Source organism: Desulfovibrio sp. SGI.133, assembly GCF_050313955.1.
In the GTDB taxonomy this organism is placed as follows: Bacteria; Desulfobacterota; Desulfovibrionia; order Desulfovibrionales; family Desulfovibrionaceae; genus Desulfovibrio.
This window is the reverse complement of the sequence record NZ_JBNPMK010000007.1, coordinates 113390-154556: the sequence shown is the minus strand read 5'-3', so window position 1 is coordinate 154556 and position 41167 is coordinate 113390. Positions and strand designations below refer to the sequence as shown.

The 41167-nt window shown below is 65.1% G+C and carries 37 protein-coding genes (1 of these 37 only partly in view); 16 read left to right on the top strand and 21 right to left on the bottom strand.

What is annotated here, in order from left to right; all coding sequences use genetic code 11:
- Positions 1 to 278: 278 nt before the first annotated feature.
- Positions 279 to 1193, bottom strand: coding sequence for a DMT family transporter (locus tag ACQRBR_RS09845; RefSeq protein ID WP_303880946.1), 915 nt, complete (start codon positions 1191 to 1193; stop codon positions 279 to 281).
- A 252-nt stretch (positions 1194 to 1445) separates the two neighbouring features.
- On the opposite strand from ACQRBR_RS09845, the gene ACQRBR_RS09840 reads away from it, so the two are divergent.
- Together ACQRBR_RS09840 and ACQRBR_RS09835 are read left to right on the top strand one after the other, a co-directional pair.
- Positions 1446 to 1904 carry a Fur family transcriptional regulator gene (locus ACQRBR_RS09840; protein ID WP_204626674.1) on the top strand — a complete coding sequence of 153 codons (459 nt, stop codon included), beginning with the start codon at positions 1446 to 1448 and terminating at the stop codon, positions 1902 to 1904.
- 129 nt (positions 1905 to 2033) lie between these two features.
- Positions 2034 to 2213: a hypothetical protein gene (locus ACQRBR_RS09835; protein WP_427812885.1), complete on the top strand. Its 180-nt coding sequence runs from the start codon at positions 2034 to 2036 to the stop codon at positions 2211 to 2213.
- Positions 2214 to 2274: 61 nt separating this feature from the next.
- Here ACQRBR_RS09835 and thyX read toward each other — a convergent pair whose 3' ends face one another.
- A complete protein-coding gene (gene thyX, locus ACQRBR_RS09830; protein ID WP_303880942.1) occupies positions 2275 to 3072 on the bottom strand; it encodes an FAD-dependent thymidylate synthase in 798 nt (265 codons plus the stop codon).
- 194 nt (positions 3073 to 3266) lie between these two features.
- Between thyX and trpB the strand changes: the two genes are divergently transcribed.
- From trpB to ACQRBR_RS09815, 3 genes are all read left to right on the top strand, one after another.
- Positions 3267 to 4493, top strand: coding sequence for a tryptophan synthase subunit beta (gene trpB, locus ACQRBR_RS09825; protein WP_168936280.1), 1227 nt, complete (start codon positions 3267 to 3269; stop codon positions 4491 to 4493).
- Between the two features lie 260 nt (positions 4494 to 4753).
- On the top strand, positions 4754 to 5599 hold the full coding sequence (locus ACQRBR_RS09820; protein ID WP_006009337.1) for a fumarate hydratase: 846 nt from the start codon (positions 4754 to 4756) through the stop codon (positions 5597 to 5599).
- Positions 5600 to 5608: 9 nt separating this feature from the next.
- Positions 5609 to 6166 (top strand): Fe-S-containing hydro-lyase, encoded by a 558-nt coding sequence (locus tag ACQRBR_RS09815; protein WP_427812884.1) that lies wholly within the window; start codon positions 5609 to 5611, stop codon positions 6164 to 6166.
- A 242-nt stretch (positions 6167 to 6408) separates the two neighbouring features.
- Here ACQRBR_RS09815 and ACQRBR_RS09810 read toward each other — a convergent pair whose 3' ends face one another.
- The 3 genes from ACQRBR_RS09810 to ACQRBR_RS09800 form a co-directional block, all read right to left on the bottom strand.
- The gene (locus tag ACQRBR_RS09810) at positions 6409 to 7908 is read right to left on the bottom strand and encodes an outer membrane homotrimeric porin (protein WP_427812883.1); all 1500 of its coding nucleotides are present in this window, start codon (positions 7906 to 7908) and stop codon (positions 6409 to 6411) included.
- 95 nt (positions 7909 to 8003) lie between these two features.
- On the bottom strand, positions 8004 to 9116 hold the full coding sequence (locus ACQRBR_RS09805) for a LacI family DNA-binding transcriptional regulator (protein ID WP_427812882.1): 1113 nt from the start codon (positions 9114 to 9116) through the stop codon (positions 8004 to 8006).
- A 118-nt stretch (positions 9117 to 9234) separates the two neighbouring features.
- Positions 9235 to 9393: a hypothetical protein gene (locus ACQRBR_RS09800; RefSeq protein ID WP_303880936.1), complete on the bottom strand. Its 159-nt coding sequence runs from the start codon at positions 9391 to 9393 to the stop codon at positions 9235 to 9237.
- Here ACQRBR_RS09800 and ACQRBR_RS09795 point away from each other — a divergent pair.
- The 8 genes from ACQRBR_RS09795 (at position 9392) to ACQRBR_RS09760 (ending at position 18118) form a co-directional block, all read left to right on the top strand.
- Positions 9392 to 10717: an MFS transporter gene (locus ACQRBR_RS09795; RefSeq protein ID WP_303880934.1), complete on the top strand. Its 1326-nt coding sequence runs from the start codon at positions 9392 to 9394 to the stop codon at positions 10715 to 10717. The two genes, ACQRBR_RS09800 and ACQRBR_RS09795, sit on opposite strands and share 2 nt — an antisense overlap.
- 19 nt (positions 10718 to 10736) lie before the next feature.
- A complete protein-coding gene (locus ACQRBR_RS09790) occupies positions 10737 to 11561 on the top strand; it encodes a phosphodiesterase (RefSeq protein ID WP_321127415.1) in 825 nt (274 codons plus the stop codon).
- Positions 11562 to 12065: 504 nt separating this feature from the next.
- On the top strand, positions 12066 to 12758 hold the full coding sequence (locus tag ACQRBR_RS09785; protein WP_427812881.1) for a B3/B4 domain-containing protein: 693 nt from the start codon (positions 12066 to 12068) through the stop codon (positions 12756 to 12758).
- A gap of 115 nt (positions 12759 to 12873) precedes the next feature.
- The gene (locus tag ACQRBR_RS09780) at positions 12874 to 14238 is read left to right on the top strand and encodes a phosphomannomutase (protein ID WP_427812880.1); all 1365 of its coding nucleotides are present in this window, start codon (positions 12874 to 12876) and stop codon (positions 14236 to 14238) included.
- A gap of 444 nt (positions 14239 to 14682) precedes the next feature.
- Complete coding sequence (locus tag ACQRBR_RS09775; RefSeq protein WP_427812879.1) at positions 14683 to 15552, top strand: DMT family transporter; 870 nt, start codon at positions 14683 to 14685, stop codon at positions 15550 to 15552.
- A 275-nt stretch (positions 15553 to 15827) separates the two neighbouring features.
- Positions 15828 to 16451 carry a flavodoxin family protein gene (locus ACQRBR_RS09770; protein WP_303880926.1) on the top strand — a complete coding sequence of 208 codons (624 nt, stop codon included), beginning with the start codon at positions 15828 to 15830 and terminating at the stop codon, positions 16449 to 16451.
- A gap of 234 nt (positions 16452 to 16685) precedes the next feature.
- Positions 16686 to 17003 (top strand): DMT family transporter, encoded by a 318-nt coding sequence (locus ACQRBR_RS09765; RefSeq protein ID WP_204675242.1) that lies wholly within the window; start codon positions 16686 to 16688, stop codon positions 17001 to 17003.
- Positions 17004 to 17194: 191 nt separating this feature from the next.
- Positions 17195 to 18118 (top strand): LysR family transcriptional regulator, encoded by a 924-nt coding sequence (locus tag ACQRBR_RS09760; protein ID WP_239463952.1) that lies wholly within the window; start codon positions 17195 to 17197, stop codon positions 18116 to 18118.
- Between the two features lie 12 nt (positions 18119 to 18130).
- Here the strand turns inward: ACQRBR_RS09760 and ACQRBR_RS09755 are convergent, their stop codons facing one another.
- Positions 18131 to 18523, bottom strand: a complete 393-nt coding sequence (locus ACQRBR_RS09755) for a fluoride efflux transporter FluC (protein ID WP_006009305.1) — start codon at positions 18521 to 18523, stop codon at positions 18131 to 18133.
- Positions 18524 to 18862: 339 nt separating this feature from the next.
- On the opposite strand from ACQRBR_RS09755, the gene ACQRBR_RS09750 reads away from it, so the two are divergent.
- Positions 18863 to 19585: a potassium channel family protein gene (locus ACQRBR_RS09750; protein ID WP_427812878.1), complete on the top strand. Its 723-nt coding sequence runs from the start codon at positions 18863 to 18865 to the stop codon at positions 19583 to 19585.
- Positions 19586 to 19603: 18 nt separating this feature from the next.
- On the opposite strand, the gene ACQRBR_RS09745 is transcribed toward ACQRBR_RS09750, so the two are convergent.
- The 9 genes from ACQRBR_RS09745 to ACQRBR_RS09705 all read right to left on the bottom strand — a co-directional run bounded on the left by ACQRBR_RS09745 (position 19604) and on the right by ACQRBR_RS09705 (position 33004).
- A complete protein-coding gene (locus ACQRBR_RS09745) occupies positions 19604 to 20743 on the bottom strand; it encodes an ABC transporter permease (protein WP_419008891.1) in 1140 nt (379 codons plus the stop codon).
- Positions 20743 to 21882, bottom strand: a complete 1140-nt coding sequence (locus ACQRBR_RS09740) for an ABC transporter permease (RefSeq protein WP_427812877.1) — start codon at positions 21880 to 21882, stop codon at positions 20743 to 20745. Before ACQRBR_RS09740 ends, ACQRBR_RS09745 begins: the two co-directional genes overlap by 1 nt.
- 217 nt (positions 21883 to 22099) lie before the next feature.
- Entirely contained in the window at positions 22100 to 23992 is a 1893-nt protein-coding gene (locus tag ACQRBR_RS09735) for an ATP-binding cassette domain-containing protein (RefSeq protein WP_427812876.1), read from the bottom strand.
- Entirely contained in the window at positions 23992 to 24969 is a 978-nt protein-coding gene (locus tag ACQRBR_RS09730) for an efflux RND transporter periplasmic adaptor subunit (protein WP_303880919.1), read from the bottom strand. The genes ACQRBR_RS09735 and ACQRBR_RS09730 overlap by 1 nt, the downstream gene beginning before the upstream one ends.
- 856 nt (positions 24970 to 25825) lie before the next feature.
- Positions 25826 to 27070 carry a [FeFe] hydrogenase H-cluster maturation GTPase HydF gene (hydF, locus tag ACQRBR_RS09725; protein ID WP_427812875.1) on the bottom strand — a complete coding sequence of 415 codons (1245 nt, stop codon included), beginning with the start codon at positions 27068 to 27070 and terminating at the stop codon, positions 25826 to 25828.
- A gap of 555 nt (positions 27071 to 27625) precedes the next feature.
- Positions 27626 to 28663, bottom strand: coding sequence for a [FeFe] hydrogenase H-cluster radical SAM maturase HydE (hydE, locus tag ACQRBR_RS09720; RefSeq protein WP_427812874.1), 1038 nt, complete (start codon positions 28661 to 28663; stop codon positions 27626 to 27628).
- Between the two features lie 135 nt (positions 28664 to 28798).
- A complete protein-coding gene (hydG, locus tag ACQRBR_RS09715; RefSeq protein WP_303880912.1) occupies positions 28799 to 30217 on the bottom strand; it encodes a [FeFe] hydrogenase H-cluster radical SAM maturase HydG in 1419 nt (472 codons plus the stop codon).
- 295 nt (positions 30218 to 30512) lie between these two features.
- Positions 30513 to 31955 carry a 4Fe-4S dicluster domain-containing protein gene (locus ACQRBR_RS09710; protein ID WP_303880910.1) on the bottom strand — a complete coding sequence of 481 codons (1443 nt, stop codon included), beginning with the start codon at positions 31953 to 31955 and terminating at the stop codon, positions 30513 to 30515.
- Between the two features lie 305 nt (positions 31956 to 32260).
- On the bottom strand, positions 32261 to 33004 hold the full coding sequence (locus ACQRBR_RS09705) for an SPOR domain-containing protein (RefSeq protein ID WP_427812873.1): 744 nt from the start codon (positions 33002 to 33004) through the stop codon (positions 32261 to 32263).
- Between the two features lie 256 nt (positions 33005 to 33260).
- Between ACQRBR_RS09705 and ACQRBR_RS09700 the strand changes: the two genes are divergently transcribed.
- Complete coding sequence (locus tag ACQRBR_RS09700; protein WP_427812872.1) at positions 33261 to 34244, top strand: peptidoglycan glycosyltransferase; 984 nt, start codon at positions 33261 to 33263, stop codon at positions 34242 to 34244.
- Positions 34245 to 34497: 253 nt separating this feature from the next.
- On the opposite strand, the gene hypB is transcribed toward ACQRBR_RS09700, so the two are convergent.
- Positions 34498 to 35151, bottom strand: a complete 654-nt coding sequence (gene hypB, locus ACQRBR_RS09695) for a hydrogenase nickel incorporation protein HypB (RefSeq protein ID WP_006009267.1) — start codon at positions 35149 to 35151, stop codon at positions 34498 to 34500.
- A 71-nt stretch (positions 35152 to 35222) separates the two neighbouring features.
- Positions 35223 to 35588 (bottom strand): hydrogenase maturation nickel metallochaperone HypA, encoded by a 366-nt coding sequence (locus ACQRBR_RS09690; protein ID WP_368491342.1) that lies wholly within the window; start codon positions 35586 to 35588, stop codon positions 35223 to 35225.
- Between the two features lie 246 nt (positions 35589 to 35834).
- Here ACQRBR_RS09690 and ACQRBR_RS09685 point away from each other — a divergent pair, with 246 nt between their 5' ends.
- The gene (locus ACQRBR_RS09685; protein ID WP_427812871.1) at positions 35835 to 36617 is read left to right on the top strand and encodes an AMIN domain-containing protein; all 783 of its coding nucleotides are present in this window, start codon (positions 35835 to 35837) and stop codon (positions 36615 to 36617) included.
- 94 nt (positions 36618 to 36711) lie between these two features.
- On the opposite strand, the gene proC is transcribed toward ACQRBR_RS09685, so the two are convergent.
- The 4 genes from proC to ACQRBR_RS09665 form a co-directional block, all read right to left on the bottom strand.
- Complete coding sequence (gene proC / locus ACQRBR_RS09680; RefSeq protein ID WP_427812870.1) at positions 36712 to 37512, bottom strand: pyrroline-5-carboxylate reductase; 801 nt, start codon at positions 37510 to 37512, stop codon at positions 36712 to 36714.
- A 66-nt stretch (positions 37513 to 37578) separates the two neighbouring features.
- Positions 37579 to 38847: a divergent polysaccharide deacetylase family protein gene (locus ACQRBR_RS09675; protein WP_303740230.1), complete on the bottom strand. Its 1269-nt coding sequence runs from the start codon at positions 38845 to 38847 to the stop codon at positions 37579 to 37581.
- A gap of 26 nt (positions 38848 to 38873) precedes the next feature.
- Complete coding sequence (locus tag ACQRBR_RS09670; protein WP_168935373.1) at positions 38874 to 40187, bottom strand: S41 family peptidase; 1314 nt, start codon at positions 40185 to 40187, stop codon at positions 38874 to 38876.
- Between the two features lie 366 nt (positions 40188 to 40553).
- On the bottom strand, positions 40554 to 41167 hold the 3' end of the coding sequence (locus ACQRBR_RS09665; RefSeq protein WP_303880896.1) for a sodium:proton antiporter. 814 nt of this gene lie beyond the right edge of the window; the window shows 614 of its 1428 coding nt (coding positions 815-1428); the start codon falls outside the window, past its right edge — the gene reads right to left on this strand; the stop codon is at positions 40554 to 40556.

Here is a 41167-nt window from a genome sequence, read left to right as displayed (position 1 = left end):
GCCTTTTCAACTCCACCGTCAAGCATTTTCCCGCAAAAAATCGAAAAAATGTTTTCGAACCGTCAAAAAGGCGCTTCCGCGTCATGGATCATTGATTTTCAATCCGCTGTCGAGAACCATACGGCTCTGCGCAAAAAAAGTAAAGTATTTCATATTATTTTTTATACAATATAAAAAACAGATGACAAATACGTAGTTTTTTTCAAGATGTTGTCTTTTGGCGACTGCCATAAAAAAAGCCCCTCCCGAGGGAGGGGCCTGCATTGCCGCAAAGCAAATCAATGCGTTTCGCGGTGCCACATGATGAAGAAGACCGAGCCTACCGTCATGGCGCAGGCCAGGAGCATCTTCCAGGTCAGCATCTCTCCCCCCAGCAGCCAGCCCAAAAAGATACCGATGACCGGCACCACATACTCATAGGAAATGGCCGTGGCGATGGGCACATTCTCCAGCAGCCAGAAATAGCAGGCATAGGCGATGACCGAGCCACCGGTGCACATCCAGGCAAAGGCCACGACCACAGGCCAGTGGATGTTCTCATAGCGGATCGCATGATGCTCGCCATCCAGAAAGGCGACCACAAGACACTCCAGGCCGCCCATAAAGATGAGCAGCGCGCACGATTGCAAACTGGAAAGCCGCGTCTTGAAAGGAAAACGGCGGGTCAGCAGGGTTCCGGCCACCCAGCCGAGCGTGGCCGTGAAGACCCAGATCATGCCGGAGATGCTGCTTTGCTGTACGCCGCCCACATTTTGCTGACTGTAGGCCAGCAGCACGAGACCGCAGGTCCCTGTGGCCAGGCCCGTCCATTGCAGCAGCCGCGGCCGGGGCTCATTGGCGAACAGCCAGCCGGCCACCAGCATGGTGATGGGCGTCGAGCCGGTGATGACCGCCGCCGTGGAGGAAGCCACGCTCTCCTGCCCCTTGGCCAGGAAGCCGCTTGCCAGCAGGACCATGAACACGCCCATCCAGGTGGCATGGATCCAGTCCTTGCGCTCCGGCCGTATCCAGCGCCCCGTGAACATCAGGAACAGTGCCAGGAGGATGCCGCCGATGACCATGCGGCTGCCCCCTACCAGAAAGGGCCCGGCCACCCCAAGGCTGAATTTGTAGCCGATATAGGTGGATCCCCACGAGATATAGACCAGGAAAAGGTGCAGCATGACGTGCAGGGACTTTTGCGAAATAGGCATAGGCGCGCCCCCTCCTCAACGATATAGGGGCCAAGTATCATAGTTTTGCAAACTGTCAAGAGATGGAACAAAACCATCATTTTTCATAAATAAATACAGACAGATACTTGCATCCTTACCACTATTCCTCATATTATGGAGCAAGCAGACCCGCCACGATGCCGCAACCCTGCCTGCATAATGCGGGACAGAGCTTTCAGACTTGGCAGGCAATGTCTGCCATGCTATGACAATCCCGGGGGAAGGCTAATTATGAAAGAAGAAAATAAAGACCGATCAGAATTGCTGGCATTCCTGGAGTTCATGAGCCGCAAAGGCCTGAACACCACGGCCCAGAGGCGGATCATCGCCGATGCCTTTTTTGAGCTCCCCGGCCACCACTCGCTGGAGGAGTTCTATCAGCATGTCCAGAAACTGGACCCGCGCATCGGCCAGACCACCGTCTACCGGACGCTTAAACTCCTGTGTGATGCCGGTATGGCGACAGAGATCCACTTCAGTGACGGCATCACCCGCTACGAAGTGGCCGCGCCCGACAGTCACCATGACCATATCGTCTGCCAGTCCTGCGGCAAGATCGTGGAGATCTACGATCCCCGTATCGAAAAGCTGCAACAGGAACTGACCAAGAAGCACGGCTTCCTGCTGCTGCGGCATGTGCACATCCTTTCCGGTATCTGCGCGGACTGCCAGAAAAAAATGCAGCAATGACCTTTTCCGGCCGGCATGACAGCGGGCGGATCCTTCCGCCCTTTTTTATGGGCCCGCGTTAATTAAAGTTGATTTTCATTTTCATTTAAGGTATACTTGCGGAAAATCGACCGAAACGAGGACACCAGCATGGATGGCCAAAGCATCGCCGTTATCGTCATCGTGGCTGTGGCCGTGATCTTCATGGCTAGGAAAGTTTTCATCTCCGCCCGTAAAGGACAGTGCTCCTGCGGCTGCGGGGATGGCAAACAGCAGACCTGCTGCAAGGGATGCAGCATCGCCACAAAACGTCAGGACCTGCTTCCGTAACAAAAAGCAAAGGCCGCCACTCCAAGGGAGGGCGGCCTTTTTTATAAGATATGTCTGGCGGTTATTCCGCTTCGAATTCTTCGGCACGGGCGATCTGGCTGCCCCGGTGCTCGCGCAGGATGGCCAGGGCTTCTTCCTGGGTCAGGATACGGCCGCGGCATTTGGGGTTCTGCAGGCGGTTCTCCGGGCAGTAACCCAGATGCACACAGCTGGGCCCGGCGCCCTGGAACAGGTCCGGTGCGGCCTTGCGGCACAGGGAAAGCATCTGCCAGGCCAGATGGCGGATCTCGTGCTGGGCGTTGCGGCAACAGCGGATGGAGAACCAGTCCAGCAGGGCATGGGCGTTCATGCCGATGATGGCCTTGAACTCCGTGGCCTGGGGCTTGAGGTAGCGCAGATCTTCTTCCGGCAGTCCGGCTTCCAGCCCGGCGTCGTACCACTGGCGGGTCAGGTCGGCCAGGTCCCGGCCGGTCAGACGGGTCGTGTGCCCGTCAGGCAGGGTCACCTCGGCACCGAAGTCACGCACGCTGGCGGGATAGACCACGGAAAAACGCCGTTTGCCGCCCAGCTCCGCTCGACCGGACTTGATGAGGTAGGAAGCCAGGCGCTTGCGCACCAGCTGGGTCTCGGTCACGCGGGAATAGCCTTCCACGCCGAAAAGGAAAAAGTCGAATTCCAGCGCGGCGCGATGCCCGCTTTCCAGGATATTGCGCACGATCTGCCGGGAATAGGGCGAGGCCACTATCTCTTCCAGGCTGCGCTCACTGCGCACGAAACGCGCCGCGATGTCCGTGTAGATCTTGCCGCCCCCGGCCAGCAGCACCACTTTGCCGTTCCCGGTATATTTTTCATCCAGCATGTGCGCCTCCTGTAAAATGGAAGGCTGAACCTACACGAAAATGCCCCGTGTCTCAAGCGCCCCTGCCGGAGCCGGCGCCCGGCCGGGGCGGGCCCGATACTGTGCTTTCTTGACGCCCGCCCGCGGACAGCATAGTGTGGATAGCTTCCAATACTGAATAATCCGCACGCCGCTGCGTGCGTAAAGGAGCGACCATGAGCAAGGATATCAAAGCCTTCTGCCAGCCTGACAGCAAGGGCTTCTTCGGCGCGTATGGCGGCCAGTATGTGCCTGACGCCATCAAGGCCCGCCTGGACGAACTGGACCAGGCCTTCAAGGAGGCTCTGGCCGACCCCGAATTCACGCGCGAGATGCAGCGCCTGCTGCTGCATTTTGCCGGTCGTCCCAGCCCGGTCTTCCACTGCCGCAACCTCAGCAAGAAACTGGGCGGCGCGCAGATCTGGCTCAAGCGCGAAGACCTCAACCATCTGGGCGCCCACAAGGTCAACAATACCATCGGCCAGTGCCTGCTGGCCAAACGCATGGGCAAGACCCGCGTCATCGCCGAGACCGGCGCGGGCCAGCATGGCGTGGGCACCGCGGCCAGCGCCGCCCTCATGGGCCTGGAATGCGTCATCTGCATGGGCGAGGTGGACGTCGTCCGCCAGCACCTCAATGTGACCCGCATGGAGATGCTGGGCGCCCGCGTGCATACGGCCATGAGCGGACAGCGCACCCTCAAGGAAGCCGTGGACGAGGCCCTGGAAATGTGGGTCAACGAGCCCGAGACCTTCTATGTGCTGGGTTCCGCCGTGGGCCCGCACCCCTACCCGCTCATGGTGCGCCACTTCCAGTCCGTCATCGGCAGCGAGGCCCGCGCCCAGATGCTGGAATTTGCCGGTCGCCTGCCCGATGTGGCCATGGCCTGCGTGGGCGGCGGCTCCAATGCCGTGGGCCTGTTCTCCGGCTTCGTACATGACGAGGGCGTGCGCCTCATCGGCGTGGAGCCCGGCGGCCGCGGCAACGGCTACGGCCAGCATGCGGCCTCGCTCTGCTACGGCGAGCCCGGCGTGCTGCACGGCTTCAATTCCTACATGATCAAGGACGAAAAGGGCGAGGCCGGCGAGGTCTACTCCATCTCCGCTGGTCTGGACTATCCTTCCGTGGGCCCCGAACTGGCCGAACTCAAGGATGCCGGTCGTGCCGAATACGTGAGCATCACCGATGAAGAGGCCCTGCAGGCCTTCTATGCCCTGTCGCGCAACGAAGGCATCCTGCCCGCGCTGGAATCCTCCCATGCGCTGGCCCATGCCATGAAGCTGGCCCCCACCATGGACAAGGACGCCATCATCCTGGTGAACCTGTCCGGTCGCGGCGACAAGGACGTGGCTCAGGTGGCCGATCTGGTGAACAGCGGCGCCTTCGTGCCTGCCGGCGACTAACGATGTCACGGCTGGGGGCAGGCCATGCCTCCCCTCACGGCCCCTTCGCCAATGCGATCCCGCAGACCGGCACCCCCTGTGCCGGTCTGTTTTTTTGACACAAGAGACGTGACAGCCCATCCCCTTGGATGGTAACGCCACCTCACGGCTCCGGCAGAGAGCCCCCCCGGTGCAGGGGGAGCGCCCGGGGCCCTGTTCATCTCCTGACCACGCTGCCCGCGGGCGGCCGTCAGGCAAATTCCATTCTGACGAGGCACACCATGCGAGAGATCGACGCCGCGACCATCAGTGCCGCCGTGGCAAAGCTGGCCGTGCAGGCCTGCTGTCATCTGCCCGCCGATGTCCGGGACGCATTCCGGCAGCGGCTGGACAAAGAGCCTTCACCCGTGGGGCGCAACATCCTGGAACAATTGCTGGAGAATGCGGACATCGCCGCGCGGGACGACATCCCCATCTGTCAGGACACCGGTCTGGCCGTGGTCTTTGCCGAGGTGGGGCAGGACGTGCACATCACGGGCGGCGATTTTGAAGCCGCCATCCACGAAGGCGTGCGCCGCGGCTATGTGGACGGCTATCTGCGCAAGTCCTGTGTGGCCGAGCCCCTGTTCGAGCGCAAGAACACCGGCGACAATACCCCGGCCGTCATCCACACCCGCATCGTGCCCGGCGACGGCCTGACCCTGCGTCTGGCCCCCAAGGGCGCCGGTTCCGAGAACAAGAGCGTGGTCAAGATGCTGGTGCCCGCCGACGGCATCGAAGGTGTGCGCAAGGTGGTGCTGGACGCCGTGCTGGCGGCCGGGCCCAACTCCTGCCCGCCCATGGTGGTGGGCGTGGGCCTGGGCGGCACGATGGAAGTGGCCGCCCTGTGCGCCAAGCGCGCCGCGGCCCGCGATCTGGAAAGCCGCAACCCCGATCCCCGCTACGCCGCCTTCGAGGACGAGCTGCTGGAGCTCATCAACCGCACGGGCATCGGCCCCCAGGGCCTGGGCGGCGAGACCACGGCCCTCAAGGTACATGTGGAATGGGCCCCTACCCACATCGCCTCCCTGCCGGTGGCGGTCAACATCAACTGCCATGCGGCGCGTCACGCCGAAGTGCGTCTGTAGGAGGCTGCCATGTCCGATGTGAAACGTATCCGCGCGCCCTTCGACGAAGCCACGGCCCGTTCCCTGCGTGCCGGTGACCGGGTGCTCATCACGGGCACCATCATCGCCGCCCGCGATGCCGCCCACAAACGCCTGGTGGAGGCCCTTGACCGGGGCGAAGCGCTGCCCGTGGATCTGGACGGGGCGGTCATCTATTATGTGGGCCCCAGTCCGGCCAGACCGGGCCGGGCCATCGGCGCGGCCGGGCCCACCACGGCCGGGCGTATGGACGCCTACACGCCCACCCTGCTGGCCCGTGGCCTGCGCGGCATGATCGGCAAGGGCTACCGCAAGCCCGAAGTGGTGGAAGCCATGAAGCAGCACGGCGTGCCCTATCTGGCGGCCGTGGGCGGTGCCGGGGCGCTCATCTCGCAGCGCATCAAAAAATATACGGTGCTGGCCTACCCTGACCTGGGCCCCGAGGCTGTGGCCGCGCTGGAAGTGGAAGACTTCCCGGCCATCGTGGTCATCGACAGCACCGGCGACAATTATTACGAGACCGGTCAGGCTCCGTACAGGAAGCTCTGATACATGATGGGGGAAGGGGGCCCCTTTGACTGACGTGCAAAGGATTTTTCTTCCCCCTCTCCCCATCCCTCCCCCAACGCGTTTCATTCTGGAGGATGGCGGACAGCCTCTCACGCGGGATTGCCCCTGCCTGCCGGTCTCCCGGCAAAAATTTCGATACTTTTCAACAACAAAGCGGCGGACAGGAATTTTCCCGTCCGCCGCTTTTGCGTTTTGCTTTACCGTACCGTCAGGGCAGCCCGCTAGAAGCTGTACATGTAGGAAAGGCTGAAGTTCCAGGCGTCGCGCACTTCGTCGTTGCGGCCGTTCATGCGGCTGTTGCCCCACACGCTGCTGTCATGATCCAGCCACAGGGCCACATAGGCCACATCCAGGGCCACGGTGAAATTCTCGGTCACCTTCGTGGTGCTGGTCAGGCCCCATTCCAGGGCATAGTCCTGGCGGGTCAGATACAGGCCGTCCATGCCCACCGTCCCGGACAGGGCGCCGGAATTGGCCGCCAGCCCCTGCGAGGACAGCCACTTGGCCATGCCGGGGTCGTTGGTACCGCCGATGAGGTTGACGCGGAAGGTCTGGTACAGGTCTTCGATGACGTTGACGTCGCGCAGCTGCAGGCCCACGCCCCAGGTGCCCGTCATGCCGTTGCCCACCGCGCCTTCGCGGGAGATGTACTCATTGCCGTTGAAGGCATAGTGCGACCAGGCGTTGTGCACGTTGGCCACGCTGAGATAGGGCATGCGCTCGGAACCGTTGCCGCGGTCGTCGTCATCGCCGGAAGCGTACCAGCCGTAGATACCGGGCTTGGTCCAGCCCAGGTCGTATTCCACCAGCAGCGAGGCCAGCCAGCCGGCGCGGTTGGCGGAAGTGTCGTCATAGCTCACGGAACCGTAGTTCAGGTCCCAGGCGATGCGCCAGGGATCCAGCAGGGTCAGCTCGCCGGTCAGGCCCGCCCAGAAGGCATTGCCGTACAGGTCCATACGGCTGTTGTGGGATGCGCCACCGGCAGGCAGCATGCCCGCCAGATACTGGATGCCCGAAACGCCCACGCTCTTCCAGTCGTTGGCGTGGTCGGCATCGAGGCTGTTGGGACCGATGCCCGCGTACATGGCCCAGGGCGTCAGACGGAAACCGTCAAAAGTCAGGGGCAGCAGCAGGGCCGCCACGTCCACATTGTCCATGTAGTTCTTGCGGAGGCCGTCGTCGCCGTAACCCTGGAAATTGTCATTGTACAGGCGCGCCCACAAAGCGGTGAGGGCCACGTTTTCGTTGATCTGCCAGCTGGCCGTGATGCCGGCGGCATCATCGCCCCACACCTGGCTGCCGGTGGTCATGCTGGGCAGGAAAAAGCCCTGCAGGCCCATGCGGACCTTGATGTCGGTATCCGGCACCATCCAGTCCAGCCAGGCGTTCTTGACTTCCACCACCGTACCGTCGGCGCCCAGGGCATCACCGGTGGCGCTCTGGCCCCAGATCTGGTCGCCCATTTCAAAGATGACGGAGCCGGAAAGGCTTTCCGAAGCCACGGCATCCAGTTGCAGGCGCAGGCGCTGGCGGGCCTCGAAGTTGTCCTCGTTGCCCTTCTTGTAACCGGTCATGCCGTTGCCGCCGGTGAAGGCGCCATGCTCGCCGTAATCAAAGGCCATGATCCACTGGCCGCGGATCTTGAAGTCGATGGCCTGGGCCATGCCCGCGGCGGAAAACAGCAGGCCGGCGGCCAGGAGGAGCGTTGCGATCTTTTTCATGGCGTATCCTTCATAAGGCGAATTTCTGTCCCGAAAGACAGGAGGCAGCATAGCCGTCGATGTTCCGGCTGGCAAGATGGCGCGTCAAATTTTTTTTACCGCTCCTCGCCTTCCTCCTGCGGCCTGCCCAGCGGCCCGCCCGCCTGCCGCTGTACGGGCGCGGGCCCGGTGCTGCTGCGCACGACCAGCTCCGGCATCACCTCCACGCGGGTGATGCTGCACCCGGGGCCGCTGGTGATGCGGTTGTGGAGCATCTCCAGCGCGCTGCGGCCCTTTTCCGCGATGTGGTGCTCCACCGTGGTCAGGCCCACCCGCGAGAAGTGCGAAGGATAGATATTGTCGAAACCGCACAGGCTGTAGTCTTCCGGCACCCGCGCGCCGCTTTCCAGGATGGCGTCCAGCACGCCGTAGGCCACCATGTCGTTGACGGCCACGAAGGCTGTGATGTCACGCTCGGCCATGCAGCGTCGGGCCAGGGTGTAACCGGTGCGGTGTTCGATGTTCAGATCGCCGCGCTCCTGTTCGGGCGTGATGGTGCAGGTGCGGACAAGGAAGCGGCCTTCGGGACAGGCCTCACGGAACACGTCGCGCAGGCCTTCCAGGCGCCGCAGCCGTGCCGAATTGTCCTTGTTCAGGGGCGTGGCGATGCAGGCGACGGAACGGTGCCCCAGCCCGATGAGATAGCGGGCCACCAGCACGCCCGCGTTATAGTTGTTGAGCTCCACCGTATCCAGGTTGAGGCTGGCGTCCCTGTCGCCGATGACCACCACGGGCGTCTCCCGGTTGGCCAGTTCGGCCTGTGCCGGGCACAGCGGCATGGCACAGAAGACGATGCCTCCGATGGAAGCGGCCGACAGGGTGCGCAGCAGACGGGCCTCCACAGCGGCATCACGGTAGGTGGGGAAGACCATGGTGTCGTAGCTGTGCCGGGCGGCGGCATCCTGCACGGACTGCACCAGGGTCGCATAGTAGGGGTTGACCACATTGGGGCAGAGGATGGCCACGCACTTTTCGGCCATGAGGTGCGAGGGCCGGTGCCGCCGGATGCCCCGGTAGCCGAGGGCCTCGGCCGCCTCGCGCACCTTGAGGACCGTCTCGCGCGAGAAGGAGACGTCCGGCCGCTCCGAAAGGATCATGGATGCGGTGGCTGTGGAGACGCCGCTGCGGGCGGCGATGTCTGCCAGAGTGACGCGCTGGCTGCGTTGCATGGGCACCTCCCTGCGCAATAGATAAAAACCGTTGCTGTTAAATTTAATTTTTAATTAAAAATTAATCAAGACTCCCTGCCCAAGTGGCCGATTTCAGCCTTTTTCATGTAAAAAAATGTTACATTTCCATGAAAATATTCTGTCCAGCCCCTGTCCCTCTTGTCTTATTTTTCCTGCTATGGCAGCCTTCTCCCAGCGTCTTTTGCCGGGCGGCCCCAGAGCGGCCCCGATGATTAAAAATTAAATAAACTTCAACAAAATTTTCAGGAGCAGGCATGAATCCTCCCTCCCAGAAACAGATCCGTACCGTGGCCCTGGCCAGCCTGCTGGGCGCCACCATCGAATGGTACGATTTCTTCCTTTACGGCGTCGTGGCGGGCATCGTTTTCAACAAGCTCTACTTCCCCACCAACGACCCCTTCATCGGGACCCTGCTGGCCTACAGCACCTTTGCCATCGGCTACCTGGCCCGCCCGTTCGGCGCTTTCGTCTTCGGCCACTTCGGTGACAAGATCGGCCGCAAGAGCATGCTGGTGTTGACCATGCTCATCATGGGCATCGCCACCATCGGCATCGGTCTGGTGCCCACCTATGCCCAGATCGGCATCGCCGCTCCCATCATCCTCCAGACCTTCCGCCTCATGCAGGGCCTGGGCCTGGGCGGCGAATGGGGCGGCTCCGTGCTCATGACCTACGAATACGCCAGCAAGCGCGAGCGCGCCTTCTATGCCAGTATCCCCCAGATGGGGCTGGCCACGGGCCTGTGTCTGTCCTCCGGCGTGGTGGCCCTGCTCTCCGCCAGCCTGACCGACCAGCAGTTCCTGGAATGGGGCTGGCGCATCGCCTTCCTCATCAGCGTGGTGCTGGTGGGTGTGGCCCTGTACATCCGCCTGCACATCCTTGAGACCCCCGACTTCCAGAAGGCCAAGGATTCCGGCAAGACCGCCGACAAGACCCTGCCCATCGTCAAGGTCTGCCGCAACCATCCCGGCAACATCGCCCTGGGCGTGGGCGCCCGCTGGATCGACGGCGTGTTCTTCAACGTACTGGCCGTGTTCGTCATCAGCTACCTGGTGCAGTACATCAGCATCGAGCGTACCCAGGCCCTGACCATCGTCATGATCGCGGCCCTGCTCATGTGCCCCTTCATCCTCATCGCCGGCCGTCTGGCCGACCGCTACGGCCGCGGCATGGTCTACGGTGTGTCCAGCCTGCTCTGCGGTCTGTCCATCTTCCCCTCGTTCTGGCTCATGGAAGGCAGCGGCGGCAGCCTCTTCCTCATCGCCCTGGCCATCATCATTCCCATCAGCGTGTTCTACGCCGGTGTCTTCGGCCCCGAAGCCGCCCTGTTCTCCGACCTGTTCCCGCCGGACGTGCGCTACACCGGCATCTCCATCGTCTACCAGTTCCCCGGCTTCCTGGTGGCCGGTATCGTGCCCGGCCTGTGCACCTTCCTCATCAACTGGAACGAAGGCGATCCCCTGTATGTCTGCCTCTTCACCCTGCTCGCGGCCGTGACCAGCGCCCTCTCGGCCTTTGCCATCCAGCGCAAGAGCATCGCCGCCCAGCGCAAGCACGGTGACGACGCCGAGCATATCTAGGCGTATACGGGTTGTCATCATGGAAATCCTGCAAATATCGGACCTGCACCTGCGCGGCGACGGCAAGCTCTCCTTCCGCAAGGTGGACACGCCCGCCTGCCTGCGCACGGCGGCGGCCCATCTGCACGCCTTGAACCGCATGCCCGACGCCATCGTCATCACCGGCGACCTGGCCGACAGCGGTGACGAGCATGCTTACCACATGCTCTACGAGGCACTTGGCGATCTGCCCGTGCCTATCTACGCCGTGCCCGGCAACCATGACCGCCGCGACCGCATGCGTACCATCCTCAAGGGCTGGGTGCCCGAGGAAAGCCCCGTGCCGCCGCGCGTCTGCCACTGCGTGGACATGGGCGAACTGCGCCTGGTCATGCTGGACAGCATGGAGCCCGGTTCCCACAGCGGCCACTGCCCCGAAGCCATGGCCCGCTGGCTGGACGCCTGCCTGCAGGAAGACGGCAGCCGCCCGGCCCTGGTCTTCATGCATCATCCGCCCTTCATCACGGGCATGGGAGCCATGGACGAACCCTTCGAAGGCGCCGACCTGCTGCGTGACGTGCTGTCCCGCGCGCCCTGGGCCCGTCTGTGCTGCGGCCACATGCACCGCCCCATCTTCACTGCCTGGGCGCAGGGCCTGGCCCTGACCGTGCCTTCCATCTCCATGCAGATCGACCTCGACCTCAGCCCCGAGGGCGGCGATACCTTCCGTATGGAGATGCCCGGCTACATGCTGCACCACTGGGACGGCAGCCACCTCAACAGCCACGTGTGCCAGATCCCCGCCGATGTGGACTTCTCCGGTCCCCATCCCTTCGCGGATTCCGTCAACCCCGTGGAAGACTGATACCAGGACGGCAGGCTCAGGCCTGCCGTCTTCTTTTTCCTTCATGTCCACACAGCGCCGTCCGCACAACTCCGGCGCCGTGCGTCACCTTCAACAGGAGCATCCCCGCCGGATGCTCCTTTTTTTGTCCGCCTCTCCACACCAGCCCGCACGGAGAAGGGGCCGCAGACAGGACTGCCCGCCAAAAGCGGGAAGCGCGCACAAGATCCCTCAACATCCCGCTTTCCTGCCCTGCCTTTCGTACAGGGCCGGGCCCTCTCCTGCGGTTCGCCATATTTTTCCGAAAGCGCGCCTGCCGGACCGCCCCTTCCCGGCTCCCGCCTCCGGGAGCCCACTCCCTCCGCTCCGGCCCCGCCCCTCCGGCTTGAGGCCGCTGTCGCCCCGTGCTAAAATCAGCTTTTGTCCCTGCCCTGCCGCAGGGACCGGCGCGCCGGTACGTCCCCGCGCTTCCGCGTCCACCGTACCGGCCGGTGACGCCGTACAGACTCTGCCAAGGATCATCCCGTGAGCGCTTCTCCTTTTATCCGTCCCGTCATCCGTCCCGATGCCGACATCCTCGCCCGTGTGCCCGGCCTCTGCCTGGGCTGTCTCGTCCATGAAGTGGAGGTCGAACCCAGCCGCCCTGACTGTCAGGACTATCTGGACAACGAGCTGGCCCCCCGTCTCGTGGCCCGCATGGAAGGCGAGCCCCTGGCCCAGTGGCCCAACCTGGGGCCCTCGCGTGCGGGCTGCAAGGCCTGCGGCAAAGATCCCGGCCGCTACCGCATCTCTTCCGAGGCCCTGTACCGCCGCCTCAAGCAGGGCAAGGGACTGTACGCCATCAACAGCGTGGTGGACGCCAACAACATCGCCTCGCTGGAGACGGGCTTTTCCCTGGGCAGCTACACGCTTGCCAATCTCCGGGGCGACATCACCTTCCGCCGCGGCCTGCCTGGCGAGACCTACGAAGGTATCGGCAAGGGCGGCCTCAATCTGGAGAACCTGCCCCTGCTGGCCGATGCTCTGGGCCCCTTCGGCAGCCCTGTCAGCGATTCCACCCGCGCTCTGGTGGATGAACGGACGCGCGTCTGTCTGACCATCATCTACGGTTTTGACGGAGCGGCCCCCGTGGAAGAGTCGCTGCGCATCAGCGCCGCCGCCTTCGCCCGCTTCTGCCGCTGCCGTCCCCTGTGCGATCCCTGGTGCGTCCAGGGCTAGGACATCCCCGGCAGCCGCAGCGGCTCCCAAACGCCGTTTGCCTGCGCCGGACAATTTTACCCTTCTTACCGGAAGGCCCCGTCACGGGCCGTACCGGCCCCCTCAAGGAGCCCCCATGACCGATCTTTCCTGCTTCAAGGCCTATGACATCCGCGGCAAGGTGCCCGATCCCCTGTCCCCCGAGCTGGCCTTTGCCCTGGGCCGCGCCGTGGCCGAACATTTCGCCGCCCGGCGTGTCGTCCTCGGTTACGATGCCCGCCTGAGCGGCCCCGTGCTGCACGCCGCGCTGGCCGCGGGCCTGCATCAGGCCGGGGCCCGGGTCTTCAGTCTGGGCATGTGCGGCACCGAAGAGATCTACGATGCCGCCGCCCGGCAGGACTTCGACGCCGGTATCATGATCACCGGCAGTCACAACCCGGCCGACGAGAACGGCTTCAAACTGGTGCTGCGCGGCGCCCGGCCCGTGAGCGGCGATTCCGGCCTGCACGACCTGCGCGACCGCGTGGCGGCCCAGCTGGCCGCGGGCGTGAACCTGCCTGCGGACGAAGCCCCGGTGACGCCGGTCAGCTTCCGGCAGGAGTACGTCCGCCGCATCCTGGACTACACCGGCGCCGCCGCGCAAAAGCCCCTCAGGATCGTGGCCGACGCGGGCAACGGCTGTGCCGGTCTGCTGCTCAAGGAGCTGGCCCCGCACCTGCCGCACGAATTCATCTTCTGCCAGATGGAGCCCGACGGCACCTTCCCCAACGGGGTGCCCAATCCCCTGCTGCCCGAAAAGCGCGCCGCCACGGCCCGGGCCGTGCGCGAGCACAAGGCCGACCTGGGCATCGCCTGGGACGGCGACTTTGACCGCTGCTTCTTCTACGACAACGAAGGCAACTTCATCGAAGGCTACTATCTGGTGGGCCTGCTGGCTTCCGAGCTGCTGCCCCGCTTCCCCGGTGCCAGGATCATCTACGATACCCGCGTCTACTGGAACACCCGCGAACTCATCCGGGCGGGCGGCGGCATCCCCGTCATGGGCAAGACGGGCCATGCCTTCATGAAGGAACGCATGCGCGCCGAAGATGCCGTCTATGGCGGCGAGATGAGCGCCCACCATTACTTCCGCGACTTTGCCTACTGTGATTCCGGCATGCTGCCCTGGCTGCTGGTCATCGCGGCCATGCAGCGCCACGGCAAGCCCCTGGCCGAGCTGGTGCGCGAACGCATGGACGCCTGGCCCTGCAGCGGCGAGATCAACCGCCGCGTGGCCGACGCCCCGGCCCTGATGCGCAAGATCCGCGACCACTACGCCCCTGCCGCCACCTATGAAGACGCCATCGACGGCGTCAACCTGGAGTTCGGCGACTGGCGCTTCAACCTGCGCATGTCCAACACCGAGCCCCTGCTGCGCCTCAACGTGGAGAGCCGCGCCAACAGGGCCCTGCTGGAAGAAAAGACCGCCGAGCTGCTGGCCCGCATCGACGCCGGTCTGTGATTGGGGATGGGCGAGGGGAGGAGGGGCCCTTTTTGAAAAAAGGTCTCCCTCCTCCCCTCGCGCTCCCCTCCTCCTGCCAAAAACGTTTATTCTGGTCACCGGCAGGACAAGGAAGAAGCGACGGAAAGCGCGCTGCTGCCGGTCCCCCGGTGATGCGGAAGAGGGTTTTCCAATGTCTGCCGCCGCAATTGCCGCTATGCCGGTCTTCCGGTGATACGGGAAAAAATGCCTTCCGGCCGCTTTCGGCCTGCGTGGCGGCACAGCGGGCTGCAACACGATGACAGCACCTGCGAGGCAGCGACGGAGACCATCGGGTCAGACCCAAAGAAGGTTTTTTCGGGGTGGGGGAGAGTTTGAGAGGGGGAGGGGCAGTTTTTGCCCAAAAAACGCCCCTCCCCCTCTCAAGCCCTGTCGAACAGAAAGCGAACCACAGGGAACCACGTCATGGAAAAAAGCAAACTGGCCGCCGCCATGTTCATCGTGGGCAGCATCGGCCTCTTCGTCCACTACATCCCGCTGCCCCCGGCGGTCATCGCCTGTGCCCGGGCAGTCATCGGCACCCTCTTCCTGCTGCTGGCGCTGCGCCTGAAAAAAACGCCCCTGCACGGTCAGGCCATCCGCAAGAATGCCCTCTGCCTCCTGCTCTCCGGCGCGGCCCTGGGCTTCAACTGGATCTTCCTCTTCGAGGCCTTCCGCCATACGGGCATCGCCGTGGCCACGCTCTGCTATTACATGGCGCCGGTCTTCGTCATCCTGCTCTCGCCCCTTGTGCTCGGCGAACGCCTGACCCGCCGCAAGATCGTCTGCACCCTGCTGGCCGTGCTGGGGGCCGTGTGCATCTCCGGCGTGTTCACCGGCAGCCGGCAGGACCCGCGCGGCATCGCTTTCGGGCTGGCGGCCGCCCTGCTCTACTGTTCCCTTATCCTCCTCAACAAACGCCTGCGCGGGCTGGATACGCTGGAGACCACCTTCTGCCAGCTCTGCACCGCCGCCCTGGTCATGCTGCCCTATGTGCTGCTGGGCGGTCATCTGCACGGCCTTGCTCCCGCGCCGTTCACGCTCTTTCTGCTGCTGGTGGTGGGCATCGTCCACACGGGCCTGGTCTACATCCTGTTCTTCTCGGCTGTGGGCCGTCTCCCGGCCCAGACAACGGCCGTGCTCAGCTATGTGGATCCCGTCACCGCCATCCTGCTGGCCACCCTCTTTCTGCACCAGCCCTTCGGCCTGGCCGAAGCCTGCGGCACCGTCCTCATCCTGGGTGCCACCCTGGCCAACGAGCTGCCGGGGAACAGGACGGCCGAGGCCCAGTCCTAGAGCATGGACGGGTGCCGGGGAGTGCGTGTGCAGCCCCGGCCAGCGTTCGCGCACACGATTCCGTGCCCGCCATATCGGGATGCGTCAGTCTGCCTTGTCTTAAACCGTCTGCCGTATCCATGCGGGACGAGCCTCACCGGTGTCCAAAGGCCGCTGCCGGATCCTCTCCCATTTTTGCCGCATCCTGCCCGCCCCCTTTACTCCCGGCGGGCAGTCCTTATCTGTAGGGTCCCGGCGCGTCGGCGACCGGGTGTTTTCAACCAAGGAGTATCCCCATGCAGGTCCTGCTCATCAACGGCAGTCCCCATCCCAAGGGCAGCACGGCCACGGCCCTGGCCACTGTGGCCCGGCAACTGGAAAAGGCCGGTATCGAGACCACCACGCTTCATGTGGGCCACAAGGCCATCCGCGGCTGTATCGCCTGCGGCAAATGTGCCCAAACCGGCCTGTGCGTGTTCAAGGACGATCCGGTCAACGAATGCATCGAACGTATGCGTGAAGCCGACGGTCTGGTGGTGGGCTCGCCCGTCTACTATGCCGGTCCCAATGCCGGCCTGTGCGCCCTGCTGGACCGCATGTTCTACATGAAGTCCGCCCCCTATGCCTTCAAGCCCGCGGCCGCTGTGGTGAGCTGCCGTCGCGGCGGGGCCAGCGCTTCCTTTGACCGCCTCAACAAGTATTTCACCATCGCCCGCATGCCCGTGGTCTCCTCCCAGTACTGGAACTCCATCCACGGCAACAATGCGGAAGAAGCCGTGCAGGATGCCGAGGGCCTGCAGATCATGCGTACCCTGGGCGACAACATGGCCTGGCTGCTGCACTGCATCGAGGCCGGTCGCAAGGCGGGCATCACGCCGCCTGCCGTCGAGGCCTGGCAGCCCACCAACTTCATCCGCTAGGCAGGCCGGGCGACACCCGTACGAGGCATCCGGCGGCACTGCCATGCCCCCTGTGTACCCTGCCATCAGGCAACAACAAAGAGGCCCTTTACGGGCCTCTTTTTTATGGCAGCCTGAAAGCCGCGCTTTACGCTCGTGCAAGACCGCTTCCGCCGTCCCGTGCTACAAAGGCGGGATCGTCCCTTCCGGGACGCGGACCATCAGCACCACATTTTCGTGGAAGGAGGAAGCAGAATGAACGCATGGCTGCTCCTGATACTGGCAGGACTGTGCGAGATAGGCTGGCCGCTGGGCCTCAAATGGGCGCAATCGGGCCTGTGGCGTCTGCCCGGCTTCATCATGGCGGGCGTCTGCATGCTCGTCAGCGGCGCCCTGCTCTTCATGGCCCAGAAGCACATCCCCATCGGGACGGCCTACGCCGTCTGGACAGGCATAGGCGCGGCCGGTACCTTTCTGGCCGGGGCCCTGCTTTTCGGCGATCCCGTGCAGCCGCTGCGGCTTGCGGGCATCGCGCTCATCATCGCGGGCGTGGCCCTGCTCAAACTGGCCTGAGTGGCGGCACATGGAATGAAAGGGAAAGGGGCGGATGTCTGAAGGGACCGGCTGCCCGGTACAGGGAAGACGCCCATCCCGGCAAAGAAAGCGGCAGGAACAACGGCGGGATGCGGCCGACGGCATGGTGGCAGGATGCCTTCGGGCGCCCCGTGTCAACGCTCCGGATGCCCTGTCTGCAGGAGGCACACATGATCATCACCACGGAACGCCTGCACTATCTTTGGGCCGTGGCCGAGACCGGCTCCTTCGCGGCTGCCGGGCGCCGTCTGGGCGTGAGCGGTGCGGCCGTGCAGCAGGTCATCCGGCATTTCGAACAGGATCTGGACGCGCCCCTGTTCCGGCGCAGCCCGGGCCGCAGTCCGGTGCTGACCGACCTGGGGCGGCAATTCTACTTCCACGCACTGGACATCATCCCGCGTCTGGAGGGGCTGGAAAACCTGGCCGCCACACGGGGCCAGGGGCAGGAAGGCCAGCTGCGCATCGGTCTGCACGGCTTCGTCATGTTCCCGGAGGTGCGGGCCGCGCTGGTGGAACTGCAACAGGCCTTCCCGCTGCTGGAGATATTCCTGTATGACGGCGAGGATTCCGTCCTGCATTGCGACAAGCTGCGCCAGCTGGACAGCAGCGCCCGCCATACGGTGGACATCCTGCTGGCCCCGGCGCGCCTGCGCTACGATCACGGCGGCCAGTCGGTCATGGCCGGGCGCATCATCTGGCGCGTGGTGGCCGCTGCCGACCATCCCCTGAGCCGCATCCGGGGCAGTCTTTCCCTGGACGACCTGTTGCGGCACCGCCAGCTCCTGCCCCTGCCGGGCGTCATCAGCTCCGATGCCTTTTACGACAGTTTCCGCCTCAGCAGCCATCTGGTGCATTACAGCCAGTTCTACCAGTTGCAGGAAATGCTGCTGGCGGGCATGGGCTTTGCGGTCTTTCCGGCCCAGCTGGCCCGCCCTTTTGTGGAACAGGGTCGCCTCAAGCTGCTGGAACTGGACTTTGACGACGGCATCAGCACCACCGCTGTGGAGCTGGCCTGGGTCGAGCCCCTGGGCACGGCCGGTCGCTGGCTGGTGGAACGCCTGCGCGAGCTGCCGACGGAGGAAGGGGGGCGCTGAACCGCGCCGGATCTACCAGTGCTTGCCCACGGTCATGCCCAGGAAAAGGGCCGCGAAGCCCAGGATGGTCTGGGCACCGATATTGAACAGCAGCAGGGCCAGACGGGTCTGCCCCAGGGCGAAGGAATCGAAGATCAGGGACGAGAAGGTGGTGAACGAGCCCATGAAGCCCACCAGAATGATCAAACGCACCGTATCCGAAATGAGCAGGCGCACCGCGGCCAGCTCCCAGATCAGCCCGAACAGGAAGCAGCCCAGCACGTTGACCACAAAGGTCCCCAGCGGATACTGCCGCCCCACCAGCGTGTTGGCCAGTTCCGAAACGCCGTAGCGTGCCAGGGCCCCTGCCCCGCCCGCCAGAAAAAGAAGGCCGCAATTGCGCAGCGCCGTCACATCCATCGTCATCCTCCATCATGATCGCAGGCCGGTGCGCCGTATCCGACGCCGCCGCGGCCATCCGCAGCAGGCAGACCTTTGCGGCAACGCGCTGACGTCCGCCGCATCCCGGGCGTACGTTCCCCGCAGCAAGGCAGCGACTGCTTAAAAATGTCAAAGACCGGGCTTTGCAATCCCGCGCTTCTGCTTTAGGGTCAGCCGTGGAGCGATGCCCGGCAACATCCGGTCCCTGCCTGCGATGCCACGCCCCAACAGAGACGAGGCCCGCGCTGCCGCTCCGCTGTCTGCCGCCCCGGCAGACCATGATCCATATGTTCCCGTACTGAAGCCGTCTGACCGGGAGGTCCCATGTTCCCCTTGCTGCACGGACGCCGCTGGTGGCATTTTCGCCGCTTTGAGGGCTTGCTGCTTTCCCTCGCCTGCATGTTCCTGCTGAATATCATTTTTCCCGGAAAAATCTATGGCGGCACGGCCCAGGCCTGCTACCTGCCCCTGCAACTGCTGGCCGGGATCAATCTGTACGGCCGCCTCCGGCCGGGCTTTTGGGCGGCGGCCCTGACGGCCGCGGGCATCCTGGCCCTGCATCCCTTCCAGGCGCTGTCCTCCATGCCCCGGGCGCTCCAGCTCAGCCTGCTGTTGCTGCACGGCCTGTTCTTCTTCATCATCCTGCTGGAAGTCTTCATCCAGCTTTACCGCGCCCAGACGCACCGCCTGCATCTGGATGCCCGGCAGACCCTTTGCGCAGGCCTTTCCGGACTGCTGCTCATCGGCTACAGCGGCTTTTTCCTCTTCCTGCTGCTGGAGAGCTTCCAGCCCGGCTCCTTTCGGGGCCCCGATCCCGGCGGCGTGAGCCTGCAGGATCTTTTCTACTTCAGTTATATCAGCCTCATGACCATCGGCTACGGCGACATCACGCCCGTCTCCTGGGCCGCGCGCAATGCCACCGTGCTGGTGTCCCTGTCCGCCAACATCTATTCACTGGTGGTCATCGCCTCCATCGTGGGCCGCACCTTTGCCAGTCGTCCCGTCCAGAAGGCGGACAAGGAGTCCGCTCCCAAAGAAAATCCGTAGCCGTCTCCTGTCCGCCCCCTACACGCGGCGGCGGAACATCCACACCGCCACACAGACGCAGACCACGGTGATGGCGCAGATCTTGAGCAGGCTCACCGAAGCGGCCTCGAAGGTGATGTCACGCAGGAACACGCCCTGCACCAGGGTGGTGAAATGGCGGATGGGGTTGAGCTGGCTGCTGTGCTGCAAAAACATGGGCATGTTGATGACCGGTGTCACGGCCCCGGAAAGCAGGATGCAGGGCACGCCTACGGTGAAGGCGCCCAAAAAGGCCTGCTGCTGGGTGGAGGACAGGGAAGAGATCATCAGACCGATGCCGCCCGCCGCCAGCGAGAAGATGAAGATGGCCACATAGAGCAGCACGACGGAGCCCGTGAAGGGCACGCCGAAACCGAAGACCGAGACCAGCAAAAAGATGGTGCCGTGGGCCAGGCCCACCACGCAGCCGGGGATGAGCTTGGCAAGGGCGATCTCGGTGGGCGTGGCCGGCGAGACCAGCAGCTGGTCGAAGGTGCCCGCCTCGCGCTCGCGGGCGATGGACAGGCCCGTCACCACCAGCCCCAGCATGAAGCTCAGCATGCCGATGAGGTTGGGCAGGAAGAACCACTGGAACTCGAAATTGGGGTTGAACCAGCTGCGTTGCCGGATGTCCAGGCTGCCGCCGCCCGCCAGCGCGGCTTGTTGCCCCAGCGGTGTCTGCGCGGCCACCTCGGCCAGCATGACCTGCACATAATAGGCCGCTATCTGGGCGGCGTTGGAACGCCTGCCGTCCAGCAACAGCTGCACGGTCACGGGCTCGCCGCGGGCGGCCCTGCGGGAGAACTCCGCATCGAAAACCATGACGAACAGGGCCTTTTCCTGCTCGATGGCCGGGCGCACCTCCTGCTGCCCGCGCAAGAAGAACACATGCCGGAAGGTGGGCGAGCCCTCCAGACGGCGCACGATCTCCCGGCTCAGGGGTCCCTCGTCATGGTCGAGCACGGCCACATCCACATTGCGCACTTCCATGGTGGCGGCCCAGCCGAACACGATGATCTGCATGAGCGGCGGCACGATGAGCAGCATGCGGGAGATGGGATTGCAGAACAGGACCAGCAGTTCCTTGCGCACGATGGCCAGCATGCGCCGGATATGGAGCAGAAAGGCATCGCGCAGCATCAGACATCCAGCCTTTTGACCAGCTTTTTATAGACCAGCCCCAGCATGAGCAGGGCCAGCAGGCTCATGGCCCCCAGACAGGGCCAGAACAGCTCCCAGACGTCCCCGGTCAGGAAGAGCGTCCGCAAACAGGTATTGAAGTAACGGGCCGGCACCAGATGGGTGATGGCCTGCAGGATGGGCGGCATGCTGTTGATGTCGAACACGAAGCCCGACAGCAGCAGGGCGGGCAAAAAGCCGGAAAAAAGCCCGGCCTCGGCGGCCTGCAACTGGCTGTGCAGGCTCACGGAGATGAGCAGGCCCTGCCCCAGGGCGCAGAGCATGAATACCGAGGAGATGAACAGCAGCGCCCCCACCGAGCCCCGGTAAGGCACGCCGAACAGGGTCACGGCGGCCAGCGCGCACAGGCCCATACTGAACATGCCCATACAGTAATAGGGGATGAGCTTGCCGAGCAGCATCTGCCAGCGGCTCACGGGCGTGGCCAGCATGGCTTCCATGGTGCCGCGCTCCCACTCGCGGGCGAAGACCAGCGATGTCAGCAGGGTACCGATGAGCGTCATGATGACCGTGATGGCCCCGGGCACCAAAAAACGCTCGCTCTTGGCCGTGGGATTGTACCAGTAGCGCTCCTCTATGCTCACCGGGCCGGCCTGCGGTACCCCGCCCGCCTGCCGGGCCCCCTGCCAGCGCAGCAGCACGGCCTGCGCATAGCTCTGGATGAAGCGGGCCACGTTGGGTTCGGTGCCGTCCACGATGAGCTGCACGTCCGCCGTCGTCCCCCTGTCCAGCTGGGCGTCGAACTGCTGGCCCAGCACCAGGATGCCCTGCACGGAAGATTCGCGCATCAAACGCTCGCCCTCGCGCATATGACTGATGGAGCGGATGACGAAGTGCGGCGAGTGGGCAAAGTCCGTCAGCAGGGCCCGCGAATGCTGGCCGCCGCTCTGGTTGAACACGGCCAGCTGCAATACGCCCGCGTCCAGGGTGATGCCGTAGCCGAAGAGCAGCAGGAACAGCAGGGGCAGCACACCGGCCACCAGATAGGACGAGGGGTCCCGCACGATCTGCTGGAACTCCTTGCCCACCAGGGCCAGCAATTGCCGCACCCAGAGGCGGCGTGACAGACGTTCTTGCATCAGTATTCCCTCTCCCGGCCTGCCGTTGCAGACGCCATCTTTCCCGATCCGCTTTCCCGTCCCGCATTCCTGCCGCCCCGGCGCAAGATTCCGGCCCCTGCCCTGCCGGTCAGGGCCCGCGCAGGGCAGCGCCCGCCAGACGGCAAGGCAGCGCGGCCGTCAAAGCAAGGCGAAGAAGCTGGAACAGCCTTTCCCCCGCAACCGCATGAGCCATCCCTTACTGCGGATGCTCGGCATCATAACGCCGGATGCTGGCGATGAAGGCATCTTCCAGCGTGGGGTCCTCAGGCACGCCCGGCAAGCCCCGGCAGGAGGCCTTGAGCTCGTCCGGCGTGCCCATGCTGATCATGGCGCCCCGGTAGATGAGGGCCATGCGATCGCAGTATTCGGCTTCTTCCATGAAATGCGTGGTCACCAGCACCGAGGCCCCGGCCTCGGTCATGGCCGTGATATGCTTCCAGAAGTCCCGGCGGGTGCGCGCGTCCACGCCCGATGTGGGCTCGTCCAAAAACAGCACCGGCGGCTCGTGCAGGGTGGCGCACAGCAGGGCCAGGCGCTGCTTCTGCCCCAGCGGCAGGCTGTGGGTGCGGCTGTCCAGATAGTCGGTCAGTTCCAGGGCCTGCGCCAGCACGGGCAGCAGGGCCTTGCGGCGTTCCAGGGCAAGACCGTAGAGCTCCGCACAGGTCAGGATGTTCTCGCGCACCGGGATGTCCAGATACAGGGAAAATTTCTGCGCCATGTAGCCCAGACGCGAACGCGCCGCGCTGCCCGCACGCAACAGGTCCACACCGTCCACGCTGCACTGGCCCGACGTGGGCCGCGACAGACCGCAAAGCATGCGAAAGGTGGTGGACTTGCCCGCGCCGTTGGGCCCAAGAAGACCAAATATCTCCCCGGCGCGCACCGTGAAGCTGATGTGGTCCGCCGCCGTGAAATCGCCGAAGCGCTTGGTCAGCTCCTTGGCCACGATGCGTTCCGGCGCCTCCACGGACAGTTGCGACACATGCCCGCCGCCCTTGCCTCCCGTCCTGCCGTAGGGCGAAGGCTCCTGATTAAGCCCGCCCACCATATGCATGTAGGCGTCTTCCAGACGGGCGGGGACGTTCTCGCCCCCGGCCTCGCGCACGGCGGCCCGGGTGCTTTCCGGGGCGTCCCGCCCCAGCAGCACGCGGATACGGCTGCCCTGCATCAGGGCGTCTTCCACGCCCGGCGTCCGCGTCCAGCGGGCCAGGGCCGCCTTGCTGCCCTCGCTGCCCGGCGGCACATGGAACACGCGCCCTTCCACCCGGGCGGTGAGCCCCTCGGGCGGGCCGTCGTAAAGGATACGGCCGCCGTCCAGCATGATGATGCCCGGACAGCGCGCAGCCTCATCCAGATAGGCCGTGGACCAGATGACGGTCATGCCGTCGTCGCTCAGTTCGCTGACCATCTGCCACAGCTCCTGCCGCGACAGGGGGTCCACGCCCACGCCGGGTTCATCCAGCAGCAGCACGCGCGGCGCCCCCAGCAGGGCACAAGCGATGCCCAGTTTCTGCTTCATGCCGCCGGAAAGGCGTCCGGCCAGACGGCGGGTGAACGGCCCCAGCGAGGTGAAGGCCAGCAACCTGTCGAACAGGGCATCGCGGGCCGCGCCCTCCAGACCGCGCAGACGGGCGTGCAGGCGCAGATTGGCTATGACGGAAAGGTCTTCATACAGGCCGAAACGCTGCGGCATGTAGCCGATGCTGTTGGGCGCGTCCGCCGCCACCTCGCGGGCGGGACGACCGAACAGCAGGGCCTGCCCCGCCGCCGGTTCCATGAGCCCGGCAAGCAGGCGCAGCAGGGTGGTCTTTCCCGCGCCGTCCGGCCCCACGAGGCCGGTGATGCGCCCGGCCGGGATGCGGGCATCCAGACCGCGCAGGGCCTCCACGGCCCCGAAGCGCATGGCCAGACCGCGCAGCTCCACGGCGATGCCGTCCTGCGGCGCCACGGCGTCCTGCACAGCATCAGGGATGGCCTGTCGGCCGGTTGCCCCGCTCCGGTCATCGCCATCGGCACGACCGTAAGCAGACCGGGCCGTGTCCGGCCCCCCGGCTGCCCGACGCCGCCACCAGGCGGACAAGAAGGACATTAGGGCTCCACCAGGGTCACGGTCACGGGCATGCCCTGCCGCATGACGTTATCGGGATCGTCCACCTGCACCCGCAGGCGATAGACCAGCGAGGTGCGCACTTCCATGGTCTCCACGCTCTTGGGCGTGAACTCCGCCGCCGGAGAGATGAAGCCCACCCGGCCCGTAAATTCCTTGTCCGGCACCGCATCCACACGCACCCGCACGGCCATGCCCGGCTTGATGCGCCCCAGCTGCGGTTCGTCCACATAGACGCGCAGCCACACCGGGTCCACCAGGCTCAGGGTGTACACGGTCTGCCCGGCCTGCACGATGGCCCCGGCCTCGCGGGCACGGGTCAGGACGATGCCGTCCTGCGGCGCGGTCAGCAGCGCATCACGCAGCCGGATCTCCGCCAGTTCCAGTGCCGCCGCCGCGGCATCCACCGCCGCCCGCTGGGCCAGCACCTCTTCCTCGCGGTAGCCGGACAGCAGCATGTCGAGCTGTTCCTGCGCCGAACGCAGCTCCGCCCGGGCCGACCTGTCCGAACTGCGGGCGTTGTCCAGCTCCTTCTGGGAGATGGCGTTGCGTGCGCGCATGGCGCTGACGCGGTTCAGATTGATGGTCGCATTGTCGGCCACGGCACGGGCACGGGCCACGGCGGCGCGGGCCTGTTCCACTTCTTCCGTGCGGTAACCGCGCTCCAGGCGCAGCAGCTGGGCCTTCTGCCCGGCCAGCTGGGCCGCTGTCTGGTCCCGCTGCTGGCGCAACAGGTCATCGTCCAGCCGGGCCAGCTCCTGCCCGGCGCGCACGCTGTCGCCTTCGTCCACCAGCACCTGGGCAATACGGCCATCCACGCGGAAGCTCACATCCACTTGACGGATCTCCACATTACCGTACAGCACCAGACTTCCCTGCGTCCTGTCCCACAGGAAGTACCAGCCCAGCGCCACGGCCACGCCCACAAGCAGCACCGCTGCCAGAATCTTTTGCCGCATATCTCTCTCCCGCATGGAGCCCGGTCAGGAAGAAAGTCCCCCTGCGCCCGCAGCCCCGGACACGTCTCCATTCTGGCCCGGTTCGGGAATCCGGCATGATACCAGCCGGATGCGACCGTCAGGGCCCTCAGGCTAGGCAGCATACGAAGATTGTCCCGCCCTGTCCATCCGGGGCGGGGATGAGGATGGCGGGGGAGGAAGGGGCGTTTTTTGTAAAAACTGCCCCTTCCTCCCCCATACCCCCTCCAACCCCGAAAAAACTTTGCTCCGGTCGGTATGGCAGGTCCCCGTCTTTGAGCGGCGGCAGGAACTTCCCGCCCCGATTCATGAAATAAGGAATGCTGATAGCTATGCAGGATATAAGGAAAATATGAGCCCTCAGCATCCGGAACGGAAGGTAGGACAAAAGACAGGAGCCCACCGCAGACCGAAAAACATGATCCGGCGGCGAAAGATGAGGACAGAAAAAACGGGCAGGAAAAAGACAGGCCCCTGACGACGGCGCTGGGGAAGCGCAGACTAAAAAAGCCCGTCGCAGGACACGACGGGCCGGGGAACATGGACAGGAGAGCCGCTGCCGTCAGATCAGGACAGCGGGAAAAGGGACAGGCTCAGGCAGCCAGAGCTGCTCGGGGCCTTTCCGGAAAGGTCAGCGGTCTTCCTCCTTGCGCCGGGCGGAAAATTCTTCCAGACGCTTTTCCCCGGGACCCGGGGCAGGACGACGGGGCATTCAGCCGCAACCGCCATTCTTGAAGACCCAGCGCATGACGAGGAACATGACGATGATGCCGATGACGGCGAACAACGGTCCAGGCATATGACCTCCCGGGCATGATGCATGCCCTGTGGTTACGGGTTATCCCGGCAGCTGCGCTTCGGCACGCCAGGCGGCCAGCGCTTCCGGGAAGGGAGAGAGCACGCGTTCCAGCACGCCTTGCGCCAGCGAGATGCACATGCCGTAATTGGTCATGGGCAGCCCGTGGGCCCGGGCTTCGTCCAGCCGAGCCAGCATCTGGCCGCGCGTGATGGCGCAGGCGCCGCAGTGCACCACGGCGGCCGCGTCTCCCGCGTATTCGGTAAATTCCTTGCCGGCCAGCATGGGGGTCTCCACGGGGCCGCCGGCCAGCCGGGCCAGCAGGCGCGGGATCTTCACGCGGCCGATGTCATCTTTTTGCGCATGGTGCGAGCAGGCTTCCTGCACCAGCACGGTCTGGCCGGGCCGCAGACGGGTCAGGGCCGCCGCCCCCCGGGCCAGAGCCACCAGATCGCCCTTGGCGCGGGCCATGAGGATGGAGAACGTGGTCAGGGGCACGGACGGCGGCGTCAGGCGCGCGGCCACATGTACCACCTGCGAATCGCAGACCACCAGATCCGGCGGCTCCCGCAAGGCGGCAACGGCCTGCGGCAGCTGCTCTTCCGTCACCACAAGGCACAGGCAGCGGCCGTCCAGGCTGTCCCGGATGGTCTGCACCTGCGGCAGGATGAGGCGGCCCTGCGGCGCTCCGGAATCCAGCGGCACCACCAGCAGCAACGTGCCGTGCTCCGGCAGCAGGTCGTGCACCAGCGGCGGCTGCTTCAGGGCCCCGGCCGGAGCCAGACGGGCCAGCGCGGCCCGGATGCCCTCCAGCCCCCAGCCTTCCCGGGCCGAGGCCCAGAGCACGGGGACCGTCGCGGCAAGGCCGTCAGGGCGCCAGGCGGCATCACAGGTGTCCGCCGCTCCGCGGCTGTTGACCACCACGGCAAAGGGGATGCCCGCAGCGGCCAGACGGGCGGCGGTGTCGGCGTCCACGGCCTCCCAGCAGGGGGCATCCAGCACCAGCAGGGCCACGTCCACCCGGCGCATGGCCCGCAGGCTGCGCTCCACCCGCTGGGCGCCCAGCGAGGCGTCCTGATCGTCCAGCCCGGCCGTATCCAGAAAGACCACCGGCCCCAGGGGCGCCATCTCCAGCGTCTTTTCCACCGGGTCCGCCGTACTGCCCGGCGTGGGGGAGACGATGGCCACGTCCTGCCCCACGAGCGCGTTGAGCAAGGAAGACTTGCCCGCATTGCGCCGCCCGAACAGACCGATATGCAGGCGCAGGGCCTTGGGACTTTCGTTCATGCCGAACTCCTTCATGCTGGCCGCCGGTCATACCGGACGACACGCCATAACTTGTATGCTGAAAATCCTGATGCGAAAGAGACGGGAGACGACAGGACAGGCCCATGCCTTCAGCCGCGCTCCCGGCCTTTCCTTCCAGATATAGGGACGCCACGGTCACCTGTCCATGCCGTCATCATCGAAAGAGCATAAAACACTGTCCCGCACTCTCTGCCGTCCCCGGCCGCCGCAAATCTCCACTTACTATTTCTTCTCCGCCGCCGTCACAGGAGCTTTTTCCCACCAAAAGCAGGAACGTCCGTTCCACAGCTGCTCTGTCACGGGCATCCCGGCATGAGGGCACGAAGAATGGAGCGGCTCGCCAAAGCCTCCCCTAGTCCCCGAAAATATCCCACGGCCATCCTGCGATGTCCCTGCCCTCACAGACAAGGACGGGGACCCGCCATACCGACCGGAGCAAAGTTTTTTCGGGGTAGGAGGGGGTACGGGGGAGGAAGGGGCAGTTTTTACAAAAACGCCCCTTCCTCTCCCGCCAAAAACTGCATCCCTCCCTGCCTAAGCTTCCGGCAGCGCATGCTCCAGCCCGGCGCCCGCAATGGCGCGCCGCACGGCGTCCATGTCCACCACAGCCTTGTGGTCGTAGATGCGGTAGGCGGCCCGGCGCGCCGCCGGGGTGAAGGAAGGCATGAGCACGTTGCCGCCCGCGGCAAGGCCCTGCCGTTGCCCATCTTCGGGGCGCAGGCTGGCCAGCGCCGTGGTGGCGGGCAAGTTGGCCCAGGGCAGGGCCAGACGCAGCACGGCCATGACCCGCAGGCACAGCTCCGTGGAGCCGCGCGGCTGCCGCCCCAGGGGGGTGTCGGCCTGGGGCACGAAGGGCCCGGCCCCGCACATGGCCACGCGCATGTCCCGCACCAACAGGACGTCGTCCACCAGACTTTCGGGGCGCTGGCCGGGCACACCGACCATGAAGCCGGAGCCCACCTCATAGCCCAGCTCCGCCAGCCAGGAAAGGGCCCGCAGCCGGTCGGCCAGACGATAGCCGGGATGCAGGGCGGCATAGAGACGGGCATCGGCAGTCTCGTGCTTGAGCAGGAAGCGGTCGGCCCCGGCCTCCCGCCACAGGGCGTACCATTCGCGCGGCTGCTCGCCCACGCTCAGGGTCACGGGCAGGCCGAAGCGCTCCTTGAGGCCACGCACCACCTGCGCCAGCCAGAGGGGATTGCGGGCCGTCTCGCCCGATTGCAGCACCAGCGTATCCACCCCGGCGGCCACGGCCTGCGACGCGGCCCGCAGCAGTTCCGCCGCCGACAGGCTGTAGCGGGACAGACGCCTGTTCTCGTGGCGCAGGCCGCAATAGCGGCAGTTGCGGCGGCAGACATTGGAAAATTCCAGCAGGCCGCGCACATGCACATGCCGCCCCTTGTGCCGCAGGCGGCACTGGTGCGCCAGGGCCTGCAGTTCCGGCCAGGGCAGGTCGAAAAGCAGCTCGCGCACTTCGGCCCGGGAAAGGGCGGGGATGGACGTGGGGGCCGCGGAAGAACAGGCGGCCTCGGGGCCGGCCGTCGCGGGGGAAAATGGTGCGGATTCCGGCATGCGGGATCTCCTGAAAGGCTGGCGGGACAGGAAGGGCGCTGCCCGGCGGGAGGGAGGAAAAAGGCGGCAAACGCCACGGGGAAAGCACGGGGCCGCTCCCGGCGGACAGGAGCAGCCCCGGAAAAGGCTGCGGATCTAGAAGCGGAAGTCCCGCTGCCCGGCCTCGATGGCGTCCAGGCACCGGATGGTGCGGGCGCGCACCTTGTCGCTGGGGATCTTGTCCAGTTCCTTCGCGATCATGTCCAGGCCCACGGCCCGGGTGGCGGGCGAGGCGTAGTCCTGCAAATATTCCTTGAGGGTCAGCAGGGCATTGGGATGACAGCAGTTGAGGATCTGGCGGCTCTTGCACAGGCTCATAAAGCGGTCGCCGGTGCGGCCTTCGCGGTAACAGGCCGTGCAGAAGCTGGGGATGTGGCCCTGATCCATGAGCCAGCGGACCACCTCGTCCAGGGTGCGGCGGTCGCTGACATCGAACTGGGCGGAGTTCTCGTCCTCGGGTTCGGGCTCGCAATAGCCGCCCACGCTGGTGCGGGAGGCACCGCTGATCTGCGAGACGCCCAGGGGCAGCACCTTTTCGCGCACGGCCTGGCTCTCGCGGGTGGAGATGATCATGCCGGTATAGGGCACGGCCACACGGATGCAGGCACAGATGCGGGCAAAGGTCTCGTCGTCGATGCCGTTGTCGAAAACGTCGGGGTCGATGTCGTCGGCCTTCTTGATGCGCGGCACGCTGATGGTGTGCGGGCCCACGCCGTGCACGGCCTCCAGATGCTCGGCATGCATGAGCAGGGCCGCGAATTCGTAACGGTAGCCCTCCAGACCAAAGAGCACGCCCAGGCCCACGTCGTCGATGCCGCCCTGCATGGCGCGGTCCATGGCTTCGGTATGCCAGGCATAATCATGCTTGGGACCCGCGGGGTGGAGCTTTTCGTAACTCTGCTTGTGGTAGGTCTCCTGGAACAGGATGTAGGTGCCGATGCCCGCATCCTTGAGCATCCGGTATTCCTCCACGGTGGTGGCCGCGATGTTCACGTTGACGCGGCGGATGGCCCCGTTCTTGTGGCGGATGCCATAGATGGTGCGGATGCAGTCGAGGATGTAGCCGATGGGGTTCATGGTGGGGTGCTCGCCCGCTTCCAGGGCCAGACGCTTGTGGCCCATGTCCTGCAGGGCGATGACCTCGCGGGCCACTTCCTCCTGGGTCAGCTTTTTGCGGATGATGTGCTTGTTGCGGGCGTGGTAGGGACAGTAGACGCAGCTGTTGACGCAGTAGTTGGACAGGTACAGCGGCGCGAACATGACGATGCGGTTGCCGTAGAACTCGTGCTTGATGCGGTTGGCCAGCCGGTACAGGGCCTCTACCCTGTCCGGCAGCTCACAGGCCAGCAGGACGGAGGCTTCCCGGTGGCTCAGACCTTTGCAAAGCGCGGCTTTGGCAAGGATGCCGTCGATGAGCTCGGCATCGCGGGCATGTTCCGCAGCCCAGGCAAGGGTCTCCTGCACCTCTTCGTGATCTATGAATTCTTCGGCATGCAGGGAATGGGGATCGTACATGGCAAACCTCTCTGGCGCAGGGGGATGCGGCCAGCAGGAGAAGGGCTGAATGCCTGGAGGGACGCGTCTGCACCGTGATGAACGGGATAACGGCGGTCAGGAGGGGGCGCCATACGATGCAGGGGATGCCGGACGGGCCGGCATCCCCTGAAAGGTCTTTCCCGACTGCCAGGAAGAGGAAAAACCCGAGGCTTGCAATCGTGTTATGTTTTATTCAAACGTAACACATTTACTAGCCACGGCCCACGGGGATGTCAAGCGGCGGGCAGCATGGAAGACCGCCTGCCGCCCTCCCCTACACCTTGCCCTTGGTGGCAAAGTTCTCCACAGCCTTGGCGCCCTTGGCGGCGGGCATCACCACACCGGCGCCGCCCACGCAGCCGCCCACGCAGGTCATGACTTCCACCAGGTTGCCGGGGCAGCCGCCCTTGACGAAGGACTGCAGCTTCTTGAGGCCCTGGGGCGAAAGGCCGTTGATGGCCACGGGACGCACCTCCACACGATCGCCCACCAGCTTTTCCACAGCGGCGGACACGCCGCCCGCGATGGCATAGCCGCGCGCCTCGTTGCTGGGGCGCTCCAGCTCGTGCTCTTCGCACTCTTCCACCACGATGCCGCGGGCATTGAACAGGGCACCCACTTCTTCGAAGGTGAGCACGTAGTCCACCATCTCGTCGTGCAGGCCTTCCTGGCGCTTGGCCACGCAGGGGCCGATGAAGACCGTCACGGTGTCGGGATGACGCTCGCGGGCGATTTCGGCCGTATAGTGCATGGGCGTGGCCGTCTCGGACACATGGGGCAGGAGCTCGGGCGCGTGACGGCGCACGGCTTCCACATAGGCCGGGCAGCAGGAGGTGGTCATGAAGGTATCGCCGCGTTCCATGCGTTCCACGAATTCCGCAGCTTCGCGCTGCGATGTCACGTCGGCGCCCAGGGCCACTTCCATGACGTCGCTAAAGCCCAGACGGCGCAGGGCCGTGACGATGCGGGCCGGGCCGCCGGAGAACTGGCCCACGATGGCCGGGGCCATAAGGGCCGTCACATGGCGGCCGCTGGCCAGGGCACGGAGCACGGGCAGCACTTCGCTGCGCTCCATGACAGCACCGAAGGGGCAGGCGCGCATGCAGCGGCCGCAGCTGGTGCACTTTTCAAAGTCGATCTCGGCACGGCCCTTGTTGCCCTTGTGGATGGCGCGCACCGGGCAAGCCGTCTCGCAGGGGACATTGAGACGCACGATGGCATGGTAGGGACAGGCGTCCATGCACATGCCGCAGTTGCGGCACTTTTCGGGGTCGATGGTGGAACGGCCGCGAGAGAAGGAAATGGCCCCGAAGCGGCAGCTGCCGATACAGGAACGCGCCACGCAGCCCTGGCAGGCGTCGGTCACATAGTAGCGGGCTCGCATGCAGCCCTGACAGGCGATGTCACAGACCGTCAGGATGGGCCAGTTGGGTTCCTTGCGCTCCAGGGCCTCTTCGGCATAGGTGCGCAGGGGGATGGAGTCGTCCGTCTCGTCTTCGAGGCGGAAGCCCATGGCGGCACGCAGGCGTTCGCGCAGGATGGCGCGGTCCTTGTAGATGCAGCAGCGGCTCATGATCTCGCTGCCGCGCGGGCGCATCAGCAGGGGGATGCGGTCCACGTCTTCCGGCAGGGTCCCGGCCCAGAACGAAAGGGCCAGACGTTCGATGACGCCGAGGCGCAGCGAACTCAACATGTTGTCAGTCTTGGTAGCGGGCATGGTCTCTCCTTGCGGTGGAACGTCCGATACGGAGTTCGTCCGAAGACAGGCAAATGGCGATAGCCGGGACATCCGGCACCAGGGACAGGCGCCCCGAACGGGCGCGACAGGACAGGAGCGGCTCCCCGGGCGCACGGGGCCGGGAGGCTGCCGCTGCGCACGGGAAGAAGGATGCACGGCGGGAAGCCGTGCGGGATGACTGTTTAATTAAACAAACAAGATTTGCAATAATAGCGAATATTTTCACATATTGCAAGAAGGAGCCCAACGCCCCTGCGGGCCGGAAAAAATGCCCGCATACGCCGCTAGCGACGACCGGGGACGGGCTTGCGGCTGCGCATGAGCGGTTTACCCAGATGCATGTCCTGGGCGATGGCTTCCACCTCGCGGGCACGGTCGTCCGTACCGCGCATGACCACCATCACCAGATAGAGCTTGCCGCTGCGCTCCATGCGGGTGCGCAGGCCGCGCCCTTCCAGACGCTGGCGCAGGTCGTCCACGATGCCGGGATCGCGGAACGCCCCCAGCTGAAAGACGAAATCATATACGTCCGTAGGCGTTGGCGGCGGTGCCTTCTCTCCGGCAGGCACGGCAGGCTGCATGCCCGGAGGCATGGGCGGATAGGCGGGGGCCCCTGCCGCTGCCGGTTTGGGCGCCTGGGCAGCCGGCAACGGCGGCGAAACAGGCTCCAGACGTGCGCCGGGCTCGGCACGCAGGGCACGGGAAAAACGCAGTTCCGAGGCCGCCAGCACCGAGGCTTCGGTCAGGGCGTCCTCTGAGCTTTCGGCATCAGCGGCCGCCTGGGCTTCGCCCGCAGCGGTGGTCTCTTCCTTTTCCCCATCCGTGGCGGCCGCCGCGGCCAGGGCCGCACGGGATTCCTCAAGACTGTTGGCCCACTGGGCACGGCCTGTCATCACACCGCCAAGATACGCCAGCACGAGGGCCGCCAGAAAAAGCACGCTGGCCGTCACCAGGACCGGCAGGGTCAGTTTCAGCCCTGCGGCGGGCGTCTGCTGGGAAGTATCCTGCGCACGGCGGGACGAAGACATGGCGGCTCCTTGGAAAACGGCGTGTTGGGAAAAAGGCGGACAGTCCCGCCCGACTGATTCCTATACCAGCCGGGACGGGCAGCGTAAAGGCCCCCTCCTCCCCGCTCCTCCGCCCTTCCGCCTGCAATGCCTTGCGGCCCCGGCGGGCCTTTGCTACACCTACAGCATGCCGCACGCTGCTGTGCGGTCCGATCCTGCCAACTACGGCCGACGTGCCGTCCCAGCCCTTCGGGACTGCAACCTGACGAGGTCCGACATGTTCCATCCCTGCCGTCTGCTTGTTTTTCTGACCCTTGTGTTTGCTTCCCTGCTGGCGTCCTCCCCGGCCTTCGCGGCCAAGGACAGCCCGGAAGACGAAAAAAGCCTGACCATCCGCAACGAAAGCGCCGAAGAGCTGCTGAGCATCCGCTTCACTGTGGGCAACCAGGCCAATTATGCCCGTCTCGACCTCCTGCCCGGCGGCGAAGACCAGCTGCTCAATCCCGGCGGCACCGCCGACCTGCGCATGGATATGGGCCTGTATCTGTGGGACTTCAACAAGGTCCGCCTGTCCGGTGTCCAGAGCCTGACCCTGTGCGGCGAACACCATCCCTGCCTGCTGGTCCGCGGCCTTGACGGCAAGATCAGCCACATCAACGGCACGGAAAAATCCCTGCTGCCCGCGGAAGATGCCCGGCCCGTCTGCGCCCTGAGCAAGTTCCGGCCCGGCATGCTGATGAAGGACGCCTGCGCCCTGCTGGAAAAGGACCCCTTGCGCGATGACGGCGGCGCCGTGCTGACCAGCCTGGGTTTTGCCGACATGGTCTGGGCCGCCCGCCTGACGCCCTACACGCCCGGCGATGACAATGTGGAAGCCTTCCCGGTCAAGGCCGGCGGCGAGGTGCTGGAGCATGTGGAACTGCGCCAGAAGCTCAGCGACCAGCGCCTGGACGCCCTGCTGGCCAGCCTTTACAACATGGGCTATCGCCCCTGGCAGGCCGAGCTGCCGGGCCTGGACATGAATTTCACCGAGATGCCCGTGGCTGACCAGAAGCGCCAGATGGAGATTCTGCATATGGCCCTGGGCATGCTCATGAACGCCCCGCGCGGTGACGCCTGCATCATGATGGCCCCCGGCGACATGCTGCCCGACCTCATCAGCGATACCCCCCGCAAGGACGTGCAGCTCTTCACCATCACCGTGCGCCGTCCCACCGCCACCCTTATCGTGGACATGACCGCGTACAGCGCCTCGTTCTAGCAAATACGGCGATCGATCTGCCGAAAGGGCCTCCGCTCCCATCCGGGAAGGGGCCCTTTTTTGCGCCATCATGCAGGACGGACAGGCCTCCAAACCAGACGACATGCCGCGAGGGTAGCCTCTCATCATGCTGCCACGGCGAACAGCGGCCGGACGAACGGCCCGTACGCCCCACTCCTCCCTGCGGCCCGCCGGAAAAACAAAAAGCCCCCTTTTGCAGGGGGCTTTTGCATTCCAAAGATACGGGGCAGGCTTACAGCTTGCTGGCGCGCATGTCACGCAGCCACTGGTACCAGCCTTCCAGGCCGGAACCGTCACGGCAGGAGACCTCGAACACGGCCAGTTCCTTGTTGAGACGGGTGGCGAAATCCCGCGCCCGTTCGCGGTCGAAGTCCACATAAGGCAGCAGGTCCACCTTGTTCAGCACCATGGCCTTGGCCAGGTTGAACAGCAGGGGATACTTTTCGGGCTTGTCGTCGCCTTCGGTCACGCTCAGCAGGGCCACCTTGGCGTCTTCGCCGCAGTCGAATTCCACAGGGCAGACCAGGTTGCCCACGTTCTCGATGAACAGGATGTCCACTCCGTCCAGGTCCAGGCTCTCCATGGCCGTCATGATCATGTTGCTGTCCAGGTGGCAGCCGCCGTCGGTGTTGATCTGTACGGCCTGGGCGCCCGTGGCCGCCACGCGGCGGGCATCGTTGTCGGTCTGCAGATCGCCTTCGATGACGGCCATGCGGAACTCGCCGGCCAGGTCATGCAGGGTGCGTTCCAGCAGGGTCGTCTTACCGGCGCCCGGCGACGAGATCAGGTTCAGGGCCAGGATCTTGCGCTCACGCAGCTTCTCGCGCACGCTGGCCGCGATCTTCTCATTGGCTTCCAGAACGTTGCGCACCACAGGAATTTGCATCGTTTCCTCCCGGAACTCCGGCCCTTTTCCTCAGGGCCCGCCTGGCGGCAGCATGGCCGCAGGCCGTCGGTTTATGAATCCTGGCCCCCGCTGACGGAGGCTTCCAGATGACTGATCTGCAGCTCCTTGCCCTGCTCTACCGTGTGGCCTGTCAGGGCGCCGCACGCCGGACACGGCTGCCAGAGGGCTTCCTGCCCCTCGCCGCCGAAAGTCTGCCCGCAGGTGGAGCAGCGCAACAACAAGGGGATGGTCACCAGTTCGAGCCGGGCGGCCGCATGCGGTCCGCCCTGCACCAGGGCCTCGAAGCAGAATTGCAGCGAGTCCGGCACCACGCCGGCCAGCGCGCCGCATTCCACACGGATGAGGTCGAGCCGGTCACAGCCCTGTTTGGCGATCTCTTCCAGAGCTATGTCCAGGATGCTTTGTGCGATGGACATTTCGTGCATAGTGCGCCGATGCTAGCGCAAAGCCCCCGGCGCGTAAAGGGATTTGGCAAATCTTGCCATTCGGCATAAATCATGTAGAGTTTAGCCGTGCCTGCATATGGGGCCTCATGGCATGCCCCGGCCCGGAAGGCCTTTTGCCCCGCTGCCGTGACACGCGCATCATGAACCGCCACGCGCGATCTTCCGCCGGACACTTCCCGGCGGACATCCGGCCCAAAGGCACAGGAGCCTACTGGCATGAACAAGATCTTTCTCTGGATAGTCCTCGCGGTCATCATCCTTGGCCTGCTGCTCATCCTGCTCAACACGCGCATGGGGCAGTCCGGCGACGCTCCGGTCCCGGCCGACAACAGCGTCTCCGCCCCTGTGACGCCCGCGCCGCCCGTTGCCCAGCCCCCCCTGCCCGTGACGCCCGGCACGCCCGCCGATGGTGAAAAGCTGGCCGCTGCCGGGGTCAAACCTTCTCCCGCTGCCGTGGAACGCGGTTTTGCTTTCGATACGGGAGAGGAAACGCCCGCCACGGCGGAAAGCCCTGCCCCTGCAGGGCCGGGCACGACCCCGCTCACCGCTGCCGCCCATGACGAAAAGGCCCAGCCGGCCCCGGCGGCCGCTCCTGCGGCTCCCGCTGCCCCGGTGGAAGTGAAAAAGGCGGAAAAGCCCGCTCCCAAGCCCCAGCCCGCGCCCCGCAAGGCGGCCCCTGCCCCCAAGAACCAGACCATCACCAACTTCGTGGTCTTCGTGCGTGACGGCGGCGCCACCATCCGTCTGGACGCCTCGTCCCCCATCCGCTTCAAGCATCTGGAGCTGACCAGCCCCGCCCGCGTGGTGGTGGATCTGCACGGCACCTGGAAGCTCAGCGAACCCGGTGTGCCCAAGGGCGAGATGGTCAAGGACGTGCGCCTGGGCAAGAAGGGCAGCGATACCCGCATCGTCATCGACCTGCACGCCAAAGCCAAGACGCGCTACATCCTGACCAAGGGCAAGAAGCGCCTGGACATCCGTCTGGACAAGACCAAGTAACTTTTCGCAGCATAACGATAAAAAAGCGGCAGGACCTCCCGGAGATCCTGCCGTTTTCCATAGCTGGAAAAGGGAGGCTTTCGCCTCCCTTTTTTTATTCCTTTTCCATTTCCCTGCCGCGTTCGTCAGCGGCCAGCACCGCGTCCACCAGCAGGCCGGAAAGTCCCGCCCTGTCGAGGACATTGACCCCGGCGATGGTCAGGCCGCCGGGCGAGCATACCTGGTCGCGCAGTTCCATGAGCGGCGTGTCGCTGCGGGCCGCCATAACGGCCGAGCCTTCGAACAGGGCCGCCACCATGTCGCGGCATTCCTTGCGGCCCAGGCCCAAGGTGACGCCGGCCTGCACCAGCCCCTGCATCATGCCGAACACATAGGCGGGCCCGGCGCCGATGAGGGCCGAAAAGGCCGTGAAACGGGACTCCGGCAGCTCCAGACAAACGCCCAGCTGGCTGAAGAAGCGCAGGATGTCTTCCTTGCTCTGCGCCGGGACCTTGTCATCGAAGCACAGGGCGAACACGCCCTTGCCCACCAGCGCGGGCGTATTGGGCATGCAGCGCACCACGGGGCAGCGTCCGCCCACGGCCGCCTGCAAACGGGCGATGCTGATGCCCGCCGCCACGGAGATCACCACCGTGTCGGGCCCGAACTCGGGCGCCATCTCGGTCAACAGGGCCTCGATCTGGTAGGGTTTGACGGCCATGACCACATAGCGGGCCTTGCGGGCCAGCTCGCGGGCCGAATCCAGACGGGTGACGCCCGCCGCTTCCAAAGGCGCCATGCGTGCTGCCGTGCGCGTATGGCCATACAGGGTGCAGTCCAGGGAAGAGGCGGCAAGACCGGCCAGGATGGCCCCGCCCATGTTGCCGCAACCCACACAACCGATGCTCATGCTCATGTTCGTTCTCCATCACCGCCACAGGCGGCTGTCAGCCGGGAAGCGCTCCAGACGCTCCCGGAAAGATCACTCCGGCTTGCCGAACTGTCCGGCCCGCAGCTGGGCCAGATGCCAGACGTAACGCCGCAGGGGCACCACGGCCACGCCCTCGCGATTCTCCCAGCGCTCCAGGGCCCGCAGGGTCGAGGCGTGCGGATGCCCGATGGCGATGGCGATGCCCTGCTTGCGGGCCAGACGGGCGGCCTTGTCCAGCGCGGCCAGCACCTTGTCCGTGCCCTGGGGATCGTCCAGAAAAACATGGCGGCTGGCCGTGACGATGCCCTGGCGGACCATGCTGGTCTCCAGCTGGCTGTTGCCGCGGGTGACGCTGTCCAGCACGAACAGGCCGCGCCCGTAGGCCAGACCGGCCAGCATGCGGCAGGCATCGCGCCGTCCGGTGAACCCGGAACCCATATGGTTGTTGAAGCCCAGGGCCGTGGGCACCTGCGCCAGCGCCTTGTCCAGAGCGTGTTCCATGGCATAGGCGTCCATGTCCGTCTCCAGCGCTCCGGGGCCCGGATTGGGCGCGGTGCCGTTCTTGCGGGGCATGGCCTCCATGGGCATGTGCAACAGGACGTCCAGCCCCATGTCCCGGGCCACCTGCTGCACCGGACGGCGGGCAGCGGCATGGGGCCACAGGGCCAAGGCCACGGGGAACGGCAGGCTGGCCAGCTGCTCTGCGGGCTCCAGCTTTTGGCCCATGTCGTCGATCACCAGCACCAGAGCAGGTTCGGGCATGGGCCGGGAAAGCGTGGCCAGCATGGTCTCCCAACCGGGGAAATGCAGGACGAGGCAGGTGCGGCCGTCCACATCGGCTTCCAGCACCCCGTCGTCCGTCCAGCGCAGTTGCGGCATGGGGGCGTCATCGGCCAGCAGGCGTTCACCGTCAGGACCGGTACGCAGGGCCTCCTGGCACAGACGTTCCTGCAGGGCCAGGGCCAGACGCAGGGGAGCACCGTCCCCTTCCACACGGTAATGCCGGGCCTCCTGTTCCGAAAAGCCGGGCATGGTCAGCAGACGACAGCCGGGCATGACCCGGGACAGGGTCTGGCGCATCAGATCGTCCAGACGGTCCCGGTGCCGCAACCAGTCTCCGGTGGCCAGCACGGGCTGCCCGTCCTCGGCCACCAGCACGGCGCCTCCCTCCCGGGAGGCCAGCCACAGGGACAGGCCCAGACACAGGCAGAACCACAGGATACCGCCCACCAGCAGGCGGGTCGACGCACACGGCCCCCCGGAGAGGCCGTCGTGATCGTCGCCGCTCGGGGGGCCGGGATGTAAGAAAGGCAAGCGCACAGGATTCCTCCGCGCCGGACGCAGGCCTAGCGCCGGATCTCCTGGATGCGGGGCAGGCCCTTGACCAGCTGCAGGGCCATGCGCAGCTGGTTGTCGCGGGCCAGCTGTTCCGCGGCATCGTCGCGCTTCTTGCTGCTCGTGGCCTTCTTGCCGCCATCGGCATTTTCCAGATGGCCGCTCAGGTTCTGCTCGCGCAGCAGGATACGGGGCTCGTCGGCATCTTCTTCACGCGGACGCTCGAAGGGGATCTCCAGGTCGGGCACGATGCCCTCGGCCTGGATGGAGCTGCCGCTGGGCGTGTAGTACAAGGCCACGGTCAGCTTGAGGGCCGAGCCGTCGGACAGGGGGATGATGTTCTGCACCGAGCCCTTGCCGAAGGAGCGTTCGCCGATGATCAGGGCACGCTTCTGGTCGCGCAGGGCACCGGCCACGATCTCGGAAGCCGAGGCCGAACCGGCGTTGATGATCACCACCACGGGCACGTCGATATCCCCGGCCTGGTCCTTGGCCTCGTAGATACGCTCCGGCACGGGGCCTCGGCCCTGGATGGAAACGATGGTGCCCTTGCTCAGGAACATGTCGGAAACGCTCACGGCCTGGTCCAGCAGACCGCCGGGATTGTTGCGCAGGTCGAGCACGATGCCTTTGAGGCCACCGGTCTTGGCGCATTCGCGGGTGGCCTTCTTGAGGGCGTCGCGCAGGTCCTCATCGGTACGGCCGGAGAAACGGGTGAGGCGGATCCAGTAGTAGCCGTCTTCCAGCGGCTTGGACTTCACGCTGACCAGCGGGATGGCCTCACGCTTGACCCGGATGGTCTTGGGCGACTTGGAGGTGCTGTGCAGGATGCCCAGCTCCACTTCCGTGCCCTTGGGGCCGCGGATGCGCGAGACCACGTCCTGCAGGCTCAGTTCCTGGGTGGGCTGTCCGTTGATGGTCAGGATGACGTCCCCGGACTGCAGGCCGGCACGATAGGCGGGCGTGTCCTCGATGGGGGTCACCACGGTCACCTGGCCGTTCTCCACCGTGATCTCGATACCGATGCCGGTAAATTCGCCGGAGGTAGTCTCCTGCATCTCCTTGTGTTCTTCAGGCGTCATGAAAGTGGAGTGAGGATCAAGGCCCTGCAGCATGCCCTTGAGGGCACCGTCCAGCAGTTCGCCCTGGTTCACGTCCTTCACATAATAGCGGTTCACCAGATCCAGCACCTGGCTGAAACGGCGCAGGGCTTCGAAATCTTCCTCGACCTTGTCTTTGTCGGCCTTGGCGGCAGCGGTGGCTCCCAGCGGGCAGCAGAGGGCCAGCACGCAAAGGAAAACGGTCAAACGGAAAAGAGCTCGCATGGATTGCCTCCCGAAAAGATCATACGGACGCAGGGGCTCCCGCCGGAACCGGCGGGGCAGGCACGCAGCCTTGCCGGGCCGCCTGCGGAGCGGCCATAGTTACCTTTTTCAGGTCAAAAAGCAATGACGGCCGGGGCCGCGGGCGGGCTGCCCGGCAAGGGGCAAGTTGTCGCCGGGATCGCCCTGCCGTACCGGACACGAATCGGCGGCCTGGGAGGGGCAGCAGCCCGACAGATACGCCATAAGCCAGGGCGGCCCGCAGATACATGCCGAAAAAAGTACCACTCCCGGCCCCGCAGGCCGGAGCCCACAAAAAAAGGGGCCGCCCGTTGCCGGGCAGCCCCTGGGATCGCAAAGGCGCAGGGCCTAGACGAAGAACAGCCAGGTCAGGACCAGGAACAGCGGGATCAGGATACCCACGGACCAGGCCATGTAACCGAAGAAGCTGGGCATGGGCACGCCCTGTTCTTCGGCGATGGAACGCACCATGAAGTTGGGGGCGTTGCCGATGTAGCTGTTGGCGCCCATGAACACGGCACCGGCGGAGATGGCGGCCAGGGTGGGCGCCATGTCGGTCATCAGGTGCACGGGGTCGCCGCCGGCGGTGTTGAAGAACACCAGGTAAGTGGGCGCGTTGTCCAGGAAGCTGGACAGGGCGCCGGTCAGCCAGAAGAACATGTAGTTCACGGGCTCGCCGTCATGGAAGACCATGTTGATGACACCGGCCAGGGCGCCGTCGGTACCGGCACGCAGGATGGCCAGGGCGGGGATCATGCTCAGGAAGATGCCCAGGAAGAGCTTGGCCACTTCTTCGATGGGGGCCCAGGAGAAGCCGTTGAGTTCACGGCACTGACGGGTGGTGAACTTCCAGGACAGGCCGGCCAGGCAGAGCAGCAGGATGTCGCGCAGCAGGTTCTGGCCATCGATGCCCACGCCGTGGATGTTGATGGCTTCGCCGAGGTCGATCATGCCGGAGACCA

Excerpts from the sequence above, each read along its gene's own strand:
- ACQRBR_RS09700 (WP_427812872.1), top strand. The coding sequence starts at position 33,261 with ATGTTCCATCCCTGCCGTCTGCTTGTTTTTCTGACCCTTGTGTTTGCT.
- ACQRBR_RS09820 (WP_006009337.1), top strand. The coding sequence starts at position 4,754 with ATGCGAGAGATCGACGCCGCGACCATCAGTGCCGCCGTGGCAAAGCTG.
- ACQRBR_RS09685 (WP_427812871.1), top strand. The coding sequence starts at position 35,835 with ATGAACAAGATCTTTCTCTGGATAGTCCTCGCGGTCATCATCCTTGGC.
- ACQRBR_RS09740 (WP_427812877.1), bottom strand. The coding sequence starts at position 21,882 with ATGCAAGAACGTCTGTCACGCCGCCTCTGGGTGCGGCAATTGCTGGCC.
- thyX (WP_303880942.1), bottom strand. The coding sequence starts at position 3,072 with ATGCTGGATGAAAAATATACCGGGAACGGCAAAGTGGTGCTGCTGGCC.
- ACQRBR_RS09690 (WP_368491342.1), bottom strand. The coding sequence starts at position 35,588 with ATGTCCATCGCACAAAGCATCCTGGACATAGCTCTGGAAGAGATCGCC.
- ACQRBR_RS09810 (WP_427812883.1), bottom strand. The coding sequence starts at position 7,908 with ATGAAAAAGATCGCAACGCTCCTCCTGGCCGCCGGCCTGCTGTTTTCC.
- ACQRBR_RS09805 (WP_427812882.1), bottom strand. The coding sequence starts at position 9,116 with ATGCAACGCAGCCAGCGCGTCACTCTGGCAGACATCGCCGCCCGCAGC.
- ACQRBR_RS09800 (WP_303880936.1), bottom strand. The coding sequence starts at position 9,393 with ATGCCTGCTCCTGAAAATTTTGTTGAAGTTTATTTAATTTTTAATCAT.
- hydF (WP_427812875.1), bottom strand. The coding sequence starts at position 27,070 with ATGAACGAAAGTCCCAAGGCCCTGCGCCTGCATATCGGTCTGTTCGGG.
- ACQRBR_RS09845 (WP_303880946.1), bottom strand. The coding sequence starts at position 1,193 with ATGCCTATTTCGCAAAAGTCCCTGCACGTCATGCTGCACCTTTTCCTG.
- ACQRBR_RS09835 (WP_427812885.1), top strand. The coding sequence starts at position 2,034 with ATGGATGGCCAAAGCATCGCCGTTATCGTCATCGTGGCTGTGGCCGTG.
- ACQRBR_RS09770 (WP_303880926.1), top strand. The coding sequence starts at position 15,828 with ATGCAGGTCCTGCTCATCAACGGCAGTCCCCATCCCAAGGGCAGCACG.
- ACQRBR_RS09780 (WP_427812880.1), top strand. The coding sequence starts at position 12,874 with ATGACCGATCTTTCCTGCTTCAAGGCCTATGACATCCGCGGCAAGGTG.
- hypB (WP_006009267.1), bottom strand. The coding sequence starts at position 35,151 with ATGCAAATTCCTGTGGTGCGCAACGTTCTGGAAGCCAATGAGAAGATC.
- ACQRBR_RS09840 (WP_204626674.1), top strand. The coding sequence starts at position 1,446 with ATGAAAGAAGAAAATAAAGACCGATCAGAATTGCTGGCATTCCTGGAG.
- ACQRBR_RS09745 (WP_419008891.1), bottom strand. The coding sequence starts at position 20,743 with ATGCTGCGCGATGCCTTTCTGCTCCATATCCGGCGCATGCTGGCCATC.
- ACQRBR_RS09710 (WP_303880910.1), bottom strand. The coding sequence starts at position 31,955 with ATGCCCGCTACCAAGACTGACAACATGTTGAGTTCGCTGCGCCTCGGC.
- ACQRBR_RS09755 (WP_006009305.1), bottom strand. The coding sequence starts at position 18,523 with ATGACGATGGATGTGACGGCGCTGCGCAATTGCGGCCTTCTTTTTCTG.
- hydE (WP_427812874.1), bottom strand. The coding sequence starts at position 28,663 with ATGCCGGAATCCGCACCATTTTCCCCCGCGACGGCCGGCCCCGAGGCC.
- ACQRBR_RS09705 (WP_427812873.1), bottom strand. The coding sequence starts at position 33,004 with ATGTCTTCGTCCCGCCGTGCGCAGGATACTTCCCAGCAGACGCCCGCC.
- ACQRBR_RS09790 (WP_321127415.1), top strand. The coding sequence starts at position 10,737 with ATGGAAATCCTGCAAATATCGGACCTGCACCTGCGCGGCGACGGCAAG.
- ACQRBR_RS09735 (WP_427812876.1), bottom strand. The coding sequence starts at position 23,992 with ATGTCCTTCTTGTCCGCCTGGTGGCGGCGTCGGGCAGCCGGGGGGCCG.
- ACQRBR_RS09765 (WP_204675242.1), top strand. The coding sequence starts at position 16,686 with ATGAACGCATGGCTGCTCCTGATACTGGCAGGACTGTGCGAGATAGGC.
- ACQRBR_RS09775 (WP_427812879.1), top strand. The coding sequence starts at position 14,683 with ATGGAAAAAAGCAAACTGGCCGCCGCCATGTTCATCGTGGGCAGCATC.
- hydG (WP_303880912.1), bottom strand. The coding sequence starts at position 30,217 with ATGTACGATCCCCATTCCCTGCATGCCGAAGAATTCATAGATCACGAA.
- ACQRBR_RS09815 (WP_427812884.1), top strand. The coding sequence starts at position 5,609 with ATGTCCGATGTGAAACGTATCCGCGCGCCCTTCGACGAAGCCACGGCC.
- trpB (WP_168936280.1), top strand. The coding sequence starts at position 3,267 with ATGAGCAAGGATATCAAAGCCTTCTGCCAGCCTGACAGCAAGGGCTTC.
- ACQRBR_RS09760 (WP_239463952.1), top strand. The coding sequence starts at position 17,195 with ATGATCATCACCACGGAACGCCTGCACTATCTTTGGGCCGTGGCCGAG.
- ACQRBR_RS09670 (WP_168935373.1), bottom strand. The coding sequence starts at position 40,187 with ATGCGAGCTCTTTTCCGTTTGACCGTTTTCCTTTGCGTGCTGGCCCTC.
- proC (WP_427812870.1), bottom strand. The coding sequence starts at position 37,512 with ATGAGCATGAGCATCGGTTGTGTGGGTTGCGGCAACATGGGCGGGGCC.
- ACQRBR_RS09750 (WP_427812878.1), top strand. The coding sequence starts at position 18,863 with ATGTTCCCCTTGCTGCACGGACGCCGCTGGTGGCATTTTCGCCGCTTT.
- ACQRBR_RS09730 (WP_303880919.1), bottom strand. The coding sequence starts at position 24,969 with ATGCGGCAAAAGATTCTGGCAGCGGTGCTGCTTGTGGGCGTGGCCGTG.
- ACQRBR_RS09795 (WP_303880934.1), top strand. The coding sequence starts at position 9,392 with ATGAATCCTCCCTCCCAGAAACAGATCCGTACCGTGGCCCTGGCCAGC.